This is a genomic window from Bradyrhizobium sp. ORS 285, assembly GCF_900176205.1.
Classification (GTDB): Bacteria; Pseudomonadota; Alphaproteobacteria; order Rhizobiales; family Xanthobacteraceae; genus Bradyrhizobium.
In genome coordinates, this window is sequence record NZ_LT859959.1 from 5216784 (window position 1) to 5274182 (window position 57399).

50 protein-coding genes and 1 tRNA gene (2 of these 51 running past the window's edge) are annotated in these 57399 nt (G+C 65.8%); 22 read left to right on the plus strand and 29 right to left on the minus strand.

From position 1 onward, the window contains the following. Positions 1–651 carry the 5' portion of a serine hydrolase gene (locus BRAD285_RS23400; RefSeq protein WP_006610715.1) on the minus strand. The gene continues 621 nt to the left of window position 1, outside the view, so only the first 651 of its 1272 coding nucleotides appear in the window; its start codon is at positions 649–651; the stop codon falls past the left edge of the window. A 107-nt stretch (positions 652–758) separates the two neighbouring features. Then, a complete protein-coding gene (locus BRAD285_RS23405) occupies positions 759–1979 on the minus strand; it encodes an ABC transporter substrate-binding protein (protein ID WP_035645402.1) in 1221 nt (406 codons plus the stop codon). 270 nt (positions 1980–2249) lie between these two features. Here BRAD285_RS23405 and BRAD285_RS23410 point away from each other — a divergent pair, with 270 nt between their 5' ends. Further along, entirely contained in the window at positions 2250–2942 is a 693-nt protein-coding gene (locus tag BRAD285_RS23410) for a TetR/AcrR family transcriptional regulator (RefSeq protein ID WP_006610713.1), read from the plus strand. Positions 2943–2989: 47 nt separating this feature from the next. Next, positions 2990–5050, plus strand: coding sequence for an acetoacetate--CoA ligase (locus BRAD285_RS23415; protein ID WP_006610712.1), 2061 nt, complete (start codon positions 2990–2992; stop codon positions 5048–5050). A gap of 516 nt (positions 5051–5566) precedes the next feature. Here the strand turns inward: BRAD285_RS23415 and BRAD285_RS23420 are convergent. Beyond that, positions 5567–5643 (minus strand) — tRNA-Pro (locus BRAD285_RS23420). 227 nt (positions 5644–5870) lie between these two features. Between BRAD285_RS23420 and BRAD285_RS23425 the strand changes: the two genes are divergently transcribed. Genes BRAD285_RS23425 through BRAD285_RS23440 form a run of 4 tightly spaced genes read left to right on the plus strand, consistent with a single transcriptional unit; the run spans position 5871 to position 9371 of the window. Then, positions 5871–6872 carry an L-threonylcarbamoyladenylate synthase gene (locus BRAD285_RS23425; protein ID WP_006610711.1) on the plus strand — a complete coding sequence of 334 codons (1002 nt, stop codon included), beginning with the start codon at positions 5871–5873 and terminating at the stop codon, positions 6870–6872. Between the two features lie 18 nt (positions 6873–6890). Further along, complete coding sequence (locus tag BRAD285_RS23430) at positions 6891–8318, plus strand: FAD-binding oxidoreductase (RefSeq protein ID WP_006610710.1); 1428 nt, start codon at positions 6891–6893, stop codon at positions 8316–8318. Positions 8319–8324: 6 nt separating this feature from the next. Beyond that, positions 8325–8780, plus strand: a complete 456-nt coding sequence (locus tag BRAD285_RS23435) for a GNAT family acetyltransferase (protein WP_006610709.1) — start codon at positions 8325–8327, stop codon at positions 8778–8780. Between the two features lie 9 nt (positions 8781–8789). After that, positions 8790–9371, plus strand: coding sequence for an NUDIX domain-containing protein (locus BRAD285_RS23440; RefSeq protein WP_006610708.1), 582 nt, complete (start codon positions 8790–8792; stop codon positions 9369–9371). A 165-nt stretch (positions 9372–9536) separates the two neighbouring features. Here BRAD285_RS23440 and BRAD285_RS23445 read toward each other — a convergent pair whose 3' ends face one another. Then, positions 9537–10307, minus strand: coding sequence for an SOS response-associated peptidase (locus BRAD285_RS23445; protein ID WP_083846351.1), 771 nt, complete (start codon positions 10305–10307; stop codon positions 9537–9539). 62 nt (positions 10308–10369) lie between these two features. Between BRAD285_RS23445 and BRAD285_RS23450 the strand changes: the two genes are divergently transcribed. The 4 genes from BRAD285_RS23450 to BRAD285_RS23465 all read left to right on the plus strand — a co-directional run bounded on the left by BRAD285_RS23450 (position 10370) and on the right by BRAD285_RS23465 (position 12289). Further along, entirely contained in the window at positions 10370–10924 is a 555-nt protein-coding gene (locus BRAD285_RS23450; protein WP_035645400.1) for a hypothetical protein, read from the plus strand. A 69-nt stretch (positions 10925–10993) separates the two neighbouring features. Beyond that, a complete protein-coding gene (locus BRAD285_RS23455; RefSeq protein WP_006610705.1) occupies positions 10994–11425 on the plus strand; it encodes an NUDIX hydrolase in 432 nt (143 codons plus the stop codon). Between the two features lie 44 nt (positions 11426–11469). Further along, a complete protein-coding gene (locus BRAD285_RS23460; protein WP_006610704.1) occupies positions 11470–11868 on the plus strand; it encodes a TIGR02301 family protein in 399 nt (132 codons plus the stop codon). A gap of 154 nt (positions 11869–12022) precedes the next feature. Beyond that, positions 12023–12289, plus strand: a complete 267-nt coding sequence (locus BRAD285_RS23465) for a hypothetical protein (RefSeq protein ID WP_006610703.1) — start codon at positions 12023–12025, stop codon at positions 12287–12289. A gap of 989 nt (positions 12290–13278) precedes the next feature. Here BRAD285_RS23465 and BRAD285_RS36345 read toward each other — a convergent pair. Beyond that, complete coding sequence (locus BRAD285_RS36345) at positions 13279–13929, minus strand: sterol desaturase family protein (protein ID WP_244422121.1); 651 nt, start codon at positions 13927–13929, stop codon at positions 13279–13281. Then, on the minus strand, positions 13883–14410 hold the full coding sequence (locus BRAD285_RS36350) for a hypothetical protein (protein ID WP_006610701.1): 528 nt from the start codon (positions 14408–14410) through the stop codon (positions 13883–13885). The genes BRAD285_RS36345 and BRAD285_RS36350 overlap by 47 nt, the downstream gene beginning before the upstream one ends. 1207 nt (positions 14411–15617) lie before the next feature. On the opposite strand from BRAD285_RS36350, the gene BRAD285_RS23480 reads away from it, so the two are divergent. Further along, complete coding sequence (locus BRAD285_RS23480) at positions 15618–16133, plus strand: protein phosphatase CheZ (RefSeq protein ID WP_006610699.1); 516 nt, start codon at positions 15618–15620, stop codon at positions 16131–16133. Between the two features lie 287 nt (positions 16134–16420). On the opposite strand, the gene BRAD285_RS23485 is transcribed toward BRAD285_RS23480, so the two are convergent. Next, on the minus strand, positions 16421–17755 hold the full coding sequence (locus tag BRAD285_RS23485; protein ID WP_006610698.1) for a dihydroorotase: 1335 nt from the start codon (positions 17753–17755) through the stop codon (positions 16421–16423). Between the two features lie 197 nt (positions 17756–17952). Here BRAD285_RS23485 and BRAD285_RS23490 point away from each other — a divergent pair, with 197 nt between their 5' ends. The 7 genes from BRAD285_RS23490 (at position 17953) to BRAD285_RS23520 (ending at position 24071) form a co-directional block, all read left to right on the plus strand. After that, entirely contained in the window at positions 17953–18837 is an 885-nt protein-coding gene (locus tag BRAD285_RS23490; protein ID WP_006610697.1) for a folate-binding protein YgfZ, read from the plus strand. A gap of 9 nt (positions 18838–18846) precedes the next feature. Further along, the gene (locus tag BRAD285_RS23495; RefSeq protein WP_006610696.1) at positions 18847–19476 is read left to right on the plus strand and encodes a DNA-3-methyladenine glycosylase I; all 630 of its coding nucleotides are present in this window, start codon (positions 18847–18849) and stop codon (positions 19474–19476) included. Next, positions 19473–20090: a YfbR-like 5'-deoxynucleotidase gene (locus tag BRAD285_RS23500; protein WP_006610695.1), complete on the plus strand. Its 618-nt coding sequence runs from the start codon at positions 19473–19475 to the stop codon at positions 20088–20090. The genes BRAD285_RS23495 and BRAD285_RS23500 overlap by 4 nt, the downstream gene beginning before the upstream one ends. Before the next feature lies 1 nt (position 20091). Continuing rightward, positions 20092–20331, plus strand: coding sequence for a hypothetical protein (locus BRAD285_RS23505; RefSeq protein WP_006610694.1), 240 nt, complete (start codon positions 20092–20094; stop codon positions 20329–20331). Continuing rightward, positions 20328–20576 carry a hypothetical protein gene (locus tag BRAD285_RS23510; protein WP_035645397.1) on the plus strand — a complete coding sequence of 83 codons (249 nt, stop codon included), beginning with the start codon at positions 20328–20330 and terminating at the stop codon, positions 20574–20576. Before BRAD285_RS23505 ends, BRAD285_RS23510 begins: the two co-directional genes overlap by 4 nt. Before the next feature lie 110 nt (positions 20577–20686). Next, entirely contained in the window at positions 20687–21193 is a 507-nt protein-coding gene (locus tag BRAD285_RS23515) for a tyrosine phosphatase family protein (protein ID WP_006610693.1), read from the plus strand. A gap of 202 nt (positions 21194–21395) precedes the next feature. After that, entirely contained in the window at positions 21396–24071 is a 2676-nt protein-coding gene (locus tag BRAD285_RS23520) for a DUF2339 domain-containing protein (RefSeq protein WP_006610692.1), read from the plus strand. A gap of 3 nt (positions 24072–24074) precedes the next feature. Here BRAD285_RS23520 and BRAD285_RS23525 read toward each other — a convergent pair whose 3' ends face one another. The 6 genes from BRAD285_RS23525 to BRAD285_RS23550 all read right to left on the minus strand — a co-directional run bounded on the left by BRAD285_RS23525 (position 24075) and on the right by BRAD285_RS23550 (position 31803). Continuing rightward, a complete protein-coding gene (locus tag BRAD285_RS23525) occupies positions 24075–25805 on the minus strand; it encodes a methyl-accepting chemotaxis protein (protein WP_371507223.1) in 1731 nt (576 codons plus the stop codon). A gap of 152 nt (positions 25806–25957) precedes the next feature. Then, positions 25958–27646, minus strand: coding sequence for a methyl-accepting chemotaxis protein (locus BRAD285_RS23530; protein WP_006610690.1), 1689 nt, complete (start codon positions 27644–27646; stop codon positions 25958–25960). A 712-nt stretch (positions 27647–28358) separates the two neighbouring features. Beyond that, positions 28359–28592 (minus strand): hypothetical protein, encoded by a 234-nt coding sequence (locus BRAD285_RS23535; RefSeq protein WP_006610689.1) that lies wholly within the window; start codon positions 28590–28592, stop codon positions 28359–28361. Between the two features lie 181 nt (positions 28593–28773). Continuing rightward, positions 28774–29391: a hypothetical protein gene (locus BRAD285_RS23540; protein WP_006610688.1), complete on the minus strand. Its 618-nt coding sequence runs from the start codon at positions 29389–29391 to the stop codon at positions 28774–28776. Positions 29392–29505: 114 nt separating this feature from the next. Continuing rightward, positions 29506–30492 (minus strand): MDR family oxidoreductase, encoded by a 987-nt coding sequence (locus BRAD285_RS23545; protein ID WP_006610687.1) that lies wholly within the window; start codon positions 30490–30492, stop codon positions 29506–29508. 63 nt (positions 30493–30555) lie between these two features. After that, positions 30556–31803: an MFS transporter gene (locus BRAD285_RS23550; RefSeq protein ID WP_006610686.1), complete on the minus strand. Its 1248-nt coding sequence runs from the start codon at positions 31801–31803 to the stop codon at positions 30556–30558. Positions 31804–32168: 365 nt separating this feature from the next. Here BRAD285_RS23550 and BRAD285_RS23555 point away from each other — a divergent pair, with 365 nt between their 5' ends. Beyond that, positions 32169–33767, plus strand: coding sequence for an L-aspartate oxidase (locus tag BRAD285_RS23555; RefSeq protein ID WP_035645375.1), 1599 nt, complete (start codon positions 32169–32171; stop codon positions 33765–33767). Positions 33768–33780: 13 nt separating this feature from the next. Here the strand turns inward: BRAD285_RS23555 and BRAD285_RS23560 are convergent, their stop codons facing one another. The 3 genes from BRAD285_RS23560 to BRAD285_RS23570 form a co-directional block, all read right to left on the minus strand. Further along, positions 33781–35277, minus strand: coding sequence for a cell wall hydrolase (locus BRAD285_RS23560; RefSeq protein ID WP_035645372.1), 1497 nt, complete (start codon positions 35275–35277; stop codon positions 33781–33783). A gap of 652 nt (positions 35278–35929) precedes the next feature. After that, entirely contained in the window at positions 35930–38893 is a 2964-nt protein-coding gene (ppdK, locus tag BRAD285_RS23565; protein WP_006613565.1) for a pyruvate, phosphate dikinase, read from the minus strand. Positions 38894–39002: 109 nt separating this feature from the next. Continuing rightward, positions 39003–39158, minus strand: coding sequence for a DUF3096 domain-containing protein (locus tag BRAD285_RS23570; protein ID WP_006613564.1), 156 nt, complete (start codon positions 39156–39158; stop codon positions 39003–39005). 244 nt (positions 39159–39402) lie between these two features. Here BRAD285_RS23570 and BRAD285_RS23575 point away from each other — a divergent pair, with 244 nt between their 5' ends. Next, positions 39403–39750, plus strand: coding sequence for a DUF1236 domain-containing protein (locus BRAD285_RS23575; RefSeq protein WP_006613563.1), 348 nt, complete (start codon positions 39403–39405; stop codon positions 39748–39750). A gap of 321 nt (positions 39751–40071) precedes the next feature. Here BRAD285_RS23575 and glyS read toward each other — a convergent pair whose 3' ends face one another. The 6 genes from glyS to BRAD285_RS23605 all read right to left on the minus strand — a co-directional run bounded on the left by glyS (position 40072) and on the right by BRAD285_RS23605 (position 46135). After that, entirely contained in the window at positions 40072–42312 is a 2241-nt protein-coding gene (gene glyS / locus BRAD285_RS23580; RefSeq protein ID WP_006613562.1) for a glycine--tRNA ligase subunit beta, read from the minus strand. A gap of 315 nt (positions 42313–42627) precedes the next feature. Further along, on the minus strand, positions 42628–43572 hold the full coding sequence (locus BRAD285_RS23585) for a glycine--tRNA ligase subunit alpha (protein WP_006613561.1): 945 nt from the start codon (positions 43570–43572) through the stop codon (positions 42628–42630). Positions 43573–43697: 125 nt separating this feature from the next. Then, on the minus strand, positions 43698–43889 hold the full coding sequence (locus tag BRAD285_RS23590; protein ID WP_006613560.1) for a hypothetical protein: 192 nt from the start codon (positions 43887–43889) through the stop codon (positions 43698–43700). Positions 43890–43993: 104 nt separating this feature from the next. After that, positions 43994–44911 (minus strand): S49 family peptidase, encoded by a 918-nt coding sequence (locus BRAD285_RS23595; protein ID WP_006613559.1) that lies wholly within the window; start codon positions 44909–44911, stop codon positions 43994–43996. Positions 44912–45153: 242 nt separating this feature from the next. Beyond that, complete coding sequence (locus BRAD285_RS23600; RefSeq protein ID WP_006613557.1) at positions 45154–45915, minus strand: tRNA1(Val) (adenine(37)-N6)-methyltransferase; 762 nt, start codon at positions 45913–45915, stop codon at positions 45154–45156. Continuing rightward, positions 45908–46135 (minus strand): DUF2007 domain-containing protein, encoded by a 228-nt coding sequence (locus BRAD285_RS23605; RefSeq protein WP_006613556.1) that lies wholly within the window; start codon positions 46133–46135, stop codon positions 45908–45910. The genes BRAD285_RS23600 and BRAD285_RS23605 overlap by 8 nt, the downstream gene beginning before the upstream one ends. A 134-nt stretch (positions 46136–46269) precedes the next feature. On the opposite strand from BRAD285_RS23605, the gene BRAD285_RS23610 reads away from it, so the two are divergent. Then, a complete protein-coding gene (locus tag BRAD285_RS23610) occupies positions 46270–47280 on the plus strand; it encodes a polyprenyl synthetase family protein (protein ID WP_006613555.1) in 1011 nt (336 codons plus the stop codon). Positions 47281–47539: 259 nt separating this feature from the next. Here the strand turns inward: BRAD285_RS23610 and BRAD285_RS23615 are convergent, their stop codons facing one another. The 3 genes from BRAD285_RS23615 to BRAD285_RS23625 form a co-directional block, all read right to left on the minus strand. After that, complete coding sequence (locus BRAD285_RS23615) at positions 47540–48442, minus strand: 4-(cytidine 5'-diphospho)-2-C-methyl-D-erythritol kinase (RefSeq protein ID WP_006613554.1); 903 nt, start codon at positions 48440–48442, stop codon at positions 47540–47542. A gap of 159 nt (positions 48443–48601) precedes the next feature. Further along, positions 48602–50398 carry a tetratricopeptide repeat protein gene (locus tag BRAD285_RS23620; protein ID WP_006613553.1) on the minus strand — a complete coding sequence of 599 codons (1797 nt, stop codon included), beginning with the start codon at positions 50396–50398 and terminating at the stop codon, positions 48602–48604. Positions 50399–50641: 243 nt separating this feature from the next. Beyond that, complete coding sequence (locus BRAD285_RS23625) at positions 50642–52300, minus strand: electron transfer flavoprotein-ubiquinone oxidoreductase (RefSeq protein ID WP_006613552.1); 1659 nt, start codon at positions 52298–52300, stop codon at positions 50642–50644. A 306-nt stretch (positions 52301–52606) separates the two neighbouring features. Here BRAD285_RS23625 and BRAD285_RS23630 point away from each other — a divergent pair, with 306 nt between their 5' ends. After that, positions 52607–53425 (plus strand): uracil-DNA glycosylase, encoded by an 819-nt coding sequence (locus BRAD285_RS23630; RefSeq protein ID WP_087877735.1) that lies wholly within the window; start codon positions 52607–52609, stop codon positions 53423–53425. Positions 53426–53538: 113 nt separating this feature from the next. On the opposite strand, the gene BRAD285_RS23635 is transcribed toward BRAD285_RS23630, so the two are convergent. The 4 genes from BRAD285_RS23635 to BRAD285_RS23650 all read right to left on the minus strand — a co-directional run. After that, the gene (locus BRAD285_RS23635) at positions 53539–55047 is read right to left on the minus strand and encodes a glycosyltransferase family 39 protein (RefSeq protein ID WP_006612399.1); all 1509 of its coding nucleotides are present in this window, start codon (positions 55045–55047) and stop codon (positions 53539–53541) included. Positions 55048–55252: 205 nt separating this feature from the next. Then, positions 55253–56095: a ribonuclease HII gene (locus tag BRAD285_RS23640; RefSeq protein ID WP_006612400.1), complete on the minus strand. Its 843-nt coding sequence runs from the start codon at positions 56093–56095 to the stop codon at positions 55253–55255. Between the two features lie 80 nt (positions 56096–56175). Then, positions 56176–56625, minus strand: a complete 450-nt coding sequence (locus tag BRAD285_RS23645; RefSeq protein WP_006612401.1) for a VOC family protein — start codon at positions 56623–56625, stop codon at positions 56176–56178. Between the two features lie 17 nt (positions 56626–56642). After that, positions 56643–57399: the 3' portion of a PA0069 family radical SAM protein gene (locus BRAD285_RS23650; protein ID WP_035646683.1), read on the minus strand. 419 nt of this gene lie beyond the right edge of the window; only the last 757 of its 1176 coding nucleotides appear in the window; its start codon lies off the right edge, out of view; the stop codon is at positions 56643–56645.

Below are 57399 nucleotides of genomic sequence, written 5' to 3' on the forward strand. Positions count from 1 at the left end.
GATGCGCTCTCGCAGAACGTCACGAAATGGCTTGCCTTCGACCCGGCCGATCAGGAAGCCGAGCACGTCGGTCGAATGACCATAGTGAAATCGGTCGCCGGGCTGATGGGCCAGCGGCAGCGTGCCGAGCGCGGCGAGCCATTCGTCAGGCGTCGACCGGTTCATCGCGGGATCGCCGAGCGCGCGCTCGTAGGCGAGCTTGAGCGGACCTTCCGAAAAGAACGCATAGGCGATCCCCGACCGATGCGTCAGCAGATCCTCAATCGTGATCGCGCGATCGGCCGGCACAGTGTCCTCGATCGGACCAGCGGCGTTGCGCAGCACCCGCACATCTGCGAGCTCCGGAACCCAGCGCGAGATCGGATCCGCTAGGCCGATCCGGCCCTCCTCGACCAGCATCATTGCCGCCACTGACGTGACCGGCTTGGTCATCGACGCGATCCGGAACAGCGTGTCCGGACGCATCGGGCTCCTGGCTTCCATATCGCGCCAGCCGATGGTCTCGGCGTGAACGACCTCGCCGCCGCGCGAGATCAGCGACACGATACCTGCGAGCTCGCCGCGGTCGACGAATTCGGCGAGCGCCGGGCCGATCGCTGCGAGCGCCGCGGGGTCGAAGCCCCGACGGCGGCGAACGGCTTCACTGGTCATGCGCGGCGCTCCGATGGAGAGAGTTCTGTGGGTGGGCGCCGGCGCAAGACTGTCGGCGTCACGGTTCGCCAGCGGCGCAGGCTGATACCGAGGCCAGGAGAGACGGCCTAGTCCGCCTTGAAGTCGTCGGTGAGGATCGGCCCCGAAATGATCCAGCGCTGACCGTCGAATTTCATCATCTGGAATTGCTTGTTGATGCGGTAGTCATCGGATGTCGTCGTGATCGACATCCCCGGCAGGCCCAGATCCGGCACGAAGCCCTTGATGTTGGTCGCCTGCTTCATGATGTTGGCGCGCGTCAGCTCGTCGCCGCACTGCTTGAGGATCTGGACGAGCAGCGCCGCCGTCGAGTAGCCATAGGTCGCGTAGCCGCTGTTGGCGTCCTCGCCCGGAGCGTATTTCGCCATGAACGCCTTGTAGCGCTTCATGCCCTCGTCGTCGGCCCATTGCGGATCGAGCGGATCCTTGCCATAGGCGACCGAGATGATGTCCTTGGCGTTCTCCAGCCCTGCCGGGACCAGCACCTGACCGACACCTGTCGCATTGACTTCGAGGATGTGCACAGGCTTCCAGCCCAGCTCGGCGGCTTTCCTGATCGACTGCGCCGCGAATTTCGGCGTCGACATGTTGTAGAACAGGTCGGCACCCGACGCCTTCAGCGTCACCAGCTGCGAATCGACGGTCGGGTCGGACACCTCGTAGGACAATTCCTTGACGATCATGCCGGCCTTGGCGCCAAGCCCATCCTTCAACCCCTTGACGTAGTCTTTGCCCAGATCGTCGCTCTGATAGAGGATGCCGATCTTGGCGTTCGGATGGTTCTCGAGAATGTATTTCGCGTAGATGTGCGCTTCCGACTGGTAGTTCGGGTTGGCGGAGATGGTCCACGGAAAATTCTTGGGATCGGTGAAGCGGGACGCGCCGCTTCCAGCGAGCAGCTGCGGCACGCCCTTGCTGTTGAGATATTTCTGCACCGCGGCATTCGGCGGCGTGCCGATGATCTGGAACGTGGTGAGCACCTCGTCGCTTTCGACCAGCTTGCGCACCTGCTCCACCGTCTTCGGCGGGCTGTAGGCGTCGTCGTATTGAATGAGGTTGATCTTGCGGCCGTTGACGCCGCCCTGCTCGTTGATCATCCGGATATAGGCCGCCTCCGCCCTGCCTATGGCGCCGAAGGTGGATGCCGGCCCGCTCGTCGGATTGGTCTGACCGATCTTGATCTCGGTATCGGTGGCGCCGACGTCGTATTTCTTTTGTGCGAGCGCCGGAGCTGAAAGGGCCATGCCGAGCATCAGCAGGGCAGCCGCCGTCGACTTGATCCGTGTCATGTGTCCTCCCGTGAGCGGCTGATCAATCGCCAACCGATTTTTGATGACGTCAGCACACGCCGAGGGGCGGCAGCTAGGCTGGCACCTGTTCGGAGATCACTTCCGTCACGCGTACAGACCTACCGTCCGGCTAACGTTCGGTCAAGTTCATTCATTTAGCACTAAATGAAATTGTTGGAACGCCGAAATCCCGCTTGACCGGAAGCGCCCGCGCCCGCATCGTCGACACAGCAATGGCGCCGCGTGCGCCGATCAGGGATCAGGGAGAGCATGGCAGCACAGCCGAAGCCCGAGGGGCGCCGGACGCGCGCGGAACAGCGCGCGACGACGGTGAAGCTGATCCTCGACACCAGCGAAGAGCTGTTCGCGCAGCTGGGCTATTACGGCGTGACGATCAAGGATGTGGCCGACAAGATGGGCATCCATCCCGCGCTGATCCATTATTACTTCGACGGCAAGAGAGCGCTGTTCGACGCCGTGTTCGAACGCCGCATGGAATACGCCGTCACGGTGCGCACGGCCGGGCTGGATGCCTACGAGGCCAAGGTCGGAGATCGTCCGACCGTGGAAGGCGCGCTGCGCGCCTATTATGACGGCGCGTTCGACGTCTACGTCAACGAAGAGGATAACTGGCGGCACTTCGGCCGGATCTTCGCACAGGTCGCCAACGCGCCGGGCTATGGCGTGGAGATGCTGGACGCCTATCTCGACCCGATGGTGCTGCGTCTCATCGGGCTGCTGCAGAAGGCATTGCCCGACGCCGCGCCTGAAGACCTGTTCTGGAGCTTCCAATTCACCTCCGGCGCCTACTCGCTGATCCTGTCCCGCACCGGCCGCATCGACCGCCTGTCCGGCGGCCTCTGCAAGTCCGACGATTTCGTGGCCGTCCGCGAGCGCTTCGTGACCTTCATGGCCGGAGGCTTCAACGCGCTCTACAAGCGGCGGAAGCAGAAGTCGAAATGAGCGACGCTCGACGACTCCCATGCGATGCAAACAAGTCGGAACGAATGATGACAGCTCCCTACGTCCCGCAAATGGCTCTCTATCGGCAATGGCTGGGCGACAATCGCGGCCTCCGCTTCGAGACCTTCGAGGAGATGCGGCAATGGTCCATCCGCGACCTCGACAGCTTCTGGCGCAGCATCTGGGATTATTACGACCTGCAGTCGCCGACCACATTTTCATCCGTGCTGGCCAAGCGCACGATGCCGGGAGCGATCTGGTTTCCAGGTGCTTCGGTCAACTACGCCAGGCAGGTGTTCCGTCACGTCGACGCCGCCGAGGCCGCCGGCCTGCCCGCGATCATCAGCAGCCACGAGGATGGCAGGCTGACGGAAACATCATGGCCGGAGCTGCGGCGAAAGGCAGCCGCCCTGGCGCTGCATCTGCGCGAGCAAGGCGTCGCGCCCGGCGACCGGGTCGCCGCCTATCTCCCCAACATCCCCGAAGCCATGATCGCGTTTCTCGCGGCGGCCAGCATCGGCGCGATCTGGAGCGTTTGCGCACCCGACATGGCCGCGCCCGCCGTGATCGACCGGTTCAAGCAGATCGAGCCGAAGGTGCTGATCGCCTGCGATGCCGTCACTTACGCGGGGCGCCGGCACGATCGGCGCGATGTCGTCGAGGAGTTGCGCCGGTCGTTGCCGACGGTCGGCCACGTCATCCTGCACAGTGACGATGGCGGCACGCCAGTTGGCGGCGACTTCCGCCTCGCGGATATCCTGGCCAGAACAGGTCCGGCCATCGACACGTTCGAGCCGGAATGGCTCCCCTTCGATCATCCGCTCTGGATCGTCTATTCGAGCGGCACCACGGGGCTGCCGAAGCCGATCGTGCATGGTCATGGCGGCATCATTGTCGTCACGCTGGCCCTGCTCGGGCTGCACAATGACATCGGCTGCTCCTATCAGCCGAACTCGTTCGGCGAGCGCTATCACTGGTACAGCTCGACCGGCTGGATCATGTGGAACAACCAGGTCGGCGCGCTCCTCAACGGCACCACGTGCTGCATCTTCAACGGCAGCCCGGCCGGGCCGAAGGACAATCCCGACTGGACCACGTTGTGGCGCTTCGTCGCGAACTCGCGTTCGACCTTCTTCGGAGCCGGCGCGGCGTTCTTCGCGAGTTGCGTCAAAGCCGACATCGATCTGGCGGGCGCCGGCGATCTGTCGCATCTGCGCTGCCTCGGCTCCACCGGCTCGCCGCTGAGCGCCGATACGCAGGCCTGGTTCGACCAGCGCTTTGCGGAGCTCGCAAAGGTCAATGGCAGCCGCGCTCAGGCGCAGATGTGGTGGTCCAACATCTCGGGCGGCACCGACTTCGCCGGCGCGTTCATCTGTGGCAATCGCGAATTGCCGCAGGTGCCCGGAACGATGCAGTGCCGCGCGCTCGGCGCGGCCGTCGAGGCCTTCAACGATCAAGGCGAGCCCGTCATCGGCGAGGTCGGGGAGCTCGTCTGCACCGAGCCGATGCCGTCAATGCCGCTGCGGTTCTGGAACGACGCCGGGAATGCGCGCTATCTCTCGAGCTATTTCGACACGTACACAACCAGCGACGGCGCGCCGGTCTGGCGGCATGGCGACTGGCTCAAGGTCGATCCGGACGGCTCCTGCATCATCTACGGCCGCAGCGACGCCACCATCAACCGCCACGGCCTGCGCATGGGAACGAGCGAATTGTACTCGGCGATCGAAGCGCTGCCTGAGGTCCTGGATTCGCTGGTCGTCGATCTCGAATATCTCGGCCGCGACAGCTACATGCCGCTGTTCGTCGTGTTGCGCGAGGGCGTCCCGCTCGACGATACCATGAAGCGGAAGATCAACCGCGCGGTCGAAGCCAGCCTGTCGCGACGCTTCGTCCCCGACGAGATCTTTGCGGTGGACGAGATTCCACGCACGTTGTCCGGCAAGAAGCAGGAGCTCCCGATCAAGAAGCTGCTGCTCGGACAGCCGCTCGACAAGGTCATCAACCGCGACGCGATGGCCAATCCCGGCTGCCTCGATTGGTACATCGCGTTCGCCCGCGCTCGGTTGCAAAGCACGTCAGGTGGGGCGCAACGCGGACAGACGTGATTGCTCGCATGAGATCGGCTCCGTCCCTTCGCGAGGTCATGTCGATCAGGCGATTTCGTCGGAGGATACCTAGTCTGAGCATCAAGTGAGCGACAACACTCGAATTCCAATAGCTGGAACTGATGACGAACAGGGCTCGGCTTGAAAGGACACCCTCACGCGTGAAGTACGCTTCGCCCCGCCTTCAAGGCACTGACCACGCGTTCCGCGCTAAGAAAGATCGCTGTTCGGATCGACTGACGATCACCTTCAATGCTTTGCATGAAGAGCACTTGTGAAAGTTTCTCAGGACCCGAACGAGCTGCCCTGTTCAGGAGTTTGGATGAGCGGCAGACCGGCTCAAGGAGATCGGCGGGTCACGTCTCACCGCGCTGAACACAAAACGCGTCATGCGTCGGATCAACGGTCGCGCTTTGCAAGCTTGCCACCTGAACGCGCCGATATGGCTCCAGGAGCCATTTCGTCGCGCATCTCGTTGTAAAATCGGGAAAGCACAATTGTAGGTGCTTGAAAGAATGGTCGGAGCGGCAGGATTCGAACCTGCGACCCCTGCGTCCCGAACGCAGTGCTCTACCGGGCTGAGCCACGCTCCGACTTGGGAAGCCGGCTTATAGCGTCGGGTTTCCGTCTTCGCAAGGCACACGAGGCAGGAATTCGCATCGAAATCGCAGATCGCCGGCGGAGGGGTTAACTCCTTGGCCCAATGGGGCTTTACGCAGCAGCCATGGCGCAGGCGCAAGACGCCGGGCGATTTGCGTGCTTCATTCGCTCCGCCCCAGCCGCTATAGCGGGCGCGCAAACGTACCACTGCCGGCCCATGATGCCCGAGCCCGAGACGACAGAGCTGAAGACGCAGGTCCTGCCTGCCGACGCGAGCGGAATCGCCGCGGCGGCGGGCGTGTTCGCGCGCGGCGGGCTGGTCGCGTTTCCGACCGAGACCGTCTACGGCCTCGGCGCCGATGCGAGCAATGCAGCGGCGATCGCTCATCTCTACCAGGCCAAAGGGCGGCCGGCCTTCAACCCGCTGATCGCCCATGTCGCAGATCTCGGCGCAGCACGACGAATCGGCCTCTTCGATGCCACGGCCGAGCGGCTGGCCGCCGCGTTCTGGCCGGGGCCGCTGACGCTCGTCGTCCCGCAGGCGGACGGGTGTCCCGTCGCCGATCTCGCCACCGCCGGCCTCGACACGGTCGCGATCCGCGTGCCGGCCCATCCCATTGCGCGAGCGCTGCTCGCCGCATTCGACGGCGCCGTGGTGGCGCCGTCGGCCAACATCTCCGGTCACGTGTCGCCGACGACGGCAAGCCATGTCGCGGCCGATCTTACCGGGCGAATCGACCTGATCCTGGACGGCGGGCCGGTCGAGGTCGGCGTCGAATCGACCATCATCGGCTGCTTTGAGGCGCCCACCCTGCTGCGCCCGGGCGGAGTTCCCAGCGAAGCGATCGAGGCGGTGCTCGGCCGGCCTCTGGCGCGGCCGGCAGTTGCCGAGATGCATGCCGCCGAGCAGCCGCTCGCACCGGGCATGCTGGCCTCGCATTATGCGCCGCGCGCCGCCGTCCGCCTCGAAGCCACCGACCTCGCGGCCGGCGAGGCGCTGCTCGCCTTCGGCCCCGCAAAGCTGCCCGGCGCCGCTGGCGCAGCCGCGATGCTGAACCTGTCGCCCTCGGGCGATGCAGCAGAGGCAGCCACGCATCTTTTCGGCTATCTTCGCAGCCTCGATGCGAGCGGCGCCCGCAGCATCGCCGTGATGCCGATCCCGAACGAGGGCCTCGGCGAGGCGATCAACGACCGGCTGCGCCGCGCCGCCGCGCCGCGATAACTCTGGAAGCAACCGACCATGAACATCAGCCCGCCTGCTTTGCCGCCGCTGTCTCCCGAGCTGATCGCGCAATTCGCCGCCATCGTTGGCGAGCGCCAGGCGCTGACCGCGGAGGCCGACGTCGCGCCTTACGTCACCGAGGAGCGCAATCTGTTCCACGGCCGCTCGCCGCTGGTGCTGCGTCCCGGCTCGACGGCGGAGGTTGCCGCGATCTGCAAGCTCGCCAGCGCGCATCGTATCGCTCTGACGCCGCAGGGCGGCAACACCGGTCTCGTCGGCGGACAGACGCCGCACAATGGCGAGGTCGTGGTGTCGCTGAAGCGGATGGACAAGATACGCGACATCGACACCGCCTCCAACACCATGATCGCCGAGGCCGGCGTGGTGCTGCAGACCGCGCAGCAGAAGGCCGCCGAGGTCGATCGTCTGTTCCCGCTGTCGCTCGGCGCCGAAGGCAGCTGCACGATCGGCGGCAATCTCTCGACCAATGCCGGCGGCACCGCCGCGCTCGCCTATGGCGTCGCGCGCGAGATGGCCCTCGGCGTCGAGGTGGTGCTGGCCGACGGCCGGGTGCTGAACGCGTTGTCGAAACTGAAAAAAGACAACACCGGCTACGACCTGCGCAATCTCTTCATCGGCGCCGAGGGCACGCTCGGGATCATCACCGCGGCGAGCCTGAGACTGTTTCCGAAGCCGCGCGCGATCGAGACCGCGTTCGTCGGACTCAAGTCCCCGGAGGACGCGCTGAAGCTCTTGTCGATCGCGCAGCGCGAGGCGGCGGGTAGCCTGACCAGCTTCGAGCTGATCGCCCACATCGCGCTCGACTTCTCGATCCGCCACGTCGCCGGCAACCGCGCGCCGCTGTCCGGCCCGCATCCGTGGTTCGTGCTGATGGAGCTGTCGTCGTCGCGCGACGATGCCCGCGCGACGCTGGAGACCATTCTCGAGCAGGGCCTGGAGGCCGGCATCGTCGATGACGCCGCCATCGCCGAGAATCTCACCCAGCGGATGGCGTTCTGGAAGCTGCGCGAGGACATCTCCTGGGCGCAGAAGCCGGAGGGCGGCTCGATCAAGCACGATATCTCGGTGCCGGTCGCCGCGGTGCCGGCGTTCATCGCCGAGGCAAATGAGGCCGTCGTCAGGAAAGTGCCCGGCGCGCGGCCGGTGCCGTTCGGCCATCTCGGCGACGGCAACATCCACTACAATGTCAGCCAGCCTGTGGGCGCTAACTCGGCCGACTATCTCGCGCGCTGGCACGAGGTGAATGCGGTGGTGTTCGAGATCGTGCTGCGCATGGGCGGCTCGATCTCGGCCGAGCACGGCATCGGCGTGCTCAAGCGCGACGAGTTGCTGGACGTGAAGGACCCAACCGCGATCGCGCTGATGCGCGCGATCAAGGCGCAGTTCGATCCGCTCGGGATCATGAATCCCGGCAAGGTGCTCTGATCTCCCATGGACAAAGCTCCTGCTCTCGCCATCTCCGACATCACCGACGCCGACGTGCCCGCGATCATCGCGCTGTGGCAGCGCTGCGGCCTGACCCGGCCGTGGAACGATCCCGCCGCCGATATCGCGCTGGCCCGCCGCGGCAGCGACTCCACCGTGCTCGTCGGCCGCAGCGGCGGCGTCATCGCGGCGTCCGCGATGGTCGGCCATGACGGCCATCGCGGCTGGGTCTATTACGTCAGCGTCGATCCCGATCATCGCGGCCAGGACCTTGGCCGCGCCATCATGGCGGGCGCTGAAGACTGGCTGCGCGCGCGCGGCATCGCCAAGCTGATGCTGATGGTGCGCGGCGACAACACCAAGGTGCAGGAATTCTATCAGGCGCTCGACTATGCCGTGCAGGACAGCGTCGTGTTTTCGAAATGGCTCGACGGCCGTCCGCCGACGCCCGGCATGAAATAGAGGTCTCCCATGAGCATCTCCGACCGCATCCGCGTGCGTGAGCGGCGCGTGCTCTCCGACCATTACGGCACGCTGACCTCGACCAAGTTCGAGTGGCGGCGCGACGACGGCACGTGGCAGATGCAGAGCCGCGACGTGTTCGAGCGCGGCAACGCCGCGGCGATCCTGCCCTACAATCTCGCCCAGCGCAGCGTCATCCTGGTCAAGCAGTTCCGCTATCCCGCGTTCATCAACGGCTACGACGACCTGCTGATCGAGGCCGCGGCCGGGCTGCTCGACGATGCCTCGCCGGAGGAGCGCATCCGGCTCGAGGCTGAGGAGGAGACCGGGTTCCGGCTGCACGACGTCAAGTTTCTGTTCGAGGCCTTCATGAGCCCGGGCGTCGTGACCGAGAAGATCCACTTCTTCGTCGCCGCCTACGAGCCCGAGATGCGCGTCAGCGCCGGCGGTGGGCTCGCCCATGAGGGCGAGGAGATCGAGGTGCTGGAGGTCGGGATCGACGAGGCGCTGGCGATGATCGCCGACGGCCGCATCCAGGACGCCAAGACGATCATGCTGCTGCAGCACGCGGCGCTGCGGATTTTTGGTTGACGATCGATCTCTCACGCCGGCTCCGCTCGCACCACCCGTGCGGGCCCCTCACCCCAACCCTCCCAGCGCGAGCGAAGCTCGTCGCGCCCCCGTGAAGGACGGGGAGAGGGAGCGCACCGCCCTTGTGGTGAGAGTTCGCGTGCAGGCCCATCCGCACGCTTAGCCTCAGAACAAACTCCCCTGCCCGTCATCCGCCGAATTGGTTGTCATTTTACGCGACACAACTTTCTTCGCCGGCTTGCGCTGCGCATCTTCTACGGCGCGCATTTCCTCGGTCATCGGCAGCAGCAGCTGCTCGTCGTCGTTCGCCACCGCGTTGACGCGGGTCGAGACCTCGTACCAGGTGAACTCGCCTTCCCGTGGCGCGACCATCAGGTGCATCACGTCGTCGGCATCGTGCGCGCGGCAGTCGAGCCAGAGCGAGAAATCATCCGGTCTGATCGTCACGGGAACCCGATGATGCAGCGTCGCGAGATCCGCGCTGGCAGCCGCCGTCATGAGCGCGACCGTGTCGACCTCCTCGCCGTTCGGTCCCATCCAGGTCTCGGCGAGCGCGGCGAAGCCGAGTGGCGCGCGGTCGGCGCGGTGGATGAACAACGGCCGCTTGCGGCCATCGATCACCTGCCACTCGTAATACCCATCAGCGGGCACAAGCACGCGCCGTCGACGAATCGCGTTCTTGAATGCGGGCTTCTCGCGTACGGACTCCGAACGCGCATTGATCACCAGCGTGAAACTACGGGGATCCTTCACCCAGGCCGGCATGAAACCCCAGCGCATCAAGCGAAAATGCCTGATGTCCTGATCCAGAAAAACTACGGGAATAGGCTGCGTCGGAGCAATGTTGTGCCGCGGCGGGAAGTTCGGTTGTTCCTCGTAGCCGAAGATCTGCCTGAGAGCCGCAGGTGGTGAAGTGATCACGAAGCGTCCACACATAATGTCACTCAAATCCTGGTGTGTTCAGCACCTTTTAACCGGGGTTGGGAACACTGCAGCGGATGACCGCAGCGGCGACCCAATCCGTGCCTTCCGATCGCACGACCCCACGACCGGCGGGCAGCGCCATTGATCCGGCGCGGGCCGCGATCCTGCGCGCCGCCAACATCAATCCGCGCACCGGGCTCGCCACCGACTATCTGAATCATTTCAACGAAGCCGTCATGCTGCTCGAAATGATTCCGGATATCCCGGAATGCGCCGAGGATTTTTTGGCGTGGTCGCCGCTGACCTACCCAGAACATTTCACGCACACCAATTTCAAGGCTCGCGATCTTGTCATCGAAGCCTATGAGCAGGCCGATCCCGCGATTCGCGATCGCTTCGACCATCTCACCAAGACCATGACCGACATCCTGCTCGCGGTCGGCAGCGCGATGCGCGACGCCAAGCAGGATTCCACCAAGGCCAAGCTGGCCGAGCAAGCCGCCAGCTGGGTCAAGCCGCTGGTGTCGCAAGCCGGCGGCATCATCAATGGCGACATCGAGTTCGATCCGGAACCGGTGGCGGAGGTCGACGAAGTCGATGCCGTCGACGCGATCATGGCAAGCTTCTAGCGTTGCACAGGCTGCCGGCGCGGCAGCCCCACGACAGAGTGCATATAACGCCCCGGAGCCGTCCTTGCCATGACCCTCGCCTCGCCTCCCCGCCATCCCCAGCTCGCCGTCAGCGCCGCGATCTTTCGCGACGGCAAGATCATGCTCGTTCGCCGGGCGCGGTCTCCGGCCAAGGGCGCCTACACGCTGCCGGGCGGCCGGGTCGAGTTCGGCGAGAGCCTGCACGACGCGCTGGCGCGCGAGGTGATGGAGGAGACAGGGCTGTCGATCACAATCATCGGCCTGGCCGGCTGGCGCGAGGTGCTGCCGGCGAGTTACGGCGGCAAGGGCGGCGACGGCCATTACGTGATCCTGCCCTTTGCCGCACGCTGGCAGGCCGGCGAGCCCGTGCTGAACGAGGAGCTCGACGACGTGCTGTGGCGCGCGCCCGATGACCTGGACGGCCTGTCGCTCACCGACGGCCTGCCGGACGTCATCGCCGCCGCGCGGGCGCTGCTGTAGGCGCCTCGTAGAGCCGCCTTGCGTCCGCCACCGGGCGAAGGCATATGACGGCGGTGCTCCCGATGTTCCCCAAACGCCTGCTCGCCATCCTCGTCCTCGTCGCGGCCTGCGCTGCCGCTCCGGTGCGGGCGCAGGATGCGGCTGCGCCATTCGACGGCGACCTGCAACGGCTGGCCGAGATCCTCGGCACACTACATTACCTCCGCGGCATCTGCGGCAGCAACGAGGGCGCCAAATGGCGCAACCAGATGCAGGCCCTGATCGACGCCGAGACGCCCTCCGGCGAGCGCCGCGCCCGCATGATCGCCGGCTTCAACCGCGGCTATAACGGCTTCCAGCAGACCTACCGGACCTGCACGCCGGCGGCGATGGTGGCGATCCGCCGCTACATCGACGAGGGCTCGAAGATCTCGCGCGACCTCACGGCGCGCTACGCCAATTAACGCGGCCGGCGCGTTATCCACGTTTGCGTTAACCTTGTTAACCTTTCCTAAAGAACTGGCCTAGGCGTTCCCGCCTCGCGTGGTAATGCTGACTTGTCCGGCGCGCCCGCGTTCGGAAATCAACGCGCCTCGCGGCCCCGCCAGACTGAATTCAATGAGCTATCCCCTCACCTTCAGCGCCCTCCCCGCCGCCCTGCCCGACCATGAGCAGAAGCAGGCCGCGCTCAGCTACCTCAACGAAGCCTGGGCGGAAGCGCGCCATGACGGCGTCGACGGGGACTGCCTGGCGCAGGCCAGCCTGTTCGCAGCCCTCGCCGAGCTCGTGACGACCTATGGCGAGGACGCGGTGGCGACCTTCGTCGAGGGTTTTCCGGAGCGCATCCGCAACGGCGAGTTCTCGCTGTCGCGCGCGACGCAGTAGGCTCTTCGCGTCGGCTGTAGGGTGGGCAAAGGCGCGCCCCGCTTCTGCCGACAATGCCGCGCTCTCGCGCGCGCCGTGCCCACCATCGCGCTCCGCGTTCGCCTCCCGACGGTGGGCACACGACCGCCCTGCGGGCGGCCGCTTTGCCCACCCTACCGCTCAAATGCTCGGCAGTGTTTGTAGCACGATGCCGTCAGCGCTCATGCGTATCGGCATCCACCTTCACATCTCAAACAGCCTTTGGACACGCCTCATCGTCCTCGCGGCGCGTGCGCCCGAGCGATGACCGGCGTTCGTCCCTCGCAAGATCGAGGGCGCAGGGAAGGCTGAGCGTCGGCTGACGCCCATGGCCCCCGTGCGAACAAGAATGCACGGGGCAGGAACCACAGGTGCAGCCGGATGAGCCCAGCCTTCCCTGCGCGATGGTTTTAACGCTTACTCCATGCTCTCCCTGGGGACCGGCTGTCTTGCCCCCATCGTCAGCGCCGACGCTCTCGCATCGACAGCCCACTTGACCTCGGCACCGGGAGGTCAGGACCACACGGCTTCACGTCCGCATCGAAGCTGTTCGTCCGCGCGGACAAGCCACGCTGCAACCCGACACGTCCACCGCCTCCCCGCCTCGCGTCTCGTGACGACCGCGCGTACGCCCCTCTCGTTGAGGCGGGATGCAAGAGGAGTGACATGAATTCTGGAAAAAAGAAAGACGAAATCTGCAGCCACGCCGCGCTGCGACCGCGATCGCATTAAGGCGACGTGCAAACTTGCCGTTTCCGCGCATGGGTTTTGGACAGTCGCGGAGGCCGAGAGCGTCGACACGCTCTACGAAATTGCACACTGATTTGCCCGACGAGCAGCAGGGCGCAGCAGCCAGCTCGTTTCATCGCGCGACGCCGGGAAACATTTCGACTGATCGCGCTGAATTGGCCGGAGAGCACACGCCACGGAACCGCGCTGCGGCTCTCAGGCTGGCACCAGCGCACGCTGCGTCAGGGATCGCGATGTTCGAGGAATTCCTTCACCGGCCCGACGAAGGGGTGCATGAACTGGCCGAGCATGCCGCCGGGGATCGGCTTCACCGTGCCGTATCTGACCGGCCAGCGGTCCTTGGGCAGATGCCAGGTGCCGCCGAGCATGTCGAACAGCGGCGTATGCGCCGCGTAGTTCTTGTCGAGGGCCTCGGCGTCCGACGCGTGGTGCCAGTGATGGAATTGCGGCGTGACGATCACGTAGCGCAGCCAGCCGACATCCATCTTGATGTTGGAATGGATCAGCACCGATTGCACGGAGATGAAGATGAGATAGGCGAAGTTCGTGTCCTGCGGGAAGCCGAGCAGGACGATCGGCACCAGCACCAGAGCGCGCGTGGCCAATGGCTCGAGGAAATGCAGGCGCGATCCCGAGAGCCAGTCCATGTGCTCTGGCGAATGATGGACCGCATGGATCCGCCACAGCCACGGCACCTCGTGATAGGCGCGATGCGCGACGTATTCGACCGCATCGGCCGCCAGGATGACCAGCAGAAAGCGGACGAATGCCGGCAGGGCCACGACATGCGCCTGCAGTGACGGGCTGATCGCCCAGGCGAAAGCGTCATGGGCAAAATGGGTCGAGACCACCAGGAAGACGCCGATCAGCAAATGGTTGACGCCGAAATAAGCGAGATCGAGCCTCCAGCCCGGGCTGAGCGGCCCCTGCTCCGGCCGCACCCGCGGGAAGACCCATTTCGAGCAGCACGAAGGCAGCACCCGTGAAGAAGAGATCGAGCACCAGCCAGTCCAGGCCGAGATAGAAGCGCGGCTGGAGAAAATCCGGCGTCGGCACGTAGGGCCCGCCGAGCAGCATGGCGAGGAACAGCGCGCTGAGACCGATCGCAGCGCTCAGCCGTAGCCCCCCGAGCACGATCCCGATGACGCCGAGCCAGGCGCCGACCACCATGGCGATCGCAAGCGTCAGGCGGAGCAGCTCGACATCGTAATGAACGCGCAACTCGGGCGTCGTGAGAAAGGCGGGGTAGCGCAGGCACAGCACCGCAGCGACGCTGAGCACGCCGATCGCCGCGCAAAGCGAACTGCCGATGCGCCCTTCCCCGATGCGCGGCCTGGAACTCTCTTGAGCCATCGACGGTCTCCCAACAAAGATTATTAGCGCGTCATCATGGGCGCGAGCGTCTTCTCAAATCCAACGGCTAGGGCACATGTTGGCTGATAAGAATTAAAATTACGGGCAGTCAGAGGCCGCTGTGGGCCACAAGCGAAGGTCCACATCGTCAAGCGCGTGCGCACTCGTCGAAAGGGCCGATTATGTGCTGGGTGACAGCTGAACAGATCATTGCCGGAATAGCACCCACGAGGCCCCACCTGGGCTGATATACGAGGATCGGCACGAGCACGTTCATGTAGGCGGCAACATAGCCAAAGCACCCGCAGAGGAACCACTTGCCGAGGCCTCTCGTTCTGCAGTCCAAATAGCGATCAAACGCAGCAGCGATTAGAGCCGGAACAAGACCATTCAAATAGACAAATAGAAGCGCGATTAGGAGGGTGTCTAAACCCAGATCCCTTACGCTACCGCGATTGACGACGACGAAGGTGAGCAGACCAAGGCTTGGTCCAAAGACTCCGAAGATAATGCATCTTACCAAATCTCTGCCCATCACCTGTCTCCGGCGAGACCGATCGCAAATCTTCGCGTCCACATCCTGCATAAGCGCAGGCGCTATGCAAACTGCAAATAGATCGTGTCAAATTGCCACGATGCTGTTCTGATCTCGACTATGGGGCAAAAGGGACCTCACCAGGGGCAAAAGCGGACCTCCCCCCATCCGACTGCGTACCTTCGCTGATCGAGCGGCACTGCCCACGATGACCAAACGATCGGAGATAGGTCAATGGACGACCTTTGGCCTGCCTCACACAAGTCCCGATCGAAAGCGAAAGCGGGTGAGCGCGGCCGATATCCGGGTTCTTACGCGCGGCATTGGTGAACCCGGATATTGCCATCCTTATCATCTGGGCCGCGAGGTCGGCGCGTGAAGGCACCCTCTTCGAACGCCGCCAAGTCACGTCAGAAATCCTTCACCATTCAATCGCCTTGGGCGGCATGAACATCCGCCCTTAACAAAATTGGGAAAAACTAGGTCGCTGATCTTCACCGACCTGACCACAGTACCGGTTCGAGCTGACGCGAAAACTCGATAGCCGTGTCGCGACCTGGTCATCGCCGGACCAAGATCCGAAATGCCGTCACGGACGAGCAGGCGGAGCTTGAAACTGCCGCGTGAAGACTCTGGTTAAGGAAACGTTTAGGGAAAAGTCGGGGATTTCTGATGATTGCGCCGGAAGAAGAGAGGATGCTGAAGACGCTGTTGGTCGAGATGTTCGGCAACATTAGCAGCATGCGGCGCGAGCTCGCCGCTCTTCAGGGCGACAAGGGCAGCTTCGCGTCGATGACCGACACCCTCGACGCGATCGTGGAAAATACGGAAGCCGCCGGGAATACGATCCTCGAAAGCATGGAGTCGATCAGCGCCAGCGTCGGAAAGCTGCAGGGCGTCAAGGACCCGGCGACCGCGGCGGTCTGCGACGAGATCGTCGACAGCACCAACAAGGTGTTCGAGGCCTGCGCGTTTCAGGACCTCACCGGGCAGCGGATCACGCGCGTGGTCAAGTCGCTGAAGTTCATGGAGGACCACATCAACCGCCTGGTCCGCATCTGGGGCAAGGAGGAGCTGGCGCGGATGGCCGCCGAGCTCACCGCTCCGAGCGCGCCGAGCCTGCTCAACGGGCCGCAGCGGACGGGCGTGGCGATTTCCCAGGACGACATCGACAAGCTGTTCGGATGAGTTGCGGCGGGGCGCGAGACTCTCTGTCACCAGCGCTGTGCGATACAGTGCCCTCTCCCCTTGTGGGAGAGGGCATCTCCGAACTATCAACTTACTCGGTTGGGTGAGGGGTATGTCTCCGCAAGCGCGGCACGCCGATAGAAACCCCTCACCCGACCGAGCTTGAGGATGCGCCGTACATGCCCTCTCCCACAAGGGGAGAGGGCACTGTATTTGACAGCGTCTCGCTGACCACGCCCGCTCAATCCTGAGCGAGGATCGAGCGACCTAACAACACACAGCGCGCGTTACGGCCGCAGCGTCTCCATGAAGCGGACCGGCTCGCCCGTGGCTGGCGTCAGCAGCTCGCCCTGCCACATCACGCGCTGGCCGCGGACGAAGGTGCCGACCGGCCAGCCGGTCACGCGGACGCCGTCATACGGGGTCCAGCCGGCTTTCGAGGCGACCCATTTGTTGGTGATGGTCTCGCTACGCTTGAGGTCGACGATCGTCAGGTCGGCGTCGTAGCCGGCGGCGATGCGGCCCTTGCGGGCGATGTTGTAGATGCGGGCCGGGCCGGCGCTGGTGAGGTCGACGAAGCGTTGCAGAGACAGCCGGCCGGCGTTGACGTGGTCGAGCATGATCGGCACCAAGGTCTGCACGCCGGTCATGCCGGAGGGCGAGGCCGGATAGGTCCTGGCCTTCTCCTCGGCGGTATGCGGCGCGTGATCGGAGCCCAGGATGTCGACGATGCCCTGGTGGACGCCCCACCAGATCACGTCGCGATGGTCGGCGGAGCGCACCGGCGGATTCATCTGCGCGTAGGTGCCGAGCCGCTCATAGCACTCCGGTGCCGCCAGAGTGAGATGATGCGGCGTGGCCTCGACGGTGGCGACGTCCTTGTGGTCGCGCAAGTACACGATCTCTTCCTTGGTCGAGATGTGCAGCACGTGGATGCGCTTGCCGGTCTCGTGCGCGAGATTGACGAGCCGCTGGGTGGCGCGCAGCGCCGCCTCCTCGTCGCGCCATACCGGGTGCGAGCGCGGATCGTTCTCGACGCGCAGGCCCTTGCGCTCGTTGAGTCGGTATTCGTCCTCGGCGTGGAAGGCGGCGCGGCGGCGGATCACCTGGAAGATGCGGCGCAGCGAGTCATCGTCCTCGACCAGCAGCGAGCCGGTGGAGGAGCCGACGAACACCTTGACGCCGGCGCAGCCCTCGGCACGCTCCAGCACCGGCAGCTGCTCGACATTCTCGCGGGTGCCGCCGATGAAGAAGGCGAAGTCGCAATGCATGCGATGGCGGCCGGCTTCGATCTTGGCCGTGAACGCCTCCTCGGTGACCGTCAGCGGATTGGTGTTGGGCATCTCGAACACGGCGGTGACGCCGCCCATCACGGCGCTGCGCGAGCCGGTTTCGAGATCCTCCTTGTGGGTCAGGCCGGGCTCGCGGAAATGCACCTGGGTGTCGATCACGCCGGGCAGCACATGCAGGCCCTTGCAGTCGATGATGTCGGCCGCCGAGGCCGCGCCGAGATCGCCGATCTCGACGATGCGCCCCGCGCTGATGCCGATGTCGCGGACACCCTCGCCGTCCTGGTTGACCACGGTGCCGGATTTCAGAATGACGTCGAACCGCTGGCTCATGAACCCCTCTAGGATTTCATTCTCCGCATTCATCGGAGACAGATCGAACATGCTGCGCGTCTGCCCATTTGCTGGTCTCAGAGGCGGCCGATGTCTCGATCTTTAGGATGAAGCCACCGCAGTGCGGCGTTTCAGCCTTGTGGTTTATGCCAGGGCGGCTTACGTTTCAGTGCGGCGTGTCGCAAGAGGTTTTTCGGATGAAAGCGACGTTTCTCGACGACCGGGGCGTGGTCCAGGTCAGCGGCGACGATGCACGCAAGTTCCTCAACGGTCTGGTTACCACCGATGTCACCAAGCTCGTTCCGGGCGACGCCCGGTTCGGCGCATTGCTGACGCCGCAGGGCAAGATCATCATCGATTTTCTGGTGACCGAGGTGCCGGCGAGCGATGGCGGCGAGCGCTTCCTGCTCGACGTTCCCCGCGCCCTGGCGCAGGCGCTCACCGACAAGCTCAACGTCTACAAGCTCAGGGCGAAGGTCGCGGTCAGCAACCTCTCCGCAGAGCTGGGCGTGATCGCGGTCTGGGATGGCGCTGTCGGCACGATGCCGGAGCAAAGCTTCACCGATCCGCGTCACGCGCGTCTCGGCGCGCGCGTCATTGCGTCGCAGGATGCGCTCACGACGATCGCGACGCAGCTCGGCGCCGAGATCGTCGATGCCGACGCCTACGAGGCGCATCGCATCGCGTGCAGCGTGCCGCGCGGCGGGCTCGACTTCATGTATGGCGATGCGTTTCCGTACGAGACCAACATGGACCGGCTGCACGGCGTCGACATCGGCAAGGGCTGCTATGTCGGCCAGGAGGTGGTGAGCCGCATGCATCATCGCGGCACGACACGCACGCGCACCGCGCAGGTCGTGCTCGATGGTCCGAGCCCGGAGCCGGGCACGCCGATTCTCGCCGGCGAGAAGAGCATCGGCACCATGGGCTCGGCCGCGCAGCAGAAGGGCATTGCGCTGGTGCGCATCGACCGTGTCGCCGAGGCGATGGAGGCCGGCACGCCGCTGACGGCGGGCGGTCTCACTCTGCGCATTGCCGATCCCGACGCGCTGCAGGGCGCGCCAAAGCAGACGGTCGCCTGAGCCGCCGATATGGGTCGCGCTGCGGTCATCCATCCCGATGGTCTGACGCGCTGCCCCTGGCCGGGCAGCGATCCGCTCTATGTCGCCTATCACGACACCGAGTGGGGCGTGCCGGAATATGACGACCGTGCGCTGTATGAGAAGCTGATCCTCGACGGCTTCCAGGCCGGGCTGTCGTGGATCACGATCCTGCGCAAGCGCGACAATTTCCGCCGCGCCTTCGACGACTTCCAGCCGGAGAAGATCGCACGCTACAGCGACAAGAAGATCCTCGCGCTGATGAACGATGCCGGCATCGTCCGCAACCGCGCCAAGATCGAGGGCGCCATCCTGAGCGCGAAATCCTGGCTCGACATCCAGGACAAGGGCCCCGGCTTCTCGAAGCTGTTGTGGGGCTTCATGGACGGGGCGCCGAAGGTCAACCAGTTCAAGACCACCGCGAGCGTGCCGGCCTCGACGCCGCTGTCGATCAAGATGTCCAAGGAGCTGTCCGCGCGGGGCTTCAAGTTCGTCGGCCCCACGATCGTCTACGCCTTCATGCAGGCGACCGGGATGGTCAACGACCATCTCGTCACCTGCTTCTGCCACGAGACCTGCAGCGGCAAGCGCCGCGCCCCGCGCCTCAAACCTCCCAAATGACAACCGAGAAGTCCCCAAGCGGGCAGGACCGCGTCTGGCAGCGCATGCTGTCCGGCCGGCGGCTCAACCTGATCGATCCCTCGCCGCTCGACGTCGAGATCGTCGACATCGCCCATGGCCTGGCGCGCGTGGCGCGCTGGAACGGCCAGACGTCGGGCGCGCACATCTTCTCCGTCGCGCAGCACACGTTGCTGGTGGAGATCGTGATGCGCGCGAAGAAGCCGAACATCGATGCCAAGCTGCGGCTCGCCGCGCTGCTGCACGACGCGCCGGAATACGTCATCGGCGACATGATCTCGCCGTTCAAGGCGGTGCTCGGCGGCAGCTACAAATCCGTCGAGAAGCGGCTGCTCGGCGCCATCCATATCCGCTTCGGCCTGCCCGCGGAGCTCGCGCCGGAGATCGAGCGCCAGATCAAGGCGGCCGACCGCGGCGCGGCCTATCTGGAGGCCACTCGCCTTGCCGGCTTCTCCGAGAGCGAGGCGAAGAAGCTGTTCGGCCGCGACCCCGGCCTGCCGGAGGCGACCGTGACGGAGTACCTGACGCCATGGAGCGCGGCCAAGGCCGAGAAGCGGTTCCTGACGCGGTTCAACCTGGTGCTGGGGTCGTGCTGAGATGCCGCTGACGCCGGAGGAACGCCAGAACGAGCGCCTGAAGCTGTTGGCCAACTGGGCAAACACCCTGGCGACCGCCATCGTCTCGGTCGGCGCGTTCGTGCCCATCGGGCAGGAAATCTATGGTTTCCTGCCGCAAAGTACCGATCCGACCTTGATCTACGTCTCGGCCCCGATTTGCTTCATGGCCGGTTTGCTCCTACATTTGGTGGGACAATGGGTCCTTGGAGGGCTCCGATGACAACGGGCCAGATCTATGCGCTGAGCATGCCGCTAGTGGTCGCCGCGATGGTGGCCGTCTACGCCCTCCTCTTGCGCCGCCCTTGGGCGGAGACCGCGGCCAGGCAACCGTTGCATCCTTCGCCATCGCGGCGCGACGGCGTTCGCGACGGCTTGGTTGACCACATCGAGCGGCTCAACGCCGAGATCGAGGGCAAGGCGCATCTGGTCCGCCAGGAGCTGCGGCAGCTCAAGAACACCCGTTGATGCGCGCCTGCGCCGGGGCGGGACATATGCGCCCGCCCGACAGCTGACATCCAAAACGCGCTTTTGCCCTTGTGTCGCCGTTCGTATAATCGGGCGTCCAAAGGCTCATCATGATCCACGTCTGCCCACTTGCCGCTTTGCCCGAGACCGTGCGCCTGACCGGCGCCAGCCACGTGCTGACCATCATGGCCAATGTCGAGCAGGTGCAGCGGCCGGAGAGCATCCGGCCCGAGAACCATCTGCGGGTCTCGGTCGACGACATCACCGAGCAGCTGCCGGGCTTCATGGCCCCGAACGACGATCACGTCACCCAGGTGCTGGAGTTCGTGCGCGGCTGGGACCGCACCGCGCCGCTGGTCATCCATTGCTATGCCGGCATCAGCCGCTCCACCGCCAGCGCGTTTGCGGCCGCCTGCGCGCTCAACCCGCAGCGCGACGAACTCGACATCGCCTGGGCGATCCGCCAGGCCTCGCCGATCGCCTCCCCCAACCGCCTCATCGTCAGCCTCGCCGACCGGGCCCTAGGCCGCCAGGGCCGCATGGTGCGCGCGCTGGACGCAATCGGCCCGGGCGCGATGATGGTCGACAGCCAGCCCTTCCGCATCGACCTGGAATGAGCTGCCGATTCCGATGCGCCGAGTAGCGTCATACCGGCGCGGCTTGAACTTCCCTCCCGCGGTTTGACACTCAAGGAACTGCAGCCATCGTGACGGCACGCGTGGGCCGTCGGTCGATTCGCTGCGCCCCTGGGCCTGGCAGGCCCTCTGTTCCCTCTCCCATGACGCCGGCGGGCGCCATCGATTTCAGGACTGCGACGGGATGTTCGACTGGCCTCTGGACTGGATTGCCCTCCTGATCGCGTTCGCGGCGCTCATCGTCGCCCGAAAAACCTCCGTTCGACTGACGGAGGTGGAGGCCCGGCTCAGCAGGCTGGAAGCGGCTCCCCGCATGGCTGTGCAGGCAGCCGCGCCGTCGCTCCGTCCGTTCGAGGAGCCCGCCGCAGCCCCGTCGGTGCCGCCGCCGCTTCCGGAGGTCGCCGAGCCTGCCCTGCAGGCTGCGGCGATCACGAGCGACGTGGCGGCCGATCAGCCGCCGCCGCTCGTCCCGCCCTTGCCGCAAGCGCAGGCCGGCTTCGAGGAGACCATCGGCACCCGCTGGGTGGTGTGGATCGGCGGGCTGACGCTCGCGCTCGGCGGCTTCTTCATGGTGCGCTATTCGATCGAGGCCGGCCTGGTCGGCCCCGAGGTGCGCGTCGCGCTCGGCGCATTGTTCGCCGCAGCGCTGCTGGCGGCCGGCGAATGGACGCGGCGCAGAGAAAGCATCTCGCAGATCGCGGCGCTGCCGATCGCCAACATCCCGGCGATCCTCACCGCCGCCGGCACGGCGGTCGCCTTCGCCACGATCTACGCAGCCTATGCGCTGTATGACTTCCTGGCGCCGGCGATCGCCTTCGTGCTGCTCGGCGTCGTCGCGCTCGGCACGCTCGCGGCGGCGCTGCTGCACGGCCCGGCGCTGGCCGGTCTCGGCCTGGTCGCGGCCTTCACCACGCCGGTGCTGGTCTCGACCGGACAGCCGAACTACTGGGCGCTGTACATCTATCTCGCGATCGTCACCGCGGCGGCCTTCGCGCTGGCGCGGGTGCGGCTGTGGCGCTGGCTCGCGATGACCACGATCGGGCTGTCGTTCCTGTGGACCCTGCCCGGCCTCGATGCCGGCGTCGAGACGGTGGCGCCGCATGTCTTCCATGTCGTCGTGGGCTTCGCGCTGGCGGCAATGATCGTCGTCTGCGGCTTCCTGTTCGGTCCCGCGGCCGACAATGACGAGATCGAGCCGATCTCGTCCGTGGGGCTCGCGGTCTATCTGCTCGGCGGGATGCTGATCGTGCTGGCGAGCTTCCATGACGGCCTGGCGCTGATCGGCTTCACCGTGCTGATCGCGGCCACGCTCGCGGTGGCATGGCGCGCGCCGAGTGCGACCGGTGCGGTTGCCGCAGCGGCCGGCACGGTGTTCCTGGTGTTCGCCGAATGGGCGCTGCGCGACAATCCGGAGCTGCTGGTGCTGCCCGGCGGCGCGCTGCCCGGCATGGGCCCGGACCCGCTCGGCGCCTCCGTGACATCGCATCTGGTGACGGCGGCGATCGTCGCGCTCGGCTTCGGAGGCGCCGGCTTCCTGGCGCAGGGGCGCGCGCACAATCCGGTCGTGCCCGTGGTGTGGTCGGCCGCCGGCGTGTTCACGCCGATCGCGTTGCTGGTCGCGCTCTATGCGCGCATCGCCCATCTCGACCGCTCGATCCCGTTCGCGATCCTCGCGGTCGTGCTTGCGGCCGCCTTTGCCGCCGCGACCGAGCTCCTGACGCGGCGCGAGGAGCGGCCGGGCCTGTCGGCCTCGATCGCGCTGTTCGCGACCGGCACGCTTGGCGCGCTGGCGCTGGCGCTGACCTTTGCGCTGGAGAAGGGCTGGCTGACGATCGCGCTGGCGCTGATGTCGCTCGGCACCGCCTGGATCTTCGAGAACCGGCCGATCCCGTTCCTGCGCACGCTGGCCGCGGTGTTCGCCGGGCTCGTCGTGTTCCGGATTGGCTATGACCCGCGCATCGTCGGTGCCGATGTCGGCACCACGCCGATCCTCAACTGGCTCTTGTGGGGTTATGGCGTGCCCGCCGCGTCGTTCTGGGGCGCGAGCTATTTGATGCGCCGCTATGGCGACGACGCGCCGTTGCGCGCCGTCGAGGCCACCGCGATCCTGTTCACGACGCTGCTGGCGTTCCTGGAGATCCGCCATGCCGTCAATGACGGCGACATGCTGGCCGTGCCGTCGCTCGCCGAGATCGGTCTCGACGTCTGCGTCGCGCTGGCGCTCGCGATCGGGCTGGAGCGGCTGCGCGAGCGCAGCCAGAGCATCGTGCACAATGTCGGCGCCGTGATCCTGACCGGCTTTGCCGGCGGCGCCACCGTGCTCGGGCTGTTGCTGTTCGAGAACCCGATGGTCTCGGACGACGCGATCAGCGGCCGGCTCCTGAACATCCTGATCCTGACCTACGCCTTCCCGGCCGTGCTGATGCTGCTGTTGTCCTACGCGGTCGCAGGCCGGCGCCCGCCGGCCTATGGCAACACGCTCGCCGCCGGCGCGCTGATCATGGCGCTGTCCTATGTCAGCCTGGAGATCCGCCGGATCTATCACGGCCCGGTTCTGACCAGCGGCGTCACCAGCGCGGCCGAGCAGTACACCTACTCGATTGCGTGGCTCGGCTTCGGCGTGGTGCTGCTCGGCATCGGAGTGGTCGTGTCATCGCAACGCGCCCGCCTCGCATCGGCGATCGTGATCGCGCTGACGATCCTGAAGGCCTTCCTGGTCGACATGTCGGCGCTGACCGGCGTGTGGCGCGCGCTGTCCTTCATCGGCCTCGGCCTGGTGCTGGTCGCGATCGGCTGGTTGTACCAGAAGGTGCTGTTCCGGCGGCAACAGCAGGCGCCGCCGGCTCAGCCTGCGGGTTGAGCGTTACGCCGCGCGCACCGACTGCAGGAACGAGGCGACCTCGCGTTTGAGCCGGTCGCTGTCGGTGGCCAGTGACTTGGCGGCGCCGAGGACATGCGTCGACGCCTGGCCGGTCTCCGCAGCGCCGCGTTGCACGTCGGCGACGTTCGCAGAGACCTGCTGCGTGCCGTGCGAGGCCTGCTGGACGTTGCGCGAGATCTCCTGGGTCGCCGCGCCCTGCTCTTCGACCGCCGCCGCGATCGCCGAGGAGATCTCCGAGAGACGTTCGATCGTGCCGGAGATGTCGCGGATGGCTCCGACGGATTCCTGCGTCGCGGCCTGGATGCTGCCGATCTGCTGGCCGATCTCGCCGGTGGCCTTGGCGGTCTGCTCGGCGAGCGCCTTCACTTCCGATGCGACCACCGCAAAACCGCGGCCGGCTTCGCCCGCGCGCGCCGCCTCGATGGTCGCATTCAACGCCAGCAGATTGGTCTGGCCGGCGATCGAGTTGATCAGCTCGACGACGTCGCCGATGCGCGCGGCGGCCTTGGACAACTCACCGACGCGGTCATTGGTCTGGCGCGCCTGCGACACGGCTTCCTGCGCCATGCGCGCGGACTCCTGCACCTGGCGGCTGATCTCGGTGATCGACGAGGACAGCTCCTCGGTGGCCGAGGCCACGGACTGCACGTTGGTCGAGGCTTCCTCGGAGGCGGCGGCGACCTGGGTCGAGATCTCCTGCGAGCGCGAGGCCGTCGATGACAGCGCGCCGGCGGAATGCTCGAGCTCGGTCGAGGCCGACGATACCGTCTGCACGATCTCGCCGATCGTGGTCTCGAACTGGCGCGTGATGTTGTCGACGCGGCGGCCGCGCTCGATCTTGGCCTCGGCGTCGCGCGCGGCGAGCGCGTCAGCGTCCCGCTTGGCAATCAGCGCCTCCTTGAACACCTGCAAGGTGTCGGCCATCGCGCCCATCTCGGTCGGCTCGCCGCGATGCGGCACCTCGGCCGAGAGATCGCCCTGACCGAGCGCCTGCATCGGCCTGATGATCGAGGCAATGCCGGAGGAGACGTCCTGGACGAGATAGAAGCCGACCGCGATGCCGGCGGCGATCGCGGCGAGAATGATCGAGGTCACGACCCAGAAGGTGCTGTTATAGCCATCGGCCGCCTCACGCGTGGCCGCCTCCGCGCCCTTGTCGTTGTAGTCGATCGCCTTCAGCAGCAGCTCTTCCGATGCGGTGGAGGCAACGCCCGTCGGCTTGAACAGGGCCTCGACGTCGTCCGGCAGCTTTCCGACGCTCTTGCGCGAGACGTCGAGCACCTTCTCGGCTTCAGCCAAATACGTATCGAAGGCGCGCGTCCAGGCTTCGTAGATGCCGCGTTCCTCGGCGGTGGAGATCAGCGGCTCGTAGACCTTGATGTCCTTCTTCACCTTGGCGAGCGTATCGGCCATACGCTTGTCGTTGCTGGCTTTCGCCTCGGGCGACTGAGCCATCACATGAGCGCGCAACGTAAGCCGGTAAACATTGATGTCGGCGCGCAGCGCACCGAGCGCGCGCACACTCGGCAACCAGTTGGTGGCGATGTCGACGGTCCGCTCGTTGATCGTGCGCATGCTGCGCAGGGACAGCACGCCCAGGCCGGACATCACGACCAGCAGGAATGCGATCACCGAGATGATCTTGAAACGAATGGAAAGCTTGGACACGTCCTGATCCTCCGGGAGAATCGTCTCGCTAACCGGTCGTGTCATCCAGGCCACAGCACCATTGCGCGGCCGGCACCGCTGCGAAACGAAAAAAGCGGCAACTGCCGAGAAGCAGCTTGCCGCTTTGTCTGTAAACTTCCGTTAATGCTGAACTACGTCCTACTAAAATTCCAGCAACAGCAAACGCCGCTGCGGTATCAGGCTGCGCGGACCGACGCCAGGAAGCTTGCGACCTCGCGTTTCAAGCGATCGCTGTCAGTCGCCAGCGATTGTGCCGCAGACAGAACATGCGCAGACGCCTGGCCGGTCTCCGCCGCGCCGCGCTGCACGTCGACGACGTTCGAGGAGACCTCCTGCGTGCCCTGCGAGGCCTGCTGGACGTTGCGGGAGATTTCCTGCGTCGCCGCACCCTGCTCTTCCACGGCAGCAGCAATCGCCGAGGAGATCTCCGACAGCCGCTCGATGGTGGTGGAGATCGCCCGGATGGCGCCGACCGATTCCTGCGTGGCCGCCTGGATTCCCGACACCTGCTGACCGATCTCGTCGGTCGCCTTGGCGGTCTGCTCGGCCAGCGCCTTCACCTCGGAGGCGACGACCGCGAAGCCGCGTCCCGCTTCGCCGGCGCGGGCGGCCTCGATCGTCGCGTTCAGCGCCAGGAGATTGGTCTGGCCGGCAATCGTGTTGATCAGCTCGACCACGTCGCCGATGCGCGCCGCCGCCTTGCTCAGCTCGCCGACGCGATCATTGGTCAAGCGCGCCTGGTCGACGGCCTCGGTCGCCATGCGGGCCGATTCCTGCACCTGACGGCTGATCTCGGTGATCGAGGACGACAGCTCCTCGGTGGCGGACGCGACCGACTGCACGTTGGTGGACGCTTCTTCCGATGCGGCAGCCACCGCGGTCGAAATCTGCTGCGAGCGCGTCGCGGTCGAGGACAATGCACCGGCGGAATGCTCGAGCTCCGTCGACGCCGACGATACCGTCTGCACGATCTCGCCGATGGTGGCCTCGAACTCACGCGTGATGTTGTCGACGCGGCGGCCGCGCGCGATCTTGGCCTCCGCATCGGCAGCGGCGTGCTCGTCGGCTTCCTTCTTGGCGATCAGCGCTTCCTTGAACACCTGCAAGGTATCCGCCATCGCGCCGATTTCGGTCGGCTCGCCGCGATGCGTCACCTCCGCGCTCAGATCGCCCTTGGCGAGTTCCTGCATCGGCTTGATGATCGAGGCGATACCTTGCGAGACGTTCTTCACCAGGTACACGCCGACGGCGACGCCGGCGATGACGGCGGCGGCGATGATCGAGAGGACCAGCCAGATCGCGCGCGAGAAGCTCTCGGCTGCCTGGCGCGTTGCGTTCTCGGCGCCCTTGTTGTTGAACTCGATGTCCTGGATGAAATATTTGTCGGCATCACGAGCGATCGCCGCGGCCGACTTCTCCAGCAACTCGGTGGCCTCGCGCGGCATCTTGCCGACGCTCTTGTTGGATTCGTCCATCACCTGCTTGATCGCGACGACGTACTTCTCCCAGGCCTGCACCCAGTTGTTGTAGATCGTGCGCTCCTCGGCCGAGGTGATCATCGGCTCGTAGGTCGCGCGGTCCTTGTTGATGGTCTCGAGAATGCCGTTGACGCGCTTCTCCGCGGCCTGCTTGGTCTCGGCGGTGTCAGACATCACATGCGCGCGCAGCGCGATGCGCAGCAGGTTGATGTCGGAGCGGAGCTCGCCGATCGCGCGCACGCTCGGCAGCCAGTTGGTCGCGATGTCGACCGTATTGGCATTGATCGACCGCATGCTGATCACCGCAAGCGCGCCGAGGCCGCACATCGTGACGAGCATGAAGGCGATGACCGAAATGATCTTCGTACGAATGGACAATTGTGACACTGATGACCCCAGCTGACTGCGCGTTCGGCCGCCTTCTCGCAGCGCCAAGGACGGCCCGAACATTCAGGTCTGCGCTGCGCTGCGCGGCATCGAGGTCAGAGAATCGGGAGCCTCGGAAACAGCGAGGTCTCATTCGGCTCTGACAGTGTCATTGGGCGCGAAACAGGCTTATCGGAAGTTAATTCCGGGCCCGTAAGACTACTGACAATGCATGTAAAATGCACACCGGCGCTGACTGCGCGGTGTTCTGTCACCGGTGTCGCTGCACCGGGCGTAGTAAGACACCAGTGGAGGTATCGCACTCAGCAACACCTTCGATCTCGCGTCGGACTGATCGTTCAACTTCTAGTATGCCAGCGATCTTTAAGGGCGAGTTAATCTGCAACCAGAAAGCGCGCGCTGCCGCGACACACGGGCCAGCAATCAGCTGCTTGAGACGCGATGTCTTGCTGAGACGCTGATAGTTGCGCGGCGGCAAGATGCAGTCTGAATTTGCTTGCCGGCGAACACGCGCAACGCGGGGGATGGTTCGAGATGCCACCACGCCCAAGCTGACGCGACGACGAGACGCCGCGTCTGGATGCACCGGCGTTGCCGGGCTGATCGGCCTGACCGCATGCCGCGTTCAGGCGCAAATGCTGCAATCTGGAGGAACGTCGGCGAGACACCACAGGCCCGGATCAGACCCGGGCGAATAGTCTCGGCAACGACATCAGGTGACCGCTTCGGAGACGAGGCGGATGCGGAACACCGGCTGCTTGGCTTCGTCGAGCAGCTCCATCTGCCACTCGGCCCCCTGCTGCAGCGTCTTGGAGATTCCGCCGATCAGGTCCGAGCAGACGGCCGTCAACTCGTTCCAGGCGGTCTCCCGGTTAGCGAACTCATAAGGCTGATCAGCCGCGCCGGAATAGCGGCCCTGACTGATCCGAAAGAAGTAAAGCGACATTAACGACCCTTTCTCGTGGGCCACCCCCCCGGTCGGAAACTGCAACGTGAGTCGCTACCGAGGCATGAATCAAGCGGTCCGTACGATTACGGCGCAATGACCCCTATCGTGCGCTCGACCTAAAACAGGTTGATCTATGTTAATCGGCGCCGGGTTTTTCAAAGGATGCGTGAACTAACAACTAATCGGTCGAGCGGCGCAACTCCGGGGCGGCATCAACCTTCGCGTTTTCGGACTTGCTGTTGTCAGGCTTCGCGGATTCCGCTTTCACCGGTTCCACTTTGCTGCGCTCCACGCGCGGCGTCTCGACCCGCGCGGCGACTTCCGTATGCGCCGGATCTGCAGCGGCAGGCGCGGCTGCACGCGAGCCGCGAGGACGCGCCACCGCGCGCGCCATCAGCATGGTGGCGCCGCCCTGATGCTGGAAGTCGCAATAGGCAAAGGCGCCAAGACCCGAAACCGAGCCGCGGAAGCTGCGGTCGTCCTTCTTGTCCAGGTTGAAGCACGGCTCGAACGGCATGCCCTTGATCGAGGCACAGACGTTCTGGCCGCGAATCTGCAGCGTGTTGCCGGGCAGCCGGATGTGACGCACCGGCCCCGAGCCCGAGAACTGCACTGCGCCGGCAGCGCCCATGTCGTCGAGAAGGCGACCTGCGCCACGGGTGCCGTCAACGCAGGTGAAGGCGAACACCTTTCCGGCGACGAATTTGCGCGCCTCGTCGGCGGTCATCGATCCCGCAACCGCAGGCGCGACGACGGCGCCTGCCGTCAGGGTCCCCAGCAAAAAACGCCCGAGCATGTATCAAACTCCCACTTAACCCCACGCAGCGGGTAAGGCGGTATCTTTACCCCATGCTTACCATACCAACCATGGCAACAATGGAGCAGCATGGTTTGAAAAGTCTGAACATCCTCAGGATATTCTTACCACCGTCCGGCCGCGAACCTGGCCGGCGAGGATCTGGGGGCCCAGCGAGGCGACCTCGTCCAGGGCGATTTCGTGAGTAATTTCAGCCAGTTTTGACCGATCCATGTCGGTTGCGAGGCGCGCCCAGGCGGCCTTGCGGGCGGGCAGCGGGCACATCACCGAATCGATACCGAGCAGGCACACGCCGCGCAAGATGAACGGCGCGACCGAGGACGGCAGGTCCATGCCGGCGGCCAGGCCGCAGGCCGCGATGGCGCCGCCATACCTGGTCATCGACAGCAGGTTGGCCAGCGTGTTCGAGCCGACGCTGTCGACGCCGCCCGCCCAGCGTTCCTTGGCCAGCGGCTTGGCCGGCCCGGACAGCTCGTGGCGGTCGATGACCTCTGCGGCCCCGAGCGACTTGAGATAATCGGCCTCGGCGAGGCGCCCGGTCGAGGCGATCACGTGGTAGCCGAGCTTGGCGAGCACCGCGATCGCGACCGAGCCCACGCCTCCGGCAGCGCCCGTCACCACCACCGGCCCGCTCGCCGGCGTCAAGCCATGCTTCTCCAGCGCGAGCACCGAGAGCATCGCGGTGAATCCGGCGGTGCCGATCGCCATGGCGTCGCGGGCCGAAAGGCCCTGCGGGAGGCCGACCAGCCAGTCGCCCTTGACGCGAGCCTTCTCGGCGTAGGCGCCGAGATGGGTCTCGCCCATGCCCCAGCCGGTGCAGACGACGGCGTCACCGGGCTTCCATTGCGGGTGGCTGGACTGCTCGACCGTGCCGGCGAAATCGATGCCCGCAATCATCGGGAAGCGGCGCACCACCGGCGCCTTGCCGGTCAGCGCCAGGCCGTCCTTGTAGTTCAAGTCCGACCATTGGACCTTGACGGTGACGTCGCCATCCATCAGCTCGGCTTCGTCGAACTGCGTCAGTGCGGCCGTGGTCCCCTTGTCGGCCTTGTCGATCCGGATCGCCTTGAACGTTCCCACAGCGGCACTCCCTGCGCTCTTGAAGTTTCAGCCATGTTTAGCCGATCGGATCGGACGTGCAACTCAGGTGGCGGGCACCGCCCGCGCCACCGGCTTCTCGACGATCGGCAGGTTGATCAGCGCCGAGAGCACGCCGAACAGGATCGAGAGCCACCAGATCGGCGTGTAGGAGCCATAGCGCTCGAACACGATGCCGCCGAGCCAGACGCCGAGAAAGCCGCCGACCTGATGGCTGACGAAGGCGAAGCCGTAGAGCGTGGCGAGCCAGCGCGTGCCGAACATGATTGCGACCAGCGAGGACGTCGGCGGCACGGTGGAGAGCCAGGCGAGCCCCGACACCGCTCCGAATGCGATCGCCGTGACGGGCGTGACCGGGAACGAGATGAAGGCGAGCGTGGCCAGCGCGCGGGTGAAGTAGATGAAGGACAGGATGTAGCGCTTCGGCAGCCGACTCTGCAGCCAGCCGACGCTGAGCGAGCCGATGATGTTGAACAGGCCGATCGCCGCGATCACCCAGCCGCCGGTCTGCGCGGACAGGCCGCGATCGACCAGGAACGCCGGCAGATGCACGGTGATGAAGGCGAGCTGGAAGCCGCAGGTGAAGAAGCCCAGGACCAGGAGCACGTAGGAGCGGTGGCCAAACGCCTCCATCAGCGCCGTCGTGAACGACTGCTGCTCGGCCTCGGTCGGCTTGGCCTCGGCTGCCGGCGGCGTCGCCACTGCAAGCGACAGCGGCAGGATGAACAACATCAGCGTCGCGAACACCATCAGCGCGCTCTGCCAGCCGAACTGGTCGATCAGCGCCACGCCGAACGGCGCGAACAGGAACTGACCGAGCGAGCCGGCGGCGGTGCCGGCGCCGAGCGCGAGGCCGCGCCGCTCCGGCGGCAACAGCTTGCTGAAGGCCGACAGGATGAGGTTGAACGAGCAGCCGGACAGGCCGAACCCGACCAGCACACCAGCCCCGATATCCAGCGACAGCGGAGACGTCGCGTAGCGCATCATCAGGAGCCCGCCGGCATAGAGCAACGCGCCGACGCAGATCACGCGCATGACGCCGAAGCGGTCGGCGATGGCGCCGGCGAGCGGCTGGCCGAGGCCCCACAGCAGGTTCTGCACGGCGACCGCGAGCGCGAACACGTCGCGGCCCCAGGCGAATTCGCGGCTCATCGGCTGCACGAAGAAGCCGAGGCTGGAGCGCGGACCAAAGCTGAGAAGCGCAATCGCGCAGCCGCAGACGATGATGACGAGCGGCGTGCGCCAGCCCTGGCTGCGGGAGGCCGTGCCGAGATCGCCTGCCTGTATCGACATGGATGGTCCTCCCCTGCTGCGCTGCGCATCGTCGGCGCATCCTCAGGGGTTAATGCATTTGCATTGAACTCCCAAGCTCAAAAGCAGGAACTCAGCCATGAAAAAAATCGATGACGCGTCGCATCATGACATCGCGTCATCCTGATGAGGTTCCATCGCTGAAACTCATGCAGCGCGTCATTATAGCGGGACTATTTCGATCGCGATGCGCGAGTGAGCGACGATGATTCACGCTGCGCGGGAGCGACCATCAGAACGGCCGCGATTTGTCGCCAAACACCTGTAAACAGCGACGGATGTCTCTGAAGAAGAGCTAACTGGTAGCTTGATACATATGCGCACCGAATGTGGAATTTGGACAGCATATGGACCACGACCAGATCGAAACGACGGGCGAAGTCGTGATCGTCGGCGCCAGCGTTGCAGGACTGTTCTGCGCGCTGAAGCTCGCACCGCAGCCGGTCATCTTGATCTCCGCGACCCCGCTCGGCGAGCCGGCGTTCGGCGCTACCATGCAGGCCGACATCGCAGCCGCCGTCTCTCCTGGCGACAGCCCGGAGTTCCATGCGGCCGACATGATTGCCGCCGGCGGCGGACTCGTCGACGAGGTCGCTGCGCTTGAGCTCGCTCGCGACGGTCTCGCCCGGATCGAGGATCTGCTGAGTCTCGGCGTTGCGTTCGATCGTGACTCTAAAGGCGGATTGGCGACGTCGCGAGCGGCGGCGCATGCGGCGCGGCGGATCCTCAGCGTCCGCGGCGATTTCACCGGACAGGCCATAATTGCCGCGCTGACCGAGGCCGTGCGCGCGACGCCATCGATCCGCGTGATCGAGGGACATGTCGCCGACACGTTGCTGACCGAGAGCGGCGCCGTCTGTGGCCTGCAGTTGCGCAAGACCGGCGACAATGCGGCCGCGCCGGTGGTGATGGCCACGCGGGCGGTCGTGCTCGCGACCGGTGGCGTCGGACATCTGTTCGCCGCGACCACCAATCCCGACCACGCCAACGGCACCGGCCTTGCCGTCGCCGCGTGCGCCGGCGCCGTGATCGCCGACCCCGAATTCGTGCAGTTCCATCCGACGGCGATGATGACGGGGCATCAGCCGTCACCGGTGATCAGCGAGAGCCTGCGCGGCGCCGGCGCGATCCTGGTCAACCGGCGCGGCCAGCGCTTCATGCTGCCGCGCCATCCGCTAGTCGATCTCGCGCCGCGCGATACGGTCGCGCGCGGCATCCTGGCGGAGATCGCAGCCGGACGCGGCGCGTTCCTCGATGCGCGAGACGTGCTCGATGACGATGTCGCCGAGCGCTATCCTATGCTGCACCGGGCCTGCGCGGCTGCCGGGCTCGACCCGACCCGGCAGCCGATTCCGGTGGCCCCGGCGGCGCATTTCCACATGGGCGGCATCGCGGTGGATCGCCGCGGCCGCAGCTCCATCGACGGGCTGTGGGCGGCGGGGGAAACGGCCGCGACCGCCACCGATGGCGCCAACCACATTGCCGGCAACGCGCTGCTCTCCGCCTTGGTGTTCGCCAACCGGATCGCCGACGACATCTCCGGCCGCGCCTTTGCGACCTGCCCTGCCCTGCAACACGTCGCCTTCGCGGAGCCCGCCGGCGCCGATTCCACGCTGAACATCCGGATGCTGCGCGAGATCATGACCAGCCAGGTCGGCGTGATCCGCGACGAGGAAGGGCTGGCCGAGGCCATCAGCACGATTGCGAAGCTCGAGCGCGACAGCGTCGATCCGGCGCTGCGCAACATGGCGACGGCGGCGCTGCTGATCGCGACCGCCGCCTGGAGCCGGCGCGAAAGCCGCGGCGCGCATTGCCGTGCCGATTGCCCAGCGGAGAACCCGAGCTTCGCGCAGCGGACCATGACCACGCTCGCCGCCGCGCGCGAGATCGCCGATGAACTCGCGGCGCGGCCGCCGGCGCGGCTGCCGCGGTCGCTCAGCGCATAGCGCGAAGGTCGAACTAGCGCCGCGTCCAGTTCGGATTGATCTCGGCTTCGCTCTTGGCGGCTTCGGTGAGCTCGGCCGAAATGGCCGCGGTCTGTTGCGGCGTGCCCCAGCTCGGCGCGTCGCTGCCGTCGCCCCAGCGCTTCGGCCGATAGAAGGTGTGGACCCCGAACTTGTACATGCGCTTCATCTCGGCGACCCAGGATGGCCGCACCCAATAGGCATGGTAGTGCGTCGACTTGCCGACCTCGGGCAGCCAGATCAGGCCGTCGAGCATGGCCTTGGCGATCTTCTTGGCGCGGTCCCACATCTCGGGCTCGCGAACCACATCCGCAACGTTGTCGCAGGCGAAGGTGAACTGACAGGCGAAGTGGCGGTACTTGTTCTGGTAGACGACGCCGCACACCGTGGTCGGATAGTAGCCGGAGAACGCGCGGTTCAGCACCACCTGCGCCACCGCGATCTGCCCGCGCACGGCCTCGCCGCGGGATTCGAAATACACGGCTTCGGCGAGGCACTTCTCGGACTTGAAGCGCGCCTTGTCGTCGGTGAGGCCCAGGCGCTCCGCCGGAGTTCGCGCGCGCTGATTGTCAGTGTTGACCTCGCCCTTTGGCGCGATGCTCTCGCCGCCGTCGCCGGACTTGGTGAGGTCCTTGGTGAGGTCCTTGGCGAGATCCTCCGCAGGCTGCGACAACGCCGCCATCGGCTTGAGGTCCGGATCCGGCATCACGATCAGCGGCGCTTCGCCCGGCTGCCAGGTTTCCATGCTGCCGGCGACGCCGCCGAGCGAGGTCGTGCCGAAATACAGATTCGCGGTCTTGATGTTGAGGCCGTCGACGCCCGAAGCGCTGTCGGTCGGCGCGTCGGTCGCCGGCTTGAGCTCGCCCGACGGACGCGCGTCCGGCTTGGAAGCGTCGTACTGCGACAGCGGCGGCGCGCTCAACGCTTCCTGCAATTCGGGATCGAGTGCAGCGCGCGGCGCCGGCGCTTCAGTCGGAGCTTCGCTTGTCTTGGCGCCGAACACCGATGAGTTCGAATCGGGCGTGACCGGCGCTGACGGCGCGGGCTCCGTCGGTGCGGCCTCGACGGGCTCGGCGGTCTCGCTCGATGGCGCCGGCGTCGGCGGACGCACGACGAGACGATCGCCCTTCAGCGTGCGATCGACCTTGGGAAAATCGGAGGACTGATAGCGCGGCGGCACCTGCAGCGCCGGATTGCGCGGCGTCGTGCTGCCGGTGATGTCGAGGCCGCGGCCGCTGAGGCTCGCCAGGCGAATGCCGCCCTGCGGCGTCGAGGTTCCGATCGGAAGCCCGAAGCTGTAGGTGGCGACCTGAACGGAGGCCGCAGCCGAGAACACACGCTTCTGCCAGCGCTCGGCGACGCCCGGCTGGCGGGCGAGCTGAGAAGCGATGTCTTGATACCCGGTCTCTGTCGGCATCAGAGCGAAGACGCAGAGACCGATTCCGAAGGACGCGACACGCGCGCCCTTCGGACCGGGACGCAGAACTAACATCGATACGCTCAACGCAACGCTACGCTACTCACTCGACCGAACGACAGTGCTTCCGTGCAATTCGATCTGTCATGTTCGTATCGGGTTTAGGTTGCCGAGGAGTTAACCCGCGTTGCATGTTTGAAACATGCAAGCGGCGAGGTTGTGCGGCACGCTGCGATCGATCTGCGTGGTAAACAGCGGGGTGACGAGAGTGGTGAAGATTGTGTCAACGAACGCGGTGAATGAATTTCTGACGCGTCGATCGAATCGATGCGTCGCTGCGAGATGTTCGTAGGTGGAACATTGCGACGTGGAAGATTGGGCGGCAGCATTGGCCGTGGCGATGACGATGATACGTAGAGGCGCAATGGGCCTTTTTTCTTGGTCGATACAGCCTGCGCGTTGCTGAGCTAGCGCGCGCTGAGCGGAAGGTGGGCTCCCTCTCCCCGTTCTTCACGGGGAGAGGGTTGGGGTGAGGGGCAGACGCACGGGAAGTGTTCGTGGTGAGACCTGTACCCCCTCACCCGGATTGCATCTGACGATGCAATCCGACCTCTCCCCGCAAGCGGGGCGAGGTGCACCGAGCGCGCCGCGCGCGCATCCACCAGCCAAACGAAAAAGGCCGGCAACTCGTGCCGGCCCTTATCAGCTCAAATCAATCCCAGCCGCATCACGCCTGGCTGGCGATCTCCTTGCCGAGTGCGGATTGGGCGGCGGCGAGGCGGGCGATCGGGACGCGGTAGGGCGAGCACGAGACGTAGTTCATGCCGACCTTGTGGCAGAACGCGACGGAAGCGGGATCGCCGCCATGCTCGCCGCAGATGCCGACCTTGAGCCTGGGCCGCGTGGCGCGGCCCCGCGCGACGCCGATCTTGACGAGCTCACCGACGCCGTCGCGGTCGATCGAGATGAAGGGATCGATCTCGAGGATGCCCTTGGCGACGTAGGCGCCGAGGAAGCTGCCGGCGTCGTCGCGGCTGATGCCGTAGGTCGTCTGCGTGAGATCGTTGGTGCCGAACGAGAAGAACTCCGCGGCCTCCGCGATCTGGCCGGCCATCAGCGCGGCGCGCGGCAGCTCGATCATGGTGCCGACCTGGTACTCCAGCTCGGCGCCGGTCTCGCGGATCACGGCCTGCGCCATCGCGTCGATGCGCGCCTTGACCAGGTCGAACTCGGCCTTGGTCGCGATCAGCGGCACCATGACCTCGAGGCCAACCGCCTCGCCGGTGCGCTTCTCGGCCTCGACCGCGGCCTCGAAGATTGCGCGCGCCTGCATCTCGGCGATCTCCGGATAGGCGATCGCGAGACGGCAGCCGCGGAAGCCGAGCATCGGGTTGAACTCGGAGAGCTCGCGGGCGCGATCGGCCAGGCGGCGCGGATCGGTGTTCATCGCGCGCGCGACCTCTTCCACCTCGGCCTGGGAATGCGGCAGGAACTCGTGCAGCGGCGGATCGAGCAGACGGATCGTAACCGGCAGACCCTTCATGATCTCGAACAGCTCGACGAAGTCGGCGCGCTGCATCGGCAAGAGCTTGGCAAGCGCCGCACGGCGCTCCTGCTCTTCTTCCGACAAGATCATCTCGCGCACCGTGCGGATGCGGGTCTCCTCGAAGAACATGTGCTCGGTGCGGCACAGGCCGATGCCCTCGGCACCGAACTTGATCGCGGTGCGCGCATCCTCCGGCGTGTCGGCATTGACGCGCACGCCGGTCTCGCGCACGGCATCCGCCCAGCCCATCAGGGTGCCGAACTCGCCGGACAGCTCCGGCTCGATCATCGGCATGCGGCCGGCGAGCACCTGGCCGACCGATCCGTCGATGGTGATGACGTCGCCGGTCTTGAAGGTGCGGCCGCCGATGCTCATCGTGCCGCGGCCGTAGTCGACGCGGATGGTGCCGCAGCCGGAGACGCAGGGCTTGCCCATGCCGCGCGCGACCACCGCCGCATGCGAGGTCATGCCGCCGCGGGTTGTCAGGATGCCTTCCGCGGCGTGCATGCCGTGGATATCCTCCGGCGAGGTCTCGATGCGGACCAGGATGACCTTGCGGCCGTCGGCCTGCAGCTTGGTCGCCTCGTCCGAGGAGAACACGATCTCGCCGGACGCCGCGCCCGGGGAGGCCGGCAGGCCGGTTGCGACCACGTCGCGCTTGGCGGCGGGATCGATGGTCGGATGCAGCAGCTGATCGAGCGAGGCTGGGTCGACGCGCAGCACGGCGTCGTTCTCCGAGATCAGGCCCTCATTGGCGAGCTCGACGGCGATGCGCAGCGCCGCCTTGGCGGTGCGCTTGCCGCTGCGGGTCTGCAGCATCCACAGCTTGCCGCGCTCGACCGTGAACTCCATGTCCTGCATGTCGCGGTAGTGCTTCTCGAGCAGCGTGTAGATCCGCGTCAGCTCGTGGAAGGCGTCGGGCATCGCGACTTCCATCGAGGCCTTGTCGGAGCCGGACTCAATGCGCGCGTCCTCGGTGATGTCCTGCGGGGTGCGGATGCCGGCGACGACGTCCTCGCCCTGCGCGTTGATCAGGAACTCGCCGTACAGCTTGCTCTCGCCGGTCGAGGGATTGCGGGTGAAGGCGACGCCGGTCGCCGAGGTGTCACCCATGTTGCCGAACACCATCGCCTGGACGTTGACGGCGGTGCCCCAGGATTCCGGAATGTCGTGCAGCTTGCGATAGGTCACCGCGCGCGCATTCATCCAGGATGAGAACACGGCGCCGATCGCGCCCCACAGCTGGTCATGCGGGTCCTGCGGGAAGTCCTTGCCGGTCTCGGTGGCGACGGCCTCCTTGTACTTGCCGACCAGCATCTCCCAATCCTCCGACGAGAGATCGGTGTCGAGCTGGTAGCCCTGGCTGTCCTTGAAGCTGTCGAGGATGTCCTCGAAATGATGGTGCTCGAAGCCGAGCACGACATCCGAATACATCGTGATGAAGCGGCGGTAGCTGTCGAAGGCGAAGCGGCGGTCGCCGGACAGCGACGCCAGCGCTTCAACCGTCTGGTCGTTGAGGCCGAGGTTGAGCACGGTGTCCATCATGCCCGGCATCGAGGCGCGGGCGCCGGAGCGCACCGACACCAGCAGCGGGTTTTCCGGATCGCCGAACTTCTTCCCCGTCAGCTTGCCGATGTAGTCGAGCGCCTTGTCGACCTGCGATTGCAGCTCCTTCGGATAGGTCTTGTCGTTGGCGTAGAAGTAGGTGCAGACCGAGGTCGGGATGGTGAAGCCCGGAGGCACCGGCAGGCCGAGATTGGCCATCTCGGCGAGGTTCGCGCCCTTGCCGCCGAGCAGATCGCGCAGACCGGCCTTGCCCTCGGCCTTGCCGTCGCCGAAGGTATAGACCCACTTGTTCGGCTTGATCGCGGTCGCCGCGCTCTTGGCTGCAGGCTTCGCAGCGGCCTTTGCGACCGGCTTGGCAGCAACCTTGGCGGCGGTCTTCGCCGGCTTCTTCGGAGCGGTTTTCACTGGCGCCTTCGGCGCCGTCTTCGCAGCGGCCTTAGCGGGGGCCTTCGCAGCAGGCTTCGGCGCCGTCTTCAGCGCCTTGCGCGGCGGGGCGAGCGGAGCGGCCTTGGCCTTGCCCGGCTTAGAAGCCTTTGATTTCGCTGCGACTTTCTTAGACTTCGCTACCGCTTTGGCCATGAGATGGTTCGATCCGCAAATGGGAGGAGAAATCGCGCGCCTTACACCACTTTGGGCGCTGCGGCGCAAGCACAGAGGTTCCCGACCTTAGGGCTAGACCGCGTGAGGACTAGAAATGCAACCACTTCAGCAAGCCCATGCCGATCAGGCCGTTGAGGATCAGGAAGATCGCAACGATGAAGTTCAACAGGCGCGGCATGATCAGGATGAGGACTCCGGCGATCACGGACATGATCGGCGAGATGTGGGCAACGGTCAGATGCATCGACGGACTCTGAATGGATGGAGAGACGAGCAGCAGGCGATTCGATTGCGCGGACTTTATCCCGGCCGATCGTGGCGGAATAGGAGACGCACGGCGCGGGTTCCGGTTCCCCACCACGGGGAACTGCCGCGAAAATGCCTCGGGTTCCCCGGGGAACGATGACCATTGGCTCGCATTGGGAGGCAGGTACCGGCGCACATGCCGGTCTCTCACTCAGCGGATCAACATCGAAGGAGTCCTGCTCATGCGAACCCACATCACTCTTGCCGCCCTGGTGGCTGCACTCGTGATCCCGGCAGCGGTGCAGGCGCAGTCCTACACGGTCGGACGCGGCGTCGTCGTCGAGGATGACGCGCCTGTCATCACCGTGGAGCGGCGTCCGGAATTTCGCGAATACGTCGTCCGCGAGCGCGTTCCCAACTATGTGATCCCGGATCGCGTGGTTGTGGGGACCGTCCTGCCGGAGTCGGGTGTTACCTATTATGACGTTCCGGAGCGCTTCGGTGCGACACCTTATCGCTACACGGTAGTGAACGGCGAAACTGTTCTGGTCGAACCGCGATCGCGACGGATCATTCAGGTGGTTGAGTAGTTATCGAGACGCATTTGGTCGCCAACGCCCCCGCAAGCGGCCAGATGTAAAGGCCCTGCCCGGTCCCCCCCGCCGGGCGGGGCTTACTTTTTTCTTGCGACTGACCGCGCAGCAAACGAGTCTGCCAGTGACTGCGCCCTCTCCCCTTGTGGGAGAGGGCATGTAGGAAAGTGCAGCGAGCTCGGTTGGGTGAGGGGTCTCTCTCAACAAGCGTCGCTCGCGGAGAGAGACCCCTCACCCAACCGCATGCGTGGATGGGCCGCACATGCCCTCTCCCACAAGGGGAGAGGGCGCTGCATCTGACAGCAGCGTGCGCGCGGCTCAGCCCTCGATCTTCGAGAAGTCCGCGACCGCACGGGTCGCGCTGCGGATCTCGTTCAACAACTTCAAGCGGTTCTCGCGGATGGCGGCGTCGTCATCGTTGACCTTCACCTTGTCGAAGAACGCATCGACCGCCGGACGCAGCTTGGCCATCGCGCGCATCGCCGCGGCGAAATCTTCCTTGGCGACGGCCGCGCCGGCTTCCGCAGCGACCTCGCCGATCGCCTCAGCCAGCGCCTTCTCCTCGTCGAGCTTGTACAGCGCGGCATCCGGCGCGCCCTCGAATCTGCGCTTGTCCTTTTTCTCCTCGATGGCGAGGATGTTGGAGGCGCGCTTGGTGCCGGCGAGCAGGTTCTTGCCGTCATCGCTGTCGAGGAATTTGCCGAGCGCTTCCACGCGGCGAACGACCATCAAGAGATCGTCCTGGCCGCCGAGCGCGAACACGGCGTCGACGAGATCGTGACGGGCGCCCTGCTCGCGCAGCTGGACCTTGAGACGCTCAACTAAGAACCCCCGCACCTCGCCGATTGCTTGAACAATCGCGCTGGTGAGTTCCTCAATTTGCTTGGATCGTGCGGGGTCCTGTTGGAAAGAGGTTAAAACGGCAGTGGCAATCTCTGCATTAGCGGTCATAACCGCTACGTCCTTCACCACCGGTCGCAGGCCCTCAAGAATGACTGAGGCTAGCGTCTTAGGTAAGCCCTTTCCAGCCATCTTGAGAACAGAAGTAAGGCCTAACCGCAGGTGATTATCCAAGATTAGCCGTACAACACCCAGTGCCGCGCGACGCAGCGCGTAGGGATCCTTAGATCCGGTTGGCTTTTCATCGACCGTCCAGAAGCAAAGCAATATATCGAGCTTGTCGGCAAGCGCCACCGCGACTGACACCGGATCCGTCGGCACGCGATCGCCCGGTCCCTGCGGCTTGTAGTGCTCCTCGCAGGCGGCGGCGACGGAGGCGTCCTCGCCCTGGGCCAGCGCGTAGTACTTGCCCATCAGGCCCTGCACTTCCGGAAACTCGCCGACGACCTCCGTCAAGAGATCGGCCTTCGCGAGCTTCGCGGCACGCGCGGTCTTCGCGGCGTCGGCGCCGACCAGCGGCGCGATCTCGGCGGCGAGCTTCTCGATGCGCGCGATGCGCGCAGCCTGCGTGCCCAGCTTCTCGTGGAACACGATCTGCTCGAACTTCGGCAGCCGGTCCTCGAGCTTCGTCTTCAGGTCCGTCTCGTAGAAGAACTTCGCATCCGACAGCCGCGCGCGGATGACGCGCTCGTTGCCGGCGATGATGGTCTTGCCGCCGTCGGTCGCCTCGATGTTGGCGGTCAGGATGAACTTCGGCGCGAGCCCGCCCGTCTTGGGGTCGCGCACCACGAAGCACTTCTGGTTGTTGCGGATGGTGGCGCGGATCACCTCGCCAGGGACCTTCAGGTACTCCGGATCGAACGAGCCCATCAGCACGACAGGCCATTCGACGAGCCCGGAGACCTCATCGAGCAGAACCTGGTCCTCGACCAGCTCAAACCCTTGCGCGAACGCCAGCTGCTTGGCGTCGGTGACGATGGTGTCCTTGCGTCGGCCAGGATCGAGCACGACCTTGGCGTCGAGCAGCTTTGCTTCGTAGTCCTCGAAGCGGCGCACCTTGAACGCTGCCGGCGCCAGGAAGCGGTGGCCATACGTCGTCTGCCCGGCCTCGATGCCGTCGACGGCGAAGCTGACGACGTCCGGTTCCTCGGTCTCGAGGCCGAAGGTCGCGGTGATCGCGTGCAGCGGCCGCACCCAGTTCAGCGCGCCCGGCTTTTCCGAGCGCTTGCCCCAGCGCATCGATTTCGGCCACGGGAAGGTCCTGATGATCACCGGCAGCATTTCGGCGAGCACGTCGAGCGTGGCGCGGCCGGGCTTCTCGATCAGCGCGACGTAGAAGTCGCCCTTCTTCGGATCGCGCTGGATCGTCGCCTCGTCGAGCGAGGACAGGCCGGTGGCCTTGAGGAACCCCTGGATCGCCGCATCGGGACCACCGACGCGGGGGCCCTTGCGCTCCTCCTTCAGGTCCGCCTGCCGCGCCGGAATGCCGTGCACCGTCAGCGCCAGCCGCCGCGGCGTCGCGAACGCCTTGGCGCCCTCGTAGACCAGGCCCTCGGCGACGAGCTTGTCAGTGACCATCCGGCGCAGATCCTCGGCCGCCTTGGCCTGCATGCGCGCGGGGATTTCTTCGGAGAACAGTTCGAGGAGAAGATCGGGCATTAGTTGAACTCGTTGGCAGGGCTGGCGCTGCTGCGCACCCCTCCCCCTTGCGGGGAGGGGTTGGGGGTGGGGGTCGGCGCGCGCTGAAGGTGGAGAGGGATGTCGTCAGGACTGACGAGGATGTTGTTATGGGCGATCAATCGCGCGACATGATGCAAGATGGTGTTGCGACCCATCAGACATCTCGCCCGGGGCCCCCCACCCCCGACCCCTCCCCGCAAGGGGGAGGGGGGCAGAGGCACCGCGTGTGTGGCGACGTTCGATGGCACGACAGATCTCGATTCAAATTAGGACGAGGACGGCTCGCGGGCTTGCTCAGCCGGCTGATGCAGCCCCCGCCCCGCCCGCTTCCGTATGCAGCCACGCTTCGCCACAGGCCTTGGCCAATTCGCGGACGCGCAGGATGTAGCTTTGGCGCTCGGTGACGGAGATGACGCCGCGGGCGTCGAGCAGGTTGAAGACGTGGCTGGCCTTGATGCACTGGTCGTAGGCCGGCAGCGCCATCAGGTGTTCTCTGCGCCCCTCGCGCCAGCCGGCGTCGAGATATTTGCGGCACGCGCCTTCGGCCATCTTGAACTGCTCGAACAGCATGTCGGTGTCGGCATGCTCGAAATTGTGCCGTGAATATTCCTGCTCGGCCTGCAGGAAGACGTCGCCATAGGTGACCTTCTGATCACCGTCGCGGCCGTTGAAGTTGAGGTCATAGACGCGGTCGACACCCTGGACGTACATCGCCAGCCGCTCGAGACCATAGGTGAGCTCACCCGCGACCGGCGCGCATTCGAAGCCCGCGACCTGCTGGAAATAGGTGAACTGCGACACCTCCATGCCGTCGCACCAGCACTCCCAGCCGAGGCCCCAGGCGCCTAAGGTCGGGCTCTCCCAATCGTCCTCGACGAAGCGGATGTCGTGCACGGCGGCGTCGATGCCGATCGCGGCGAGCGACTTCAGGTACAGCTCCTGAAGGTTCGGCGGCGACGGCTTCATGATCACCTGGAACTGGTAGTAGTGCTGCATCCGGTTCGGATTCTCGCCGTAGCGGCCGTCCTTCGGCCGCCGCGACGGCTGCACATAGGCCGCATTCCACGGTCTCGGCCCGAGCGCGCGCAGGGTCGTCGCCGGATGGAAGGTGCCGGCGCCCATCTCCATGTCGTAGGGCTGCAGGATCACGCAGCCCTGCTCGGCCCAGAAGCGTTGCAGGGCCAGGATGAAGCCCTGGAACGAACGTTCGGGGCGCATGTGCTGTGGCAGCGAATCCATCGTCGATATCGGTCTTTCGCGGGTCTGAAAAGCGCGCGGACCGTATCGGCGAGGCCCCGAGGAATCAAGGCAATGGGCGGATAAAACGGCGGTCAGGGCCGCCGTTTCGATCGCAGCGGGCCGGGTCAGCCCGGCCGGTAGGCGCCCGTGACGGGATCACGGCGCAAGGTCTTGATCTCGGCGGGCTGCGCGACCTCGGCGGCGCGCGCCAGCCGCATCTCTTCCAGCTCGCGGTTGATCTTCTGAGCGGTCTTGTAGGCCCAGCGAACCGCGGCAAGCCCGCCCAGCATACCCGCGAAAGCGACGAACGGCGGCATTGGTCGATCCTTGTTCATGGAGAGCCACCCCGATTCGTATTGTCGCCGATCCCGGTTCCCCCTGCAATCCGGATTGCAGGGGGCAAAATGGCGCGGACCAGGCCTCAGAAGCCGAATCGGGCCCAGATCGCCCGGGTTTCGGCGGCGGAGATCAGTTCCTCGGCCAGCCCCGACCAACTGAGGCCCCAACCTTCCGCGGCCAGGCTGCCGGCGCCTGCGGCCTTGCGGCCCAGCAGGCCGGACAGCAGGCCGCCGGCCGGCGCCACCACGGGCATCGCGACCTTGTCGCCGAACCGGGCGCGCAGCACGGCGCGGAGGTCGCCGATGGCGTCCGCCAGGCCGAGTGTCACGGCGGTCTCGCCGGCCCAGTACTCGCCGGTGAACAGCACATCGTCGGCGCCCTTGAGCTTCGTGGTGCGGCTCTGCTTGACCAGCGAGATGAACAGCGCGTGGATCTCGCGCTGGATCTTCTTCAGCCGCGCCACGTCGTCGGGATTCTCGGGCAGGAACGGATCGAGCATCGCCTTATGCTCGCCCGCGGTATAGAGCCGGCGCTCGACGCCGATCTTCTTGATCAGGTCCTGCAGCCCGAACGAGCCGCCGACCACGCCGATCGAGCCGACGATCGAGGAGGGATCGCAGAAGATCTCATCACCAGCACAGGCGATCATGTAGCCGCCGGACGCCGCGACGTCCTCCACGAACACCAGCACGGGAAGCTTCTTCTCGGTCGCGAGCTGGCGGATGCGCAAATAGATCTGGCGCGACTGCACCGGCGAGCCGCCGGGCGAATTGATCACCAGCGCCACCGCCTTGGCGTTGCGCATCGAGAACGCCCGCTCCAGCATCTTGGCGACACCGGCCAGCGTAAGCCCCGGCCGCAACGGCGTGACCGCGCCGATCACGCCGGAGAGGCGGACAACGGGCACGACCGGGGCGCCGCGCAGCCGCGCCGGCAGCAGCGCCTTCAACCGATCGAAAGGCCCCGCTGCATCGCTGGGTTGTGTCAAATTGTCCACCATCCTGTTACCTCGGATTAACCACTTTTTATCCCGCCGCTGCCATTCAAAGGGCTGGAACAAGCCTTGCAATAGCTGGGGCAATTGCACGGCTGATCAAGTTGCAGAGTGCGGCGGAGGAATTCATGAAGGTCTATCTGTTGATGCTGCTGATCGGTACTCTCTTGACGGCGATCCGTTTCACGTCGGTAACAGAACGCCGCTCCGAGGCGCAGACACACTAACGCCAGACCCCGACCAACCGTTCAGGGGGCGGCCAGAGCCAACGCCCCCTGCCCCGTCAGCACACGCGATACGTCGTCATTCGGCACACCTGCCGCTTCGTTCAGCACTACCCCCGGCAGGATCTGGGTCGGCGCCCGCCCTCCCTTAACGGCCCGCACCAGGATGCGGATTGCAGGTTTTCCAGCCTGCCCATGCACCGGCTGCAGCGCCAGGCTGCCGAAGCCGCGCCCCAGAGCCGCCAGCACCTCGCTCAAACCATCGGCCCGCCAGATCAACGTCAACACGCCCCCGGATTTCAGCATCCGGCGCGCGGCATGCGTCCACAGCTCCAGCGTGGTCGTCGTCGCCATGTGCGCGCCGGCGCGCGCGGCATCCGGCGAGGCGCGGTGACGCGCGGCATCATGGAACGGCGGATTCATCAGCACGACGTCGACGCTGTCCGGCCCAAGGCCCGCTGCGGCAAACGCAGCAGCATCGGCGGCGATGTCCAGCACGGCCACCTCAGCCCGCAGGTCATTCGCTCGCGCATTGTCGCGCGCGAGCGACGCCAGATGCGGCTCCCGCTCGACCAGCATCAGCGCGAGGTCGTCGACACGCCGCGCCAGCGCCAGTCCGGCAGTGCCGACGCCGGCGCCGAGATCGACGACCCGATCGCCCGGCCGCGCGGCGGTCGCCGCCGCCAGCAGGATCGCGTCGTGGCCGGCCCGATGGCCCGAGGTCGGCTGGCGCAGCCGCAGGCGGCCGCCCAGCACCATGTCCTCGGAGATCGCAGCGTCACTCATCAGGACGCAGCTCGTGCGCCAGCCCGGCGTCGGTGAGCAGCCGCCGGGCCTGCAGATTGTCGTCCTCATGCACGAGGATCCGGCGCGGCAGGATGCCGAGTGAGCCCTCTATGATGCTCATGTTCTGGTCGAGCACGAGGTGATGGATATCGGCGCCGTCGAGCAGCGCCCCGATTGCCGAAACCAGCACGATGTCGTTGGTCCGAACCAATTCCTTCAAACGTTATGTCTCCGCGCGGGCCAAGGTCGGCGAGATCGGTCGATGCGGGGCCGGGTCAAGGTTCCGTGTCCGCCCTTGCCGCCTGCGGCCGCAGTTTCTATTGTCGTTTGAGCATAGCAAAATCGGAGACCAGCGTGGCGGTTATCGTACCTTTCGAAAGTCCATCGGGCGCCTCCATCGATGGGCTGGTCGGGCTGGTCACGGCCGACATGGAACGAGTCAACGCCACCATCCTGTCGCGCACCGGCTCGGACGTGACGATGATCCCGGAGGTCGCCAACCACCTGATCTCCTCCGGCGGCAAGCGGCTGCGGCCGATGCTGACGCTCGCGATGGCGCATCTCACCGAGTACGCGGGCGACGGCCACGTCAAGCTCGCCGCGGCGGTCGAGTTCATGCATACCGCCACGCTGCTGCACGACGACGTGGTTGACGAAAGCGAAATGCGCCGCGGCAAATTGTCCGCGCGCATGTTGTGGGGCAACGAGGCCAGCGTGCTGGTCGGCGACTTCCTGCTGGGACAAGCGTTCCGCATGATGGTCGAAGTCGGCTCGCTGCGCGCGCTCGACATTCTCTCCGCGGCTGCCGCCACCATCGCCGAAGGCGAGGTGATGCAGCTCGCCGCCGCCAAGAACACCGCGACGACGGAGGACGAATATCTGGCCGTCATCCGCGGCAAGACCGCCGAGCTGTTCGCTGCCGCCTGCGAGGTCGGTCCGGTGCTCGCGGATCGTCCCAAGGCCGAGCAGACCGCGTCGCGCTCGTTCGGCATGAATCTCGGCATCGCCTTCCAGCTCGTCGACGACGTGCTCGATTACGGTGGCAAGGCCGCCAAGCTCGGCAAGAATGTCGGCGACGATTTCCGCGAGGGCAAGATCACCCTGCCGGTGGTGCTCGCCTTCCGCCGCGGCAGCGACAGCGAGCGCGCGTTCTGGATCAAGTCGCTGGAGCGCGGCGAGATCGACGATTCAGACCTCGATCACGCCATCGGCCTGATGAACAAGCACCGCGCCCTGGAAGACACGATCAGCCGCGCGCATCATTACGGCGCGATGGCGGTGGACGCGCTGGCGCTGTTCCCGGCCTCGCCGATGAAGACGGCGCTGGAGCAGGTGGTGGCGTTCTGTTTGGCAAGGTCGCATTAGTTAGCGAGGCTGCCCACGTCACCGATAAACTCATGCGCCCGCGCATGCGGTGCCAGTGAATGCGCCCTCGCCCCTTGTGGGAGAGGGCATGTAGGAAAGATCAGCAAGCTCGGTTGGGTGAGGGGTCTCTATCCGCGAGATGAGTTTGCTGAGAGAGACCCCTCACCCAACCGCGTTCGCTGATGGACCGTACATGCCCTCTCCCACAAGGGGCGAGGGCGCTGTATTTGGCAGTCGTTTCGCGGATAAATTAGATTAGTTAGCTCAGCGTCCCCGCGTGCACCCACCATTCGGGATGTGCCGCAGCGATCGCAACGCCGGCGGCCTTGGCATCAGCCGCGCTGCCGTAGATCGCAAAGCACGTCGCGCCTGAGCCGGACATCCGCGCCAGCAGCACGCCTGAGCTCGCGCGCAGCGCATCGAGCACGGTGCCGATGATCGGCTGCACCTTCAGCGCCGGGGGCTCGAGATCGTTCTTCACCTGGTCGAGCGCCGCGACCCAATCGCCGATCGACGCGCCGGCCTTCGGCCATGCTGGTGCCACGAGCACATCGGTCACCCCAACGAGCAGATCACCCGGCTTCAGCCCGAGCGTTTGGAACACGTCCTTGGTCGCGACCGGCACGCGCGGATTGATCATCACGCAAGGCAGAACGGGCAGCGCGAGCGGTTGCAGATTCTCGCCGACGCCGGTCATGGTGCAGGCGCGCGAGGGCACGCAGACCGGGACGTCGGCACCCGTCTTCAGCGCCACGGCCTGCAGGCGCGGATCGTCGAGCGACAGCCCGTTGAGCTTCGCCAGCAGCCGCAGTGCCGCGGCCGCATCGGCCGAGCCGCCACCGATGCCCGCCGCGACCGGCAGCACCTTCTCAAGGGTGAAGGCGCCGAGCTTCAGCCCGGGCACAGCCTCGGCCAGCAGGCGGGCCGCCTTGAGCACAAGATTGTCGGAGGTGTCGCCACAGGCGTCCGCGAGCGGCCCGGTCGTGGTCAGCGTCAGCCCCTCGCCCGGCAGCAGCGTGAGCTGGTCGGCGCAGTCGGCAAACGCCACGACGCTTTCGAGATCATGATAGCCGTCGACGCGGCGGCCGACGACGCGCAGGGTGAGATTGACCTTGGCGCGGCCCTGCTCCTGCAGCGCGCCGGTGACCGTGGACGCCAACATCGGCGCAATGCCCCCAAGCTCTGAGGTGGCGGAGATCCGGCAACGCGATCAGCCCCAGGCCGAACGCAGCTGGCCCCACCACACCTTCATCGAAATCAATCCGGGCTCCCCGGCAAGCCGAGGAGCCCGTGATGGCTTCAAATTCCTGATCGGTACGATCTAACCGCCCTTGCCGTCGTCCTTCTTGGCGTCGGCCGGCGTATCCTTGGTGTCGGCGCTGGCGGCGGCCGGCGCTGGATCGTCGGTGAGGCCGTTCTGGATCTTGGCCTCGATCTTCGGCAGCTCCTCGGCCTCCGGCTTCAGGTCGCGGGCATGGGCCCACTGGAACTTGGCTTCCAGCTTGCGGCCGATCTTCCAATAGGCGTCGCCGAGATGGTCGTTGATGGTCGGATCCTCGGGCTTCAGATCGATCGCGCGCTCAAGGTTCTTCACCGCCTCTTCGTAGTTGCCGATGCGGTAATAGGCCCAGCCGAGCGAGTCGACGATGTAGCCGTCGTCGGGACGCTGCTCGACGGCGCGCTTGATCATCTTCATGCCTTCGTCGAGATTGACGCCCTGGTCGATCCAGGAATAGCCGAGATAGTTCAGCACGTGCGGCTGGTCGGGCTGCAGCTCGAGCGCCTTGCGCATGTCGGCCTCGGCCTTCGGCCACTGCTTGGAACGCTCCAGGCAGATGCCGCGATAGTAGTAATAGACGCTGTTGGCCTTGTCGTTGTTCGCCGGCAGCGAATCGACGCCGAGCGAATAGGTCTTGGCGCAATCGGCGAACTTCTTGCGGCCGCGCTCGATGTTGCCGAGCGCCATGATGGCTTCGAGATCCTTCGGATCCTGCGCGATCACGTCCTTGAGGATCTTGATCGCGTCGTCGCTGCGATCGGCGCTGTCGAGATCGGTCGCGAGCTGGATCTGCGCATTGCGCTTCAGCGGCGAGCTCGCCGGCACCCGCTCATAGACCTTGATCGCCATCTGCGGCTTCTTCACCGTCTCGTAGAGATCGGCGAGCGACAGCAGCGCCAGCGGATGGTTCGGCTGCAGATGCAGCGCGAGCTGCAGATAGACCAGCGCGAGGTCCTCGCCGCCGCGGCGGCTCAGGGTGGCGCCGATGCCGTACAGCGCCTCGGCGGCGCCGGCCTGCGGCGAGTCGACCAGCGGCGGCAGCTTCTTGCCGGCCTTGGTGTCGCGCAGGCCTTCCTGCACCAGCGGATGACGCGCGAGCTTCTTGTCGAACGCCTCATAGATCGCGGTGGCGGAGGCCGCGTCCTTGTTGCGCGATAGCCAGTGCGCATAGGCCTCGGTGATGCGCAGCATCGAATCGTCGAGCTTGTAGGCGCGCTCGAAGCGGGCGCCGGCTTCCTTCTCCTTGCCGGCGAGCTCCAGGATCATGCCGGCGTGGAGGTCCTTGAACAGCGGATACCATTCCGGGCCGGTCAGCTTGTCGATGGTGGCGACGGCGCCCTTGGCATCGCCCGCGCCTGCGGTGGCCCAGGCCGACAGCAGGGTGGCGACGAGGTCAGTGATCGGGCCGCGCACCGACTGATTGATGTTGTTCTGCGCGGCCGCGTACTTCTTCTGCTTGATGTCCTGCACGCCCATCACGAGACGGGCGATGCGGTTGGACTTGTCGACCGTGAGCACACGCTCGGCGAGCTTGACCGCTTCGTCGATGTCGCCGTCCGCAACCGAGGAGATGAAGGCGCGGTCGAGCAGTTCGTTGTTCTTCGGATCGCTGCGCAGTGCCGAGCGGTAGAACGCGGCGGCCGAGGCCGCGTCGCGCTCGACGCTGGCGTGGCGGGCGGCCAGATAGCTGCCCGAGGTGGTGAGCGACTTCAGATCGACGCTGCTCGGAAACTTGGCGGCGGTGTCAGCCGGATGATCCGGCGTCTGGGCCATAACGGCACCGGGGAGCAGCAAGGCGGCAATAGCAATGGCGGTCCAGCGATTGCGAATGGATAACATCACGGTGCGCTCTGGTTGTTGGATATGGATTGGTCGTATCGGACACGAACCCGGTCGGCCGCTCGTCAAGGCGCCGACAATGCCGCGTTTGGCGGCCAACCGCAAGGATTTGCAGGATATTCGGGTCAGCCGGGAGCCCCTTTGGCCAAGGTCTCCTGCGACAAACCGCGCCAAGATGGCCGTATCGTGGCCGGCTGCCCCTGCCAGGGCCGCCGGCTCACGCAATCGTGCGTTAACTCTAGATTACATCGCTTCGTAGTTCGGGCCGCCGCCGCCTTCCGGAGGAACCCAGGTGATGTTGCCGTTGGGATCCTTGACGTCGCAGGTCTTGCAGTGGACGCAGTTCTGCGCGTTGATCACGAAGCGGGGGCTGGTGCCGTCCTCGACCCACTCGTACACGCCGGCCGGGCAATAGCGGTTCGACGGGCCGGCATAGACGTCGTGCTCGGAGCTCTTCTGCAGCGCCATGTCGGCAACCTTCAGATGCACCGGCTGGTCTTCCTCATGATTGGTATTCGAGAGGAAGACCGAGGACAGCTTGTCGAAGGTCAGCTTGCCGTCCGGCTTCATCGCAGGTCTGGGCTGGTGCGCCTTGGCGGGATCGAGCGTGGCGCGATCCGGCTTGGCGTGCGACTGGGTGCCGAACAGCGAGAAGCCGAGCGTGTTGCACCACATGTCGAAGCCGCCGAGGACGACGCCGAGCACGGTGCCGAACTTCGACCACAGCGGCTTGACGTTGCGGACCTTGAACAGGTCCTCCCCGACCGGCGAGCCGCGCCAGGCGTTCTCGTAACTCACGAGCTCATCATTGGCACGGCCCGCAGCGAGCGCGGCATTGACGTGCTCGGCCGCGAGCATCGCGCTGCCCATCGCATTGTGCACGCCCTTGATGCGCGGCACGTTGACGAAGCCAGCCGCGCAGCCGATCAGCGCGCCGCCGGCGAACGACAGCCGCGGCACCGACTGATAGCCGCCTTCGGTGATGGCGCGCGCGCCATAAGCGAGGCGCTTGCCGCCTTCGAACACGCCGCGGATCGAGGGATGCGTCTTGAAGCGCTGGAATTCCTCGAACGGCGACAGATAGGGATCGTCGTAGTTCAGGTGAACGACGAAGCCAACGGCGACGAGATTGTCGTCGTAGTGATACAGGAACGAGCCGCCGCCGGTCTTCATGTCGAGCGGCCAGCCGAACGAATGCTGGATCAGGCCCTTCTGGTGCTTGGCGGGATCGATCTGCCAGACCTCCTTGAGGCCGATGCCGAATTTCGGCGGCTCGCTCTTGGCGTCGAGTGCGAACTTCGAAATCAGCTGCTTGGAGAGGCTGCCGCGCGCGCCTTCGGCGAACAGCGTGTACTTGCCGAGCAGCTCCATGCCGCGGGTGAAGGAGGCTTTCGGCTTGCCGTCCCGGCCGATGCCCATGTCGCCGGTGGCGATGCCGCGCACCGCGCCCTGCTCATCGTAGAGCACCTCTGCCGCCGCGAAGCCCGGATAGATCTCGACGCCGAGCGCCTCGGCCTTGCGCGACAGCCAGCGACAGACATTGCCGAGCGAGCCGATGTAGCAATGATGGTTGTCCATCAAGGGCGGCATCGCAAAGGCCGGCAGCGAGACCGCGCTGCTCTCGGTCATCCAGAAGAACTTGTCGACCTGGACCTGGGTCTTCAGCGGGCAGTCGTCATCGGTGCGCCAATCCGGGATGAGCTTGTCGAGCGCGACCGGATCGATCACGGCGCCGGACAGGATGTGCGCGCCGACCTCGGACCCTTTCTCGACCACGACGACGTTGAGATCGGCATTGAGCTGTTTCAGCCGGATCGCGGCGGTCAGGCCCGACGGGCCGGCGCCGACGATAACGACGTCGAACTCCATGGATTCGCGCTCGGGTAATTCTTCGGTGCTCATGTCTCTCGATCTCAAGGCCCGGCTGATGCAGCTGGATGTGGTCCCTGCCGCCCCCCGGCGCAAGCAAAGGTCAAACCCGAGAGCTGCAATAGCAACAATGACTTAACTAGGGTTCCTCAAGGCGTTCGCGTTTCGCTGGAGGCTGATCCTGAGGGGAGCGAAGGCGGCCGCCGGAACACTAGGGCGTTCCGTCCCGTTTTTGGGTTATTCCAAGCTCTTGTTTCCGATTTTTCCGGGCAGGACAACCACGTAAATGCATTCCGCCATGCGCGGAGACGGCGTAGACTGTCGCAGTTGACGATCATGATGCCCCCCGAGCCCCTCCCCGACGTCCGGCAGCTGCTCGCCTTCTATCTGGAGGCCGGCGTCGACTGCGCGCTCGCCGATGAGCCGATCAACCGGTTGGTCGAGCCCGACCCCGCGCCGGCGGCCGCACCTGTCGCGCGGCAGGCCACAGCGCCGCAGCCCGGCCGGCCGGGCGCGCCTGCGATCATTCCGCCGCGCGGAGAACCGCCGCCGCCGCCGGACGCGGCGATCGCCTCGGCGCGCGAGGCCGCGCGCACCGCGCCGACGCTGCAGGCGCTGCGCGAGCTCTTGGAAAACTTCGACGGCTGTGCGCTGAAGCAGACGGCGTCGCGGCTGGTGTTCGCCGACGGCAATCCGGAGGCGCGGATCATGCTGGTCGGCGAGGCGCCGGGCCGCGACGAGGACATCGAGGGGCTTCCCTTCGTCGGCCGCTCGGGAAAACTGCTCGACCGCATGATCGGCGCGATCGGGCTCGACCGCACCAAGGTCTACATCGCCAACGTCATCCCGTGGCGGCCGCCCGGCAACCGTACGCCGACGCCGCAGGAGACGCAGATCTGCCTGCCCTTCATCCGCCGCCAGATCGAGCTGGTCGATCCCGACGTGCTGGTGACGCTCGGCAACCCGTCGACCCAGGCGCTGCTCGGCACCACCGAGGGCATCATGCGCACGCGCGGCAAATGGCGCGACTACGACACCGGCAAGCGCACCATTCGCGCGATCGCCACCTTCCACCCGGCCTATCTGCTGCGCTCGCCGTCCTACAAGCGGCTGTCCTGGCAGGATCTGCGCGCGATCGCGACGGTGCTGGCGGTTTAGGCTCCAGCCCTCTCCACGTCATTGCGAGCGAAGCGAAGCAATCCAGAGTCCCGCCCACGACTCTGGATTGCGTCGTCGCTTCGCTCCTCGCAATGACGGAGAGTGTGGAAGCGCTACGACCCCTTCGGCCGGATGATCGCCCAGCCGATGCGCAGCACCGGCTGGCGGCCGTTGATCAGCCAGTCGAAGCTGCGCGGCACTTCCGGCACCAGGCCGGGAAAGCGCTGGACCAGCTCCGGCGGCGGCGTGCCGGCGGTGTCGGAGGCGCGCCAGACGACGATGCCGCCGTTCTCGGCGAACTTGGCCGGCGTGATCCAGGGCGTCCGCTGCGGCGTGGCATCGAGGAACAGATGCGCGCGGCGGCGGCCGAGCGCGATGAGCCCGGCGAGCTGCGGATCACCCGCGACCGCCTGCAGCCGCTGGTTGGTGCGGCGCTCAAAATTCTCGACGAAGAAGCGGGAGATGTCGCGGGCCGGCATCGAGGTCGCGACCTCGCCGTCGCCGAGCAAGGGCTGCACGACGGCGTTGCCGGCGACGAGGATCGCAGGCGCGGCGACCGCCGCGGCCCAGATCACGCGAAGAAGTCTCTGCCGGCGCAGATAGATCAGATCGCCAGAGGCCACCACCAGGGCCAGTCCCACCATCGTCAGGCTGACCGCGGTGCCGCCGAAGACGGCGGGCAGACCGAACAAGCCGGAGATCAAACTGCCCGCCAGCGCCGGTGCGATCGCGAAGCAGTACACGAAATCGCGGGCGAGCGGCGGCACGGCGCGGCGATAGATGATCGGCGCATCGGTGTCGCCGCGGCTGACCCAGCTGGCGTCGAGCACGACGAGCAGCAGCATCGCGGCGCTCGCCAGCAGCAATCCGCCGGCAAGCGCAAGCCAGTGCCAGCCACGCGCGGACAATTGTGCAAGAACCGGCAGCGCCGGCAGGCCGACGCTGTCGGAGCGCAGCACGAAGATGAGGTAGGGCAGCGCCAGCGCCAGCACAACGAGCAGTGCGAACAGCGGATCGAACGAGCGCAGCACGCGGCGGCCCTGGGCAGTCGAGACGGCGAAGCCGGCCAGCAGCAGCAGCAGGCCGGCGGCGGCCGGCGTGGTCAGCAGCAGGAGCCCCGCCTCGATCGACCAGGCGAACCAGGCATTGCGCCGGCCCTGGCCGAGAATCCGCCAGCTATGCAGCAACAGCAGCGCCCACAGCGGACGCGCCAGCACCTCGGGACCGAATTCGAGCGTGGGCGCGCCGAACGCGGTGATGGTCATGGTGAGCAGCACGGCGAGCACCGCCTGCTGGCCGCCAACAATGGAGCGCGCCAGCAGATAGATGACCCAGAGCGCCAGCGCCGAAGACAGCACCGCGAGGACGTAGACGCCGAACAAATGATTCCCAGCGGCACGATAAGCGATGTCGGCCAGCCAGAACGACAGCGGCGGCCCGAGATCGGTGCCGACCTGGTATTCCCTGCCGAACGCGATGGTCGTGGCGAGCTGGCCGGGCGGGCTGCGATAGAACAGCACGGCCGTGCCGAGCCACATCAGCGCCTGGCACAGCACCACGATGACGACGACCAGCCGCGGCCTTGCGCGGATCAGTTCGACAACCAGGGACGTGAAACGCATGAACGGCTGGTTCGCTTGGCTGGGTCGCTTGGGACGTCGAGGAGGCCGGCAGGACCGTCCCTCATCCGCAGCCGCGTTGTCCGACGCCCGCAATCGATACCGCACGATTTGGGCCCACAACACCGCCCCCGCTGCGAGGAGTGACACTTCGTGCTGGTTGGCTATCTCAAGCTTTAAGACCGCGGCGCAGTCGAGGCAACCGGCATCAGGCTTGAAGCGAGATTTCGGTGGAGGTCACCACCGTGATCTCCGCAAACAGATCGGGCTCCGGCTGCACGGCCAAGGGCTGATGCTTCTGCCGGGCCGCCACGACCGGCGCAAACAGGCTGCGGTGATGCACGGAGGGACCGAGCCGGTCGAGGGCGGCAAGATGCTCCGGCACCCCGTACCCCTTGTGCTGCTCGAAGCCGTAGCCGGGGCAATCCTGCGCCAGCGCGCACATCAGCCGGTCGCGCGTCACCTTGGCGACGATCGAGGCCGCGGCGATCGACATCACCAGCCCGTCGCCGCCGATCACCGCCTCACAATTGCAATCGACGTCGATGCGATCGCGGCCGTCGACGAACACATGCTTCGGCGCCTCCGGCAGCGCCCGCACGGCTCGCGACAGCGCCCAGAGCGACGCCCGCAGGATATTGTCGCGATCGATTCGCGACGGCGAGGCCATCGCCACGGCGAAGGCCGAGGTCTTGCAGATCTTGTCGAACAGCGCCTCGCGCTGCTCGGCACTCAGGCGCTTGGAATCGTCCAGGCCCTTCGGGATACGATTGGGATCGAGAATCACCGCTGCCGCCACCACCGGGCCGGCGAGCGGCCCACGGCCGGCCTCGTCGCAGCCGGCGACCGGCCAGATGCCCTGCTTCAGCAGTGCACGCTCGCGCCGAAAGCTCGGCGGCGCCACGGCGATGATGCCTTTGCCCGGCTTGGCGCCCACCTTGTTCGCAGCGGCCGGTTTGCTCGCACTTTTCACCGCGGAGCCTTTCTTCGCGGCGGTGGTGGCTTTCGCCCTGCCCGGCTTGTCGGCTTGGTCACGAATCATGGCGGGCATCCTGAGGACCGGCCCCCGTCAACGCAACCCGGAACCCCGCTCAATTCCCCGCTATTCCCACCGCAGCCAAGGGCCAGCGACTAGACCGGCAGATGCACTCGATTGTCCTCGCCGACATCGATCCCCGGCGCCACGACCACCTCCCAGACATGGCCGTCCGGATCGGCAAAATAGCCGCTGTAGCCACCATAGTCGGTCGGCTGCCCCGGCTTCAGCAGCGTCGCCCCCTTCTCGACCGCCGACAGCAGCGCAGCATCGACCTCGGCCTCCGATCGGCAATTCCAGGCCAGCGTGACACCACGGAAGGCCGGCGGCCGCGGCTGGTCGGCAACGCCCGCGTCGTGCGCGAGCGCTTCCCAGGGATACAGCGCCAACACGGTCCCCCCCGTCTCGAAAAACGCCACGGCCTCGCCGGTCGCGCGAAACTTCCGGGCAAAGCCAAGCGACGCATAGAACGCGATGCTCCGGCGCATCTCGGATACGCCCAGAGTGATGCCCGTGAACCGCGGCACGACGACCTCTGCACTCATTGTCCGCCCCGCAGAACTCAGAACAAACTCAACTGCTGCCCGCCACCCTTCGGCCGCACGAAATGATCCGTCGTCAGCTTCGTCCGCCGCTTGTTCAGCCCGAGCTTCTCGCAGGCGATCTCGAAGCGGCGGCCGATCATCCAGGCCATCGGTCCGGTGCCCTTCATCCGCGTGCCCCATTGCGAGTCGTAGTCGCGACCGCCGCGCATGTCGCGGATCAAGGTAAAGACGTGGCGATAACGGTCCGGATAATGCTCCAGCAGCCATTCGCGAAACAGATCACGCACCTCCAGTGGCAGCCGCAGCAGAACGTAAGCCGCTTCCTTGACCCCCGCATGCGCGGCGGCATCGAGGATGCGCTCGATCTCGATGTCGTTCAGCGCCGGGATGACAGGCGCAACCATCACCGTGGTCGGAATGCCGGCCTTCGACAATGCCTGCAGTGCCTCCAGACGCTTGGACGGCGTAGACGCCCGCGGCTCCATGGTGCGCGCCAGCTTCGGGTCCAGCGTGGTCACCGATATCGCGACCTTCGCCAGGTTCTTCTTGGCCATCCGCGCCAGGATGTCGGCATCACGCATCACCAGCGCCGACTTGGTCACGATCCCGACGGGATGGCCAACCTTTTCCAGCACCTCGAGGATGCCGCGCATGACCTTCCGCTCACGCTCGATCGGCTGGTACGGATCGGTGTTGGTGCCGATCGCGATCATTCGCGGCTCATAGCCGGTGGCCGCCAATTCCTTTTCCAGGAGCGCCGGCGCGTCCGGCTTC

Coding starts and splice junctions, on each gene's coding strand:
- BRAD285_RS23405 (WP_035645402.1), bottom strand. CDS start 1,979: ATGACACGGATCAAGTCGACGGCGGCTGCCCTGCTGATGCTCGGCATG.
- BRAD285_RS23410 (WP_006610713.1), top strand. CDS start 2,250: ATGGCAGCACAGCCGAAGCCCGAGGGGCGCCGGACGCGCGCGGAACAG.
- BRAD285_RS23415 (WP_006610712.1), top strand. CDS start 2,990: ATGACAGCTCCCTACGTCCCGCAAATGGCTCTCTATCGGCAATGGCTG.
- BRAD285_RS23425 (WP_006610711.1), top strand. CDS start 5,871: ATGCCCGAGCCCGAGACGACAGAGCTGAAGACGCAGGTCCTGCCTGCC.
- BRAD285_RS23430 (WP_006610710.1), top strand. CDS start 6,891: ATGAACATCAGCCCGCCTGCTTTGCCGCCGCTGTCTCCCGAGCTGATC.
- BRAD285_RS23435 (WP_006610709.1), top strand. CDS start 8,325: ATGGACAAAGCTCCTGCTCTCGCCATCTCCGACATCACCGACGCCGAC.
- BRAD285_RS23440 (WP_006610708.1), top strand. CDS start 8,790: ATGAGCATCTCCGACCGCATCCGCGTGCGTGAGCGGCGCGTGCTCTCC.
- BRAD285_RS23445 (WP_083846351.1), bottom strand. CDS start 10,307: ATGTGTGGACGCTTCGTGATCACTTCACCACCTGCGGCTCTCAGGCAG.
- BRAD285_RS23450 (WP_035645400.1), top strand. CDS start 10,370: ATGACCGCAGCGGCGACCCAATCCGTGCCTTCCGATCGCACGACCCCA.
- BRAD285_RS23455 (WP_006610705.1), top strand. CDS start 10,994: ATGACCCTCGCCTCGCCTCCCCGCCATCCCCAGCTCGCCGTCAGCGCC.
- BRAD285_RS23460 (WP_006610704.1), top strand. CDS start 11,470: ATGACGGCGGTGCTCCCGATGTTCCCCAAACGCCTGCTCGCCATCCTC.
- BRAD285_RS23465 (WP_006610703.1), top strand. CDS start 12,023: ATGAGCTATCCCCTCACCTTCAGCGCCCTCCCCGCCGCCCTGCCCGAC.
- BRAD285_RS36350 (WP_006610701.1), bottom strand. CDS start 14,410: ATGGCTCAAGAGAGTTCCAGGCCGCGCATCGGGGAAGGGCGCATCGGC.
- BRAD285_RS23480 (WP_006610699.1), top strand. CDS start 15,618: ATGATTGCGCCGGAAGAAGAGAGGATGCTGAAGACGCTGTTGGTCGAG.
- BRAD285_RS23485 (WP_006610698.1), bottom strand. CDS start 17,755: ATGAGCCAGCGGTTCGACGTCATTCTGAAATCCGGCACCGTGGTCAAC.
- BRAD285_RS23490 (WP_006610697.1), top strand. CDS start 17,953: ATGAAAGCGACGTTTCTCGACGACCGGGGCGTGGTCCAGGTCAGCGGC.
- BRAD285_RS23495 (WP_006610696.1), top strand. CDS start 18,847: ATGGGTCGCGCTGCGGTCATCCATCCCGATGGTCTGACGCGCTGCCCC.
- BRAD285_RS23500 (WP_006610695.1), top strand. CDS start 19,473: ATGACAACCGAGAAGTCCCCAAGCGGGCAGGACCGCGTCTGGCAGCGC.
- BRAD285_RS23505 (WP_006610694.1), top strand. CDS start 20,092: ATGCCGCTGACGCCGGAGGAACGCCAGAACGAGCGCCTGAAGCTGTTG.
- BRAD285_RS23510 (WP_035645397.1), top strand. CDS start 20,328: ATGACAACGGGCCAGATCTATGCGCTGAGCATGCCGCTAGTGGTCGCC.
- BRAD285_RS23515 (WP_006610693.1), top strand. CDS start 20,687: ATGATCCACGTCTGCCCACTTGCCGCTTTGCCCGAGACCGTGCGCCTG.
- BRAD285_RS23520 (WP_006610692.1), top strand. CDS start 21,396: ATGTTCGACTGGCCTCTGGACTGGATTGCCCTCCTGATCGCGTTCGCG.
- BRAD285_RS23525 (WP_371507223.1), bottom strand. CDS start 25,805: ATGACACGACCGGTTAGCGAGACGATTCTCCCGGAGGATCAGGACGTG.
- BRAD285_RS23535 (WP_006610689.1), bottom strand. CDS start 28,592: ATGTCGCTTTACTTCTTTCGGATCAGTCAGGGCCGCTATTCCGGCGCG.
- BRAD285_RS23540 (WP_006610688.1), bottom strand. CDS start 29,391: ATGCTCGGGCGTTTTTTGCTGGGGACCCTGACGGCAGGCGCCGTCGTC.
- BRAD285_RS23550 (WP_006610686.1), bottom strand. CDS start 31,803: ATGTCGATACAGGCAGGCGATCTCGGCACGGCCTCCCGCAGCCAGGGC.
- BRAD285_RS23555 (WP_035645375.1), top strand. CDS start 32,169: ATGGACCACGACCAGATCGAAACGACGGGCGAAGTCGTGATCGTCGGC.
- BRAD285_RS23560 (WP_035645372.1), bottom strand. CDS start 35,277: ATGTTAGTTCTGCGTCCCGGTCCGAAGGGCGCGCGTGTCGCGTCCTTC.
- ppdK (WP_006613565.1), bottom strand. CDS start 38,893: ATGGCCAAAGCGGTAGCGAAGTCTAAGAAAGTCGCAGCGAAATCAAAG.
- BRAD285_RS23570 (WP_006613564.1), bottom strand. CDS start 39,158: ATGCATCTGACCGTTGCCCACATCTCGCCGATCATGTCCGTGATCGCC.
- BRAD285_RS23575 (WP_006613563.1), top strand. CDS start 39,403: ATGCGAACCCACATCACTCTTGCCGCCCTGGTGGCTGCACTCGTGATC.
- glyS (WP_006613562.1), bottom strand. CDS start 42,312: ATGCCCGATCTTCTCCTCGAACTGTTCTCCGAAGAAATCCCCGCGCGC.
- BRAD285_RS23585 (WP_006613561.1), bottom strand. CDS start 43,572: ATGGATTCGCTGCCACAGCACATGCGCCCCGAACGTTCGTTCCAGGGC.
- BRAD285_RS23590 (WP_006613560.1), bottom strand. CDS start 43,889: ATGCCGCCGTTCGTCGCTTTCGCGGGTATGCTGGGCGGGCTTGCCGCG.
- BRAD285_RS23595 (WP_006613559.1), bottom strand. CDS start 44,911: ATGGTGGACAATTTGACACAACCCAGCGATGCAGCGGGGCCTTTCGAT.
- BRAD285_RS23600 (WP_006613557.1), bottom strand. CDS start 45,915: ATGAGTGACGCTGCGATCTCCGAGGACATGGTGCTGGGCGGCCGCCTG.
- BRAD285_RS23615 (WP_006613554.1), bottom strand. CDS start 48,442: ATGTTGGCGTCCACGGTCACCGGCGCGCTGCAGGAGCAGGGCCGCGCC.
- BRAD285_RS23620 (WP_006613553.1), bottom strand. CDS start 50,398: ATGTTATCCATTCGCAATCGCTGGACCGCCATTGCTATTGCCGCCTTG.
- BRAD285_RS23625 (WP_006613552.1), bottom strand. CDS start 52,300: ATGAGCACCGAAGAATTACCCGAGCGCGAATCCATGGAGTTCGACGTC.
- BRAD285_RS23630 (WP_087877735.1), top strand. CDS start 52,607: ATGCCCCCCGAGCCCCTCCCCGACGTCCGGCAGCTGCTCGCCTTCTAT.
- BRAD285_RS23635 (WP_006612399.1), bottom strand. CDS start 55,047: ATGCGTTTCACGTCCCTGGTTGTCGAACTGATCCGCGCAAGGCCGCGG.
- BRAD285_RS23640 (WP_006612400.1), bottom strand. CDS start 56,095: ATGCCCGCCATGATTCGTGACCAAGCCGACAAGCCGGGCAGGGCGAAA.
- BRAD285_RS23645 (WP_006612401.1), bottom strand. CDS start 56,625: ATGAGTGCAGAGGTCGTCGTGCCGCGGTTCACGGGCATCACTCTGGGC.